The sequence below is a fragment of the Pseudomonas sp. IPO3778 genome (assembly GCF_013386825.1).
Classification (GTDB): Bacteria; Pseudomonadota; Gammaproteobacteria; order Pseudomonadales; family Pseudomonadaceae; genus Aquipseudomonas.
Genome location: NZ_JACARC010000027.1, coordinates 115,344 through 173,014 on the forward strand (window position 1 = coordinate 115,344; position 57,671 = coordinate 173,014).

The 57,671-nt window shown below is 59.0% G+C and carries 49 protein-coding genes and 1 pseudogene (2 of these 50 cut by a window edge); 18 read left to right on the forward strand and 32 right to left on the reverse strand.

Translation table 11 applies throughout. The features are described 5' to 3' along the window. The 3 genes from HX855_RS11800 to HX855_RS11810 all read left to right on the forward strand — a co-directional run. Window positions 1-1,334 carry the 3' portion of an amidase gene (locus HX855_RS11800; RefSeq protein WP_177085398.1) on the forward strand. The gene continues 7 nt to the left of window position 1, outside the view, so only the last 1,334 of its 1,341 coding nucleotides appear in the window; the start codon falls outside the window, past its left edge; its stop codon occupies window positions 1,332-1,334. A 150-nt stretch (window positions 1,335-1,484) separates the two neighbouring features. Beyond that, the gene (locus tag HX855_RS11805) at window positions 1,485-2,810 is read left to right on the forward strand and encodes an MFS transporter (protein ID WP_177085400.1); all 1,326 of its coding nucleotides are present in this window, start codon (window positions 1,485-1,487) and stop codon (window positions 2,808-2,810) included. A 47-nt stretch (window positions 2,811-2,857) separates the two neighbouring features. Continuing rightward, on the forward strand, window positions 2,858-3,148 hold the full coding sequence (locus tag HX855_RS11810) for a LysR family transcriptional regulator (RefSeq protein ID WP_177085402.1): 291 nt from the start codon (window positions 2,858-2,860) through the stop codon (window positions 3,146-3,148). A 22-nt stretch (window positions 3,149-3,170) separates the two neighbouring features. Here HX855_RS11810 and HX855_RS11815 read toward each other — a convergent pair whose 3' ends face one another. Further along, window positions 3,171-3,641, reverse strand: coding sequence for an Rrf2 family transcriptional regulator (locus tag HX855_RS11815; protein ID WP_177085404.1), 471 nt, complete (start codon window positions 3,639-3,641; stop codon window positions 3,171-3,173). A gap of 100 nt (window positions 3,642-3,741) precedes the next feature. Between HX855_RS11815 and HX855_RS11820 the strand changes: the two genes are divergently transcribed. Both HX855_RS11820 and HX855_RS11825 read left to right on the forward strand, forming a co-directional pair. Then, complete coding sequence (locus HX855_RS11820; protein WP_177085406.1) at window positions 3,742-4,215, forward strand: nuclear transport factor 2 family protein; 474 nt, start codon at window positions 3,742-3,744, stop codon at window positions 4,213-4,215. 10 nt (window positions 4,216-4,225) lie between these two features. Further along, window positions 4,226-5,143, forward strand: a complete 918-nt coding sequence (locus HX855_RS11825) for an NADP-dependent oxidoreductase (protein WP_177085408.1) — start codon at window positions 4,226-4,228, stop codon at window positions 5,141-5,143. Window positions 5,144-5,364: 221 nt separating this feature from the next. Here HX855_RS11825 and HX855_RS11830 read toward each other — a convergent pair whose 3' ends face one another. From HX855_RS11830 to HX855_RS11850, 5 genes are all read right to left on the reverse strand, one after another. Continuing rightward, a complete protein-coding gene (locus tag HX855_RS11830) occupies window positions 5,365-6,336 on the reverse strand; it encodes an XdhC family protein (protein ID WP_177085410.1) in 972 nt (323 codons plus the stop codon). Window position 6,337: 1 nt separating this feature from the next. Then, window positions 6,338-7,573, reverse strand: a complete 1,236-nt coding sequence (locus tag HX855_RS11835) for a cytochrome c (RefSeq protein WP_177085412.1) — start codon at window positions 7,571-7,573, stop codon at window positions 6,338-6,340. A 2-nt stretch (window positions 7,574-7,575) separates the two neighbouring features. After that, entirely contained in the window at window positions 7,576-8,115 is a 540-nt protein-coding gene (locus HX855_RS11840; RefSeq protein ID WP_177085414.1) for a (2Fe-2S)-binding protein, read from the reverse strand. Further along, on the reverse strand, window positions 8,108-10,939 hold the full coding sequence (locus tag HX855_RS11845; protein ID WP_177085416.1) for a xanthine dehydrogenase family protein molybdopterin-binding subunit: 2,832 nt from the start codon (window positions 10,937-10,939) through the stop codon (window positions 8,108-8,110). Before HX855_RS11845 ends, HX855_RS11840 begins: the two co-directional genes overlap by 8 nt. Before the next feature lie 605 nt (window positions 10,940-11,544). Then, on the reverse strand, window positions 11,545-12,441 hold the full coding sequence (locus HX855_RS11850) for an AraC family transcriptional regulator (RefSeq protein WP_177085418.1): 897 nt from the start codon (window positions 12,439-12,441) through the stop codon (window positions 11,545-11,547). A gap of 188 nt (window positions 12,442-12,629) precedes the next feature. Between HX855_RS11850 and HX855_RS11855 the strand changes: the two genes are divergently transcribed. Continuing rightward, entirely contained in the window at window positions 12,630-13,547 is a 918-nt protein-coding gene (locus tag HX855_RS11855; RefSeq protein ID WP_177085420.1) for an alpha/beta hydrolase, read from the forward strand. Window positions 13,548-13,654: 107 nt separating this feature from the next. On the opposite strand, the gene HX855_RS11860 is transcribed toward HX855_RS11855, so the two are convergent. From HX855_RS11860 to HX855_RS11920, 13 genes are all read right to left on the reverse strand, one after another. Then, on the reverse strand, window positions 13,655-14,560 hold the full coding sequence (locus HX855_RS11860) for an allantoinase PuuE (RefSeq protein WP_177085422.1): 906 nt from the start codon (window positions 14,558-14,560) through the stop codon (window positions 13,655-13,657). A 54-nt stretch (window positions 14,561-14,614) separates the two neighbouring features. Then, window positions 14,615-15,484 carry a MurR/RpiR family transcriptional regulator gene (locus tag HX855_RS11865; RefSeq protein WP_177085424.1) on the reverse strand — a complete coding sequence of 290 codons (870 nt, stop codon included), beginning with the start codon at window positions 15,482-15,484 and terminating at the stop codon, window positions 14,615-14,617. A 36-nt stretch (window positions 15,485-15,520) separates the two neighbouring features. After that, the gene (locus tag HX855_RS11870; RefSeq protein WP_177085425.1) at window positions 15,521-16,756 is read right to left on the reverse strand and encodes a cysteine desulfurase-like protein; all 1,236 of its coding nucleotides are present in this window, start codon (window positions 16,754-16,756) and stop codon (window positions 15,521-15,523) included. 20 nt (window positions 16,757-16,776) lie between these two features. Then, entirely contained in the window at window positions 16,777-17,511 is a 735-nt protein-coding gene (locus HX855_RS11875; RefSeq protein ID WP_177085426.1) for an amino acid ABC transporter ATP-binding protein, read from the reverse strand. Next, window positions 17,508-18,185 (reverse strand): amino acid ABC transporter permease, encoded by a 678-nt coding sequence (locus tag HX855_RS11880; RefSeq protein WP_177085428.1) that lies wholly within the window; start codon window positions 18,183-18,185, stop codon window positions 17,508-17,510. Before HX855_RS11880 ends, HX855_RS11875 begins: the two co-directional genes overlap by 4 nt. 64 nt (window positions 18,186-18,249) lie before the next feature. Next, entirely contained in the window at window positions 18,250-19,026 is a 777-nt protein-coding gene (locus HX855_RS11885; RefSeq protein ID WP_177085430.1) for a transporter substrate-binding domain-containing protein, read from the reverse strand. A gap of 219 nt (window positions 19,027-19,245) precedes the next feature. Next, window positions 19,246-20,856 carry a gamma-glutamyltransferase family protein gene (locus tag HX855_RS11890; protein WP_177085432.1) on the reverse strand — a complete coding sequence of 537 codons (1,611 nt, stop codon included), beginning with the start codon at window positions 20,854-20,856 and terminating at the stop codon, window positions 19,246-19,248. Between the two features lie 31 nt (window positions 20,857-20,887). Then, window positions 20,888-21,667 carry an amino acid ABC transporter ATP-binding protein gene (locus HX855_RS11895; protein WP_177085434.1) on the reverse strand — a complete coding sequence of 260 codons (780 nt, stop codon included), beginning with the start codon at window positions 21,665-21,667 and terminating at the stop codon, window positions 20,888-20,890. Window positions 21,668-21,669: 2 nt separating this feature from the next. After that, window positions 21,670-22,437 (reverse strand): amino acid ABC transporter permease, encoded by a 768-nt coding sequence (locus tag HX855_RS11900; protein ID WP_177085436.1) that lies wholly within the window; start codon window positions 22,435-22,437, stop codon window positions 21,670-21,672. An 11-nt stretch (window positions 22,438-22,448) separates the two neighbouring features. Then, entirely contained in the window at window positions 22,449-23,255 is an 807-nt protein-coding gene (locus tag HX855_RS11905; protein WP_177085438.1) for an ABC transporter substrate-binding protein, read from the reverse strand. Between the two features lie 42 nt (window positions 23,256-23,297). Further along, complete coding sequence (locus HX855_RS11910) at window positions 23,298-23,969, reverse strand: GntR family transcriptional regulator (protein WP_177085440.1); 672 nt, start codon at window positions 23,967-23,969, stop codon at window positions 23,298-23,300. A 326-nt stretch (window positions 23,970-24,295) separates the two neighbouring features. Next, entirely contained in the window at window positions 24,296-25,675 is a 1,380-nt protein-coding gene (locus HX855_RS11915) for an OprD family outer membrane porin (protein ID WP_177085442.1), read from the reverse strand. A 211-nt stretch (window positions 25,676-25,886) separates the two neighbouring features. Continuing rightward, the gene (locus HX855_RS11920) at window positions 25,887-27,194 is read right to left on the reverse strand and encodes an MFS transporter (protein WP_177085444.1); all 1,308 of its coding nucleotides are present in this window, start codon (window positions 27,192-27,194) and stop codon (window positions 25,887-25,889) included. Window positions 27,195-27,661: 467 nt separating this feature from the next. Here HX855_RS11920 and HX855_RS11925 point away from each other — a divergent pair, with 467 nt between their 5' ends. Next, window positions 27,662-28,492 carry an NAD(P)-dependent oxidoreductase gene (locus tag HX855_RS11925; protein WP_177085446.1) on the forward strand — a complete coding sequence of 277 codons (831 nt, stop codon included), beginning with the start codon at window positions 27,662-27,664 and terminating at the stop codon, window positions 28,490-28,492. 132 nt (window positions 28,493-28,624) lie between these two features. Here HX855_RS11925 and HX855_RS11930 read toward each other — a convergent pair whose 3' ends face one another. From HX855_RS11930 to HX855_RS11975, 10 genes are all read right to left on the reverse strand, one after another. After that, window positions 28,625-31,012 carry a penicillin acylase family protein gene (locus HX855_RS11930; protein WP_177085448.1) on the reverse strand — a complete coding sequence of 796 codons (2,388 nt, stop codon included), beginning with the start codon at window positions 31,010-31,012 and terminating at the stop codon, window positions 28,625-28,627. 116 nt (window positions 31,013-31,128) lie between these two features. Continuing rightward, the gene (locus tag HX855_RS11935) at window positions 31,129-32,487 is read right to left on the reverse strand and encodes a DUF1329 domain-containing protein (RefSeq protein ID WP_177085451.1); all 1,359 of its coding nucleotides are present in this window, start codon (window positions 32,485-32,487) and stop codon (window positions 31,129-31,131) included. Between the two features lie 27 nt (window positions 32,488-32,514). After that, entirely contained in the window at window positions 32,515-34,290 is a 1,776-nt protein-coding gene (locus HX855_RS11940) for a DUF1302 domain-containing protein (RefSeq protein ID WP_177085453.1), read from the reverse strand. Window positions 34,291-34,802: 512 nt separating this feature from the next. Further along, entirely contained in the window at window positions 34,803-36,398 is a 1,596-nt protein-coding gene (locus HX855_RS11945) for a gamma-glutamyltransferase family protein (protein ID WP_177085455.1), read from the reverse strand. 70 nt (window positions 36,399-36,468) lie between these two features. Then, on the reverse strand, window positions 36,469-37,344 hold the full coding sequence (locus tag HX855_RS11950; RefSeq protein ID WP_177085456.1) for an ABC transporter permease: 876 nt from the start codon (window positions 37,342-37,344) through the stop codon (window positions 36,469-36,471). Continuing rightward, the gene (locus tag HX855_RS11955) at window positions 37,341-38,288 is read right to left on the reverse strand and encodes an ABC transporter permease (protein WP_177085459.1); all 948 of its coding nucleotides are present in this window, start codon (window positions 38,286-38,288) and stop codon (window positions 37,341-37,343) included. Before HX855_RS11955 ends, HX855_RS11950 begins: the two co-directional genes overlap by 4 nt. 73 nt (window positions 38,289-38,361) lie before the next feature. Continuing rightward, complete coding sequence (locus HX855_RS11960) at window positions 38,362-39,873, reverse strand: ABC transporter substrate-binding protein (protein WP_177085461.1); 1,512 nt, start codon at window positions 39,871-39,873, stop codon at window positions 38,362-38,364. Next, window positions 39,870-40,961: an ABC transporter ATP-binding protein gene (locus HX855_RS11965; RefSeq protein WP_177085463.1), complete on the reverse strand. Its 1,092-nt coding sequence runs from the start codon at window positions 40,959-40,961 to the stop codon at window positions 39,870-39,872. Before HX855_RS11965 ends, HX855_RS11960 begins: the two co-directional genes overlap by 4 nt. Next, window positions 40,958-41,947 carry an ABC transporter ATP-binding protein gene (locus HX855_RS11970; RefSeq protein ID WP_177085465.1) on the reverse strand — a complete coding sequence of 330 codons (990 nt, stop codon included), beginning with the start codon at window positions 41,945-41,947 and terminating at the stop codon, window positions 40,958-40,960. Before HX855_RS11970 ends, HX855_RS11965 begins: the two co-directional genes overlap by 4 nt. Next, window positions 41,944-42,666, reverse strand: coding sequence for a FadR/GntR family transcriptional regulator (locus HX855_RS11975; protein WP_177085467.1), 723 nt, complete (start codon window positions 42,664-42,666; stop codon window positions 41,944-41,946). Before HX855_RS11975 ends, HX855_RS11970 begins: the two co-directional genes overlap by 4 nt. A gap of 943 nt (window positions 42,667-43,609) precedes the next feature. On the opposite strand from HX855_RS11975, the pseudogene HX855_RS33870 reads away from it, so the two are divergent. The 4 genes and pseudogenes from HX855_RS33870 to HX855_RS33875 form a co-directional block, all read left to right on the forward strand. Continuing rightward, window positions 43,610-43,694: pseudogene (locus HX855_RS33870) on the forward strand (hypothetical protein); the annotation flags it as partial. Between the two features lie 84 nt (window positions 43,695-43,778). Next, on the forward strand, window positions 43,779-44,492 hold the full coding sequence (locus tag HX855_RS11990; RefSeq protein WP_256352992.1) for a hypothetical protein: 714 nt from the start codon (window positions 43,779-43,781) through the stop codon (window positions 44,490-44,492). A gap of 426 nt (window positions 44,493-44,918) precedes the next feature. Beyond that, window positions 44,919-45,455, forward strand: a complete 537-nt coding sequence (locus tag HX855_RS11995) for a hypothetical protein (RefSeq protein WP_177085469.1) — start codon at window positions 44,919-44,921, stop codon at window positions 45,453-45,455. A 279-nt stretch (window positions 45,456-45,734) separates the two neighbouring features. Continuing rightward, window positions 45,735-46,325: an RHS repeat domain-containing protein gene (locus HX855_RS33875; RefSeq protein ID WP_375140079.1), complete on the forward strand. Its 591-nt coding sequence runs from the start codon at window positions 45,735-45,737 to the stop codon at window positions 46,323-46,325. On the opposite strand, the gene rnhA is transcribed toward HX855_RS33875, so the two are convergent. Then, complete coding sequence (gene rnhA, locus HX855_RS12005) at window positions 46,219-46,671, reverse strand: ribonuclease HI (protein ID WP_010171667.1); 453 nt, start codon at window positions 46,669-46,671, stop codon at window positions 46,219-46,221. The genes HX855_RS33875 and rnhA overlap by 107 nt on opposite strands. 102 nt (window positions 46,672-46,773) lie before the next feature. Next, the gene (locus tag HX855_RS12010; protein WP_177085473.1) at window positions 46,774-47,532 is read right to left on the reverse strand and encodes a methyltransferase domain-containing protein; all 759 of its coding nucleotides are present in this window, start codon (window positions 47,530-47,532) and stop codon (window positions 46,774-46,776) included. Window positions 47,533-47,597: 65 nt separating this feature from the next. On the opposite strand from HX855_RS12010, the gene gloB reads away from it, so the two are divergent. From gloB to HX855_RS12045, 7 genes are all read left to right on the forward strand, one after another. After that, the gene (gene gloB / locus HX855_RS12015; protein WP_177085475.1) at window positions 47,598-48,365 is read left to right on the forward strand and encodes a hydroxyacylglutathione hydrolase; all 768 of its coding nucleotides are present in this window, start codon (window positions 47,598-47,600) and stop codon (window positions 48,363-48,365) included. Between the two features lie 98 nt (window positions 48,366-48,463). Next, complete coding sequence (locus tag HX855_RS12020; protein WP_177085477.1) at window positions 48,464-49,876, forward strand: lytic transglycosylase domain-containing protein; 1,413 nt, start codon at window positions 48,464-48,466, stop codon at window positions 49,874-49,876. Between the two features lie 220 nt (window positions 49,877-50,096). Then, a complete protein-coding gene (locus HX855_RS12025) occupies window positions 50,097-51,926 on the forward strand; it encodes an extracellular solute-binding protein (protein ID WP_177085479.1) in 1,830 nt (609 codons plus the stop codon). Further along, window positions 51,923-53,761, forward strand: coding sequence for an extracellular solute-binding protein (locus tag HX855_RS12030; protein WP_177085480.1), 1,839 nt, complete (start codon window positions 51,923-51,925; stop codon window positions 53,759-53,761). Before HX855_RS12025 ends, HX855_RS12030 begins: the two co-directional genes overlap by 4 nt. 1 nt (window position 53,762) lies before the next feature. After that, window positions 53,763-54,836, forward strand: coding sequence for a microcin C ABC transporter permease YejB (locus HX855_RS12035; protein WP_017477557.1), 1,074 nt, complete (start codon window positions 53,763-53,765; stop codon window positions 54,834-54,836). A gap of 1 nt (window position 54,837) precedes the next feature. Next, window positions 54,838-55,857 (forward strand): ABC transporter permease, encoded by a 1,020-nt coding sequence (locus HX855_RS12040; RefSeq protein WP_177085483.1) that lies wholly within the window; start codon window positions 54,838-54,840, stop codon window positions 55,855-55,857. A 1-nt stretch (window position 55,858) separates the two neighbouring features. Next, the gene (locus tag HX855_RS12045; RefSeq protein WP_177085485.1) at window positions 55,859-57,472 is read left to right on the forward strand and encodes an ABC transporter ATP-binding protein; all 1,614 of its coding nucleotides are present in this window, start codon (window positions 55,859-55,861) and stop codon (window positions 57,470-57,472) included. Between the two features lie 7 nt (window positions 57,473-57,479). Here HX855_RS12045 and HX855_RS12050 read toward each other — a convergent pair whose 3' ends face one another. Beyond that, on the reverse strand, window positions 57,480-57,671 hold the 3' portion of the coding sequence (locus HX855_RS12050; protein WP_177085487.1) for an oxidoreductase. The gene runs 654 nt beyond the window's last position; 192 of the gene's 846 nt are visible here — the last part of the coding sequence; the start codon falls outside the window, past its right edge; its stop codon occupies window positions 57,480-57,482.

Here is a 57,671-nt window from a genome sequence, read left to right on the forward strand (position 1 = left end):
CGATTGCAGAATTCGCCCAGAAGCTTGCCGAGGGTCGCACCACCAGTGAGGCACTGGTGACCGAGGCATTGAACCGTATTGAAGCGCATCGCACAGCGGGCGGCACGGCCTATATCAGCGTCGACGCCGGCAGCGCCCTGAACGCTGCACGGGCCAGCGACCTGGCGCGTGCATCCGGCTATGTGCCGTCGGCGCTGGCCGGGCTGCCCGTGTCGATCAAAGACTTGTTCGACGTGGCCGGGCAAGTCACAGCAGCCGGCTCGCGGTTACTCGCCGATGCACGGCCCGCCCGCGACGATGCGGTGGTCGTCGAGCGCCTGAGGGCGTCCGGCGCGATCTTGCTCGGCCGCACCAACATGAGCGAGTTTGCCTTTTCCGGCCTGGGGTGGAACCCCCACTACGGCACGCCGCTCACGCCGTGTGCAGACGGGCGCATCGCCGGGGGTTCCAGCTCCGGCGCCGCCGTGAGCGTGGCACTGGGCATGGCGGTGGCTGGCTTGGGCACCGACACCGGTGGCTCGATTCGCATCCCCGCGGCCTTCTGCAACCTCACTGGTTTCAAACCCAGCGCCAGCCGTGTGTCGATGTCCGGTACCTTCCCTTTGGCCGCCAGCCTGGACTCGGTCGGCGCACTGTCAAACAGCGTCGACGACTGCATCCTGCTGGACCAGATACTCAGCGGCCAATCGCTGGATACCCCTGCCGCGCCGCTGGCCGGGTTGCGTCTGGCTGTGACCCGCGACGTGGTGCTCGACCAACTGGATGCCACCGTGGCGGCAGCGTTCGAGCGCAGCCTGGACCTGCTCGCCAAGGCAGGTGCACATATCCGCTGGTTCGACTTCCCGGAGCTGCATGAACTGCCACGCATCAATGCTGCAGGCGGGCTCACGGCCGCCGAAGCCTGGCAGGGCCATCGCCAGTGGCTCGAAGGCGACCGCAGCGAGGCTTACGACCCACGCGTTGCACAACGCATACGCCGTGGCGCGGCCATCAGTGCAGCCGATTACCTGGACATCCAGGACGAACGTCAACGCCTGATCAGCGTGGCGCGTGAACGCCTGGGCGACGCCGATGCGTGGTTGCTGCCGAGTGTCGCGGTGGTGCCGCCAAAACTTGCCGACCTGGCGGATGACGCGGCTTTTTTTGCCACCAACGGCCTGGTATTGCGCAATACCAGCGTGCTCAACTTTCTGGACGGCTGCGCCCTGAGCCTGCCTTGCCAGCGTGGCGACGAACTGCCCGTAGGCTTGTCGATTGCCGGCCTGCACGGCCAGGACGCACGGGTGCTGCAAGTGTCTCGTTCGATCGAGGCGCTGTTACGCCAGAGCACGTAACGCACTGCCGTTGAGCCAACGGCGGGCGCGACCAGCCCTTGGTTCACTTATTGACTCACAGCAAAAATTCCACGGCGGCCGCCCGTGCGCCCGCACTCGCCTGCCAATCGGCTTGCGTACTCCATGCGCAACGAATTGACGAGACAACTTATGAACCCAAGTAACGCAACTTCATCGCTGGAACTGGACCACTCGCCGATGTCCGACGAAGTGGCGGTTGTGTATCGCAAGATCGCCTGGCGGTTGCTCCCGTTCCTGGTATTCCTCTTCGTACTGGCCTGGATCGACCGGGTCAACGTCGGCTTCGCCAAACTGGCGATGTTGCAGGACCTGGGTTTCAGCGAGGCCGTCTACGGCCTGGGCGCCGGGATTTTCTTCATTGGTTACTTCTTCTTCGAAGTGCCCAGCAACCTGCTGCTGGAAAAAATCGGCGCGCGGCGCACACTGGCCCGCATCACGATTATGTGGGGCCTGACGTCCATCGCCATGGCCTATGTCGAAAGTGCCTGGTCGTTCTACGTGCTGCGGTTTCTGCTCGGTGCGTTTGAGGCGGGCTTCTTCCCGGGTGTGGTGCTGTACCTGACCTACTGGTTCCCGGCGGCGCAACGCGCAAAGATCAACGGCATGTTCATGACCTCTTTCGCCATCGCAGGCGTGGTCGGCGGCCCACTGGCCGGGTTCATCATGAGCCACATGGTGGGGGTCGGCAGCCTGGCCAACTGGCAATGGCTGTTTATCCTCGAAGGCATTCCCTCCGTGATCGCGGGTCTCCTGGTACTGCGCTACCTGCCGGAAAAACCGATCAATGCCAAGTGGCTGAGCCCGGCACAACGCAAGATGGTCAGCGACACGATCGCCCGCGAAGACCAGGCACCCGGCAAACACAGCGACCTGCGTTCGCTGATTCGTTACCCCAAACTGTGGTTGTGTGCCCTGGTGTATTTCTGCCTGGTCAGCGGCAACGCGACCATTGCATTCTGGACCCCGTCCGTCATCAAGGCGCTGGGGGTGGACGACACCATGCGTATCGGCCTGCTCTCCTCTATACCGTTCATATTGGGCACTGCGGCGATGCTGTGGAACGGCTTTCACTCCGACAAAACCTCTGAGCGCCGCGTGCATTGCGCCATGGCCGCGCTGCTCGCCGGGCTCGGGCTGATTGGGACCGGGTTGTTTATCGGCAACGCCGTTCTGGCCTTGATCGCCCTGACCATTGCGGCCATGGGCATCCTCGCAGCGTTCCCGGTGTTCTGGTCGATTCCAGGGGCCTTTTTGGCCGGTACTGCGGCCGCCGGAGGCATTGCCTTGATCAACTGTATCGGCAACCTGGCAGGGTTCGTGGCGCCCTACATGATTGGCTGGCTGAAAACCCTGACCGGTAGCTTGTCCGCAGGACTGTATTTGGTCGCAGGTTTTGAGTTGCTGGCAGGGGTGTTACTGCTGTTGTTATTCAAAGGGGTAAAAGTCAGCAAGTAGCACGTGCAAGGGGCGTCGTTTTTACTGCAGCAAACAAGGACATTTCATTGAAAAACCAACAATTCGTACCACTCCACACATTGTGGTTTTTTGAGGCGGTGGCGCACCAGAAAAGCTTCACCAAGGCGAGCCAGGTGTTGTCTGTTACGCAAAGTGCGGTGAGCAAGCAAGTAAGGAATCTGGAGAACAGCCTGGGGCTTGAACTCTTTGAACGAAGCTGCGCAGAAGTGAAACTCACCGAGGCGGGAGCAATGTTATTGGAGTGTGTCCAGCCCATGCTGAAGTCTCTCCTGCAAGTGGTGCAGACGATTCACTCAACCACGAGACCCCTTTCCTAAAACAATCCAGGGGACGCTGAATTCATCGCGCTGAGCGTCCCGGTTCGCCATCTATCGTACGCTGCGTATCGAGGCTGCGAAGTTCCTGGAGCGCATCGGCCAGTGTCCGCCCACCCAACAAACGCGACACCGACTCATCGACTTCGTCAGCCAAATTCCCAAAGAACCGTTCAACATTACAACTGACGAGACAGCGGTGAGGGATATCGCTGCGCCCGACCCACAGCTTCTTGCCCCCCATCGACACCTTGTAGATATCGCCGAGTGTGATCGCAGTGGCGTCAACACCAAGGCTCACCCCCCCATCTCGCCCCATAGTCGAGCGAACAAGCCCCGCCTGAATCAAGGGCACCAACAATCGTCTGACAAAGGTCGGATTGGAATCGACCCCCTCAGCCAATTGAGCAGAACTCAAGCGTTCGACGCCTTCGGCCTGAGCCAGCGCCAGGCTGAGCATTATCTGCAAGGCCGTAGGGAAACGGACATCGATCATTTACGACTCCCAATCATTTTAATATGAATCTAACATTGTTGCACTTTTGTCGCGACGGATGTATTTCTATAGGCGCACATTATCCCCAAGGAGAACTCCGATGTCCGAAGAACGTGAAATTCAGCAGGTGATGGCGCGCTATGTCCGGGCGGCCGACTACCGGGACGGCACGGCAATGAGCAGCCTCTTCCTGCCCGACGCCAAGGTCGAGGTTTTCTACAACAATGCCGGCACACCTGAGCTTTTTGGCGAGGTGGCCGGATCGCAGGCAATTGGCGCAGCCGTTACCACGATGATGAAACCGCATCCACCAAGGGGTTGGAGCCACCACACCACCCATGACCCGCTCATCGAGGTGAATGGCGACAGCGGGACACTGGATGTCCATTTTGTGGTGTTCAACGTTGTCGGTATGCAAAAGCCTGAAGGCGGTTGGCCGCAAGGAGCGTTTGGCGCGCAAGGCACTATCACCCCGATCGAGAGTGGCTACTACCGGCCTATCCTGGAGAAAGTCGATGGGCGTTGGATGATCGCGCACATGCGCATTTATCACGACATCCCATATGCCTTCTAGGAGACGTACTATGAAGGGTGTTTTTTATAGTGGCTTCGGAGGATCGGAAGTCCTCCAATACGGTGATTTGCCAGAACCGAAGCTGTCGCAGAACTCAGTGATCGTGCGAATGAAAGCCGCGACCATCAACCCGGCCGATATCGCACTACAGGCCGGTTTTGGCGAGAGTGTCATGGAGACCTGGTTTCCGGTCGTTCCTGGATGGGACCTTGCCGGCATCGTCGAACGTGTGGGGGCCGGGGTAGTCGAGTTCCAACCAGGTGACGAAGTCATCGCCTATACGCACCAAGACATCTTGCATAACGGCACCTATGCCGAGCGGGTGAGCGTACCCGTGCAACGCTTATGGCGAAAGCCGAAGAACGTGTCATGGGCCGAAGCGGCCGGACTGCCACTTGCCGGTCTGACGGCCTATCGTACGGTGATTGAAACGTTGCGCGTGTCCGAAGCAGATACCGTTCTGGTGCTCGGTGCATCAGGAGGCGTAGGCTCGCTGGCGACCCAGCTCGCAGTGCTAGCAGGGGCTACCGTCCTTGGCAGCGCTTCTGCCCAACACCACACCTATGTGAGGTCGCTCGGAGCAGAACCCATGTTGTCGAGCGATGTCGCCGAACTCGGAAGACACACCCCCACCGACGTGACGGCCATCGTCGATTGCGCCGGCCACGGCGGGTTGGCGAAGGCTATGGCTGCTGCCCCAAATGCAAGAGTCTGCTCAATAGCGGACAGCGGCCCCGGAATAAGTACAGTTTTCGCCCGACACGATACTGAGATTCTCGCACGGCTTGTCGACCTGGTTGAAGCCGGGGCTCTACGAGTGACGGTTGCAGCCTCGTTTGCCCTGGCAGATGCCGCACTCGCACAGGACGTGCTGAAGGCAAGGACCTGCGGACCAGGGAGAATAGCCCTCGTTCCAGATTTTACCTGACAGCATCGGGTGGAATCGTGGAGGGTCACTGCTCACACACCCCTCGGCCGGCAACGTTTTCAGATTAGAACCTGACCGGTTTTGATGTCGATGCAGTCATGCGGATATTTCTCCAGTGACTTTGTCCATCCATGCGAACAGTGTCACTGAGCATGAACAATGCCGGCAGTTGAAAGATTGCAGCGTTTGCCGCAGCGACCGACGAACGCGACCATCCACCGTCAGAGTCGATCCCGCGCGATGCCGCTACGAATCCGAAGAATATCGGCAAGCACCGCCAATGCGATTTCCGCCGGGGTCTTGCTGCCCAAATTCAAACCGATAGGCGCATGGATGCGCGCCAATTGCGCATCACTCAAGCCACCGATCCTGCGCAACCGCTCAAAGCGCTTTTGTGATGTCTGCATCGACCCCATCACACCGATGTAAAACGCTTCAGTGCGCACCGCCTCCATCATCGCCAGGTCGTCGATGCGCGGATCGTGGGTGAGCGCCACCACCGCCGTATCACGGTGACAGCCGCCAGCTTCGATGAATACAGACGGCAACTGACGACGAATCTCAACGTTGTTCAGCACCACGCCTTCCAGCACCTCATCGCGGGGGTCGCAAAGAATCACCTCAAAACCCAGGCCTACGGCAAACTCCGCACAAGCCTGAGCGACACTGGAGTACCCGGCCAACAACAGACGCTGCGCCGCTCCGACCCGCACGCGCACCCGATCGATCTCGCGCTCTATACGTCCACCCTGCTGCGCATCAGTGAACAGGCTGCGCGCACCACTGGCCAAATCAATCTCGCGAATCAACCGGCGCTGCCCCAGCAGCGCGGACTCAAGCTCCCGCAGGTGGGCCTGAACCGCGCAGTCAGCCTCCATCCGCTCCACGAGCACATCAAGTATGCCGCCACAGGGCAAACTCACCCGGGAACGCGGGTCATCGCCCTCGCCATAGCGAACCACGTTGACCGCCTCCAGAAACGCGCCCTGCGCGACCCGCTCCAGAAAGTCTTCCTCGACACAACCACCGGACAGCGAGCCAATCCACTGCCCTTCAGCGTTCACCGCCAACAGCGAACCCGGCGCGCGAGGCGCCGAGCCGTAGGTCGCAAGCACGGTACACAGCCAAACACAGTGCCCGGTCAGCGACCACTCCAGCGCCCGGCGCATCACTTGCAGATCGAGATGCTGCATATCAGTGTGCCTTGTGCTCGACCGGCGGCGTGTCAGCTTGCAGCTTTTGCACATCGCTGAGCGCCAGCTCGCCCGACTGCCCACCCCAACCTTGCCGCAGGTAGTTGAGCAGGTCTGCCAGTTGCTCGGGACTGAGCTTGTCCGCAAACCCCGGCATCGGCTGCATACGCTCGAACCCGACAAAGGCCTGTTCGCCTATCCCATCCTCAATCACCCGCAGCAGATTTCGCGGATCTTCCAGGCGCAATGTCGTGTTACCGCGCATGGCTACCGCGATGTGTGGCTTGCCCTCGCCGCCCGGCGCATGGCAACCGGCACAGACGTTCAGGTAATCCTGACGACCGCGCTGAGCGCTGGCGCCCATCTTGTCCAGCGGCACGTCGGCCAGCACCTTAGCTGCCGGTGGCTGATCACCGAGCAGGAACGTCGCCATGGCAGCCAGGTCCGGGTCATTGAGGCCTTGAGTACTGTTATGAAACACCGGGAACATCTCGTTGAACATCGTGCCCTGGGCACTCATGCCGTGCTTGAGGAACGAACTCAAGTCCTGATGATTCCAGCCGCGAGCGGCCAGGTCATTGGCCAACAGGCTGGGCGCCAGATAGCCGTTGAGCAACCCGCCGGTCAGGCGTTTATCCTGCTGCATCGCGCCGGTCAAACCCCGTGGCGTGTGGCATTCGCCGCAGTGGCCAAGCACTTCGACCATGTATTGGCCACGCTGGAACTCTTCGCTTTTGCCCTCAGTCGGCGCAAGTTTCACCTCCTTGCCATAGAGCATGTTCCAGCCCATCAGGCCCAGACGGACGTTGAACGGAAAGCTCAGGCTGGTAACGGGCGCCGCACGCTCGATGGGCTCGACGGTTTTCAGGTACGCATGGATCGCGTCCGAATCTTCACGGGGCATCCGGTGATAGGAGGTGTACGGCATCGCCGGATACAGATTCGCGCCATCCCGGCGTTTACCTTCGGTGAGCGCGGCAAAGAATTCGTCATCGTTGTACAAACCAATGCCGTGCTCTTTGCTCGGGGTGATGTTGGTGCCATAGATCGTGCCGAACGGCGAAACGATCGGCAGACCGCCCGAAAACGGCGCGCCACCCCGTGCGGTGTGGCAGGCCATGCAGTCAGCGGCGCGGGCGAGGTATTCGCCGCGTTTCACTTGATCGTCCGCTTGCGCCAACAACACCGGCGCGGCCAGGCCAACCGCCAACGCAAGGCGGGAAAGTAGTTGCTTCATGCTTAACCCTCCCTGACCAGGCCGAGATCGGTCAGCACGTTGCGGGTCGCGTTGTAGTAACGCACGTAGCCGGTGCAGCGGCAGATGTGGTGACCGAGGCTGTCCTCGATGACTTTTTCCAGCTGACTTTTGGCGATGGGCTGACGCTGCAGCTTCTCGACCAGCACGGTCGCGGCATTCACGAAACCCGGCGCGCAGTAGCTGCACTGGAAGGCGAACTCATCGACGAAACGCTGCTGGATCGGGTTCAACTCATTAACTTTGCCCTGCTCGTCGCGGGTCGCGTGGCCTTCGATAGTTCGTACTTTTTTGCCTTCGAAATAATGGGCACCGGTGATGCAGGTGCGCACTTCTTCGCTGGTGCCATCCGGGTTGTCGACAATCACCACGCAGGCGTGACAGATGCCCTGGCCGCAGCCGAGACGCGAGCCGGTGAGATTTTTGTATTCGTGCAGGTAGTCGATCATCGGCAGGTCATCAGGGATGTCCACCGGGCCGACGGATTGACCGTTTAGGGTCAGTTGAAACGGACGGTTAGCCATTGAGGGCCTCCTTGATGCGCGCAGAAGTGATAGGCAGGTCGCGTACACGTTTACCGATGGCGTGGGCCACGGCGTTACCGATGGCGCCGACGATCGGGATCATCACCACTTCGGCAATGCCCTTGGACGGATCGCTCGGCGATAACGGCGGCAGGATCTCGGCCGTCTGGTTCCACACAGCAACGTGTCGGGCCATCGGCAGCCGGTAACGGTTGAAATTCCAGTCACCCTCCCCCGGGCCGCCTTCGTACAAAGGCATCTCTTCCATCAACGCATGGCCAATGCCCATGGCGATCCCGCCTTCGAGCTGCCCCTTGACCAGCTCTTCCACCAGCAACCGACCGCACTCGACCCAGGAGTGATGGTTGAGCACCTGCACTTCGGCGGAGCCCTTGTTCACTTTCAACTCCACCAGCGTCGCGACCGGGCTGTAGTAAGTCACCGCCGCGTTGTTCAGCTGGGTGTCCGGGTAGTGGACGTTCTGGCGATCCAGCAGGTGGAAACCGTTACTGGTCATCTGTGCCAATTTCGTCTTCGGTGCGCCATCGCCGTACTTCACCGCGAGGCCATCGAGGGGCAGACGCTCGCGCACGCCGTCGATGCTGTACTCGGCCTCGGCCCAGCTCCAGCGGTTGAAGCCGTGCACGGTGGCGCCGGTCACCAGGCCTTTTTCGTGGGCGTGTTTGGCCAGTTGCTCAAAACTCAACGGCTGCATGCCGTCGGCAGTGAGTTTGCCGTCGACCCAATGCGCGTCTTCGCGGCGCACCACGTACGGGTTGGCCTGACCGCCGTAAGGGCCTTGGCCCCAGATCTGCAACGCCGCCGGCCACAAGCCGTGGTTGAACAGCACCCGCGCGGCTTCACGGGTGGCGTGACTGAAGTAGTACGCGGAGTTGGTTGCCGACGAGGCCGACGCAAGCTTGCCGACCCAACGCGGGTTGCGCAGAAAACCATCCTGTTCGACCTGGCTCATGACGTACGGGTTGCCGCCTGTGACCAGTTGCAACTCTTTCCACTCGGTTTCGCCAGTTTTCACTTCCGTGGCCGGGATGCCGATGAAATCCGCCACCACCAGGGCTTGCGAGGTGGACATGCCAGTGCCGATTTCAATGCCGATATGGCGCAAAGTCACGTGCCCTTCGGCGGTGAATTCGATGCTGGCCATCGGCGCTTCGGACCCGGTGCCGAAGTCTTTTTGGCAGATCGCAAAACCGACGCCATACCAGTTATCCGGGTCAGCGGCTTCGCGCTTCATCTTGATCAGGTCACGGTTTTTCCAGACTTCGTGGACAGCCGCTTTGTCGAGAATCTCGTGTAAGCGCAACGCACCGGCCGGCACCGCGCCCTGGGTGTTTTTCATGCCCGAAAGCATGGCGTTTTTCTTGCGCAGGTCGATGGCGTCGATGCCGAGACGATAGGCGATTTCATCGACCATCATCTCGGTCGAGGCCATGCTTTGCAGGGTGCCATAACCGCGCATCGAACCCGCTTCAACCCCACGCGAATGATAAGCCGTGACCTGTAAATCGTTCTGCGGCATGTAGTAGATCGACTGCGCTGCCGTGGCGCCAACCGCTGCCACCGAAGGGCTGTAGTTGATCCGCCCGCCGCCATCGACGTTCATCTCGGCGCGGAAAATCTGGAAACTGTGATCGTTTTTATCCACCGCCAATTGGTAGCGGATGTCGAACGGGTGACGCTTGATGCCACTCTGAAACTGCTCATAGCGGTCGTTGGCGAGGCGCACCGGGACACCGGCGCCGTACAACGCGGCGAGGGCTGCGTAGTAGACAAAAATGTTGTGGTCCTTGGAACCGTAACCGACGGTGTAGCCCGGGTGCATGTTCAGATTCGCCAGGCCGAAGCGCGATGGCGCGATCATCTTCGCGGTTTCGGTGGCGGCTTCCAGTGGGCACTGGGTCGCGACGACAAAGTGCAAGGTCTTAGTGGCCGGGTCGTACCAGCCGTTGCCGTTGTCCGGCTCCATCGCGGCCGGTTCAATCGAAGGGGTTTTGTAGCGTTCGTCGAACACCAGCCAGTTGTCTGGCGGCGAGTCGATTTGCTGCTTCATCCGGTCGGCGTAAAACAGCCCGCGCTCGGTCAGGTTGCCGTGCAGGTCCGGCTGGGAATTCCACACCGGGCGACGGTTTTTCAGCATCGGGAACAGGATCGAATCCTTGAGGCTGGCGAATTCATCTTCGTCCGCAGATGTCGCGCCGCCTACCCGCACGTAGCGAAAGCTCCCGTAGGGATCGCACTGGTAGAACGGCACCTTGGCGCCATAACGGATCGCTTTGTCATTGAATTTGAGTTTGGCCTTGGCCTGACGGAAACGCTCGAAGTCGTTCCAGATCAGGATCGCCACGGGGTGACCGATGAACATCGGAACCTTGCCTTCCGGCAGTAACGGATCGGGAGAGTGATCTTCGGGGAAGACGATCCCGTCTTTTTCCAGGTCGGCGGCGGTGACGATGCGGTCAGGTTGCAAGTCCGCGCCGAGCCACGACAAGTCGTAGCCTGCATAGATGCGATCGGCCTTGGTGATTTTCAGCAGCATGGCGTGGCCCTGCTGCTGGGGCCAGCCCGGCATGTCCTTGGCGCGGATGTCGCGGGCAAAGACTTTGCTGCCGCAGACCTTGGACAAGGCGTCGTTACGTGAGCGCGCCTTGCCGTTGTTGCCAAGCCATTGCTCAGACGGCACGGTCACGCTGTTTTCCATCAAGGCAGCCAGCGCCTGCGTGCTGAGCGGTGTAAGCGTCACGCTCACACCCGCCACCAGCCCGCCCTGAAGGAACGAACGCCGGGAGATATCACGGTTGGACATGGATCATCCTCTGGGCGGTTATGGGTCCACCCTTCTGGTTATGTTCTGGGGATCTCGAGTCTTGCAGAAGCGCTTTTGCCGGAAACAAAAGGCTGTATTTGACAGTGCAAAGCTGACCGAAAGGTTAACTTTATAGGTTTCTGCGCCTGCCGCAAACAACCTGTTACAAAAAACTGACCAAAGAATCAGAGTGTTGCCGCTTTGCCTGCAGTTGTTTCACTGCTCAGGTATTCCAAGAGGGGCCCCGCGTCAGAAGACGACTGGCCGCAACGGACCCGAAGAACGCTCCTATAGTGCTAATCCGGTCCACCGGGCGGGTCCAGAAGAAGAATCGTGCGCCGGCGCCCGATCAGTTTGAGGATTCGTCTAAGCACAGAACTTGATGGCAGTGTCTCAGCAAGGCCTCGCTGTCATTTGCGCTCAAATAAAAACTCATTCATTCCTCAAGCGCTTCCTGTATTCCGCCAAGTTCTTCATCTCGTGTGCGCACGACGAGTTGGAAAGCTCCTCCACCGCGGCACCCAAGGCGAGCTGGTTCTGATTGAGTCAATCAAAACGTCGATCTGAATAATGAGCCTACCAACGCTTCGGAGAATTGCTGGATGTTAGTCACTCTCATTTTTTCTGAGTATTTTCCCGTCCTCACGTGGAGGTCGTCCGAACAAACGATGGTATTCACGACTGAACTGAGAGGGACTATCGTAGCCGACCGCGAGACCTATATCTGCTACGCCCCTCAAGGAAGAGGCCAGCAGTGATCGAGCCGTTTGGAGCCGAACATGCTTTTGGAATTGGATAGGACTTAATGATGTTGCCGCTAGGAAATGCCGATAAAACGACGTAGTACTCATACCCGCTACGTCTGCCAACTTCTCGATTCGGATGGTCTCTGCGTAGTGATCTCTGATCCATTTAATCGCTCGTACGATCTGCATCGTTCGGCTGTCAGCATGGCCAAGCTGCCGGACCATTGCACCTTGTTCCCCGTTAATGAGGCGCCACAGAATTTCGCGTTCAATTGACTGCGCTAAAATTGGAATGTCATTTGGCTTGTCTAAAAGCCTTATGAGCCGGACAACGGAATCAAGTAAATCATCACTTAATTCACTTACAGCAATACTGGACTGCTCACCTTTCTTTTTCGGCGGCGCGCTGCTTTCCAACAACAACGAAGCTATTACTTCGGGCCTCAGGACTAATCCAAGGCCCAGCAGTGGCTCTTCTTCGCTTGCCTGTATCACATTGGAGCTGAGTGGCAAGTCGACCAGGTAAATCAGATATTGCCCTGCGGCATATCGAAATACCTGCTCGCCTAGGGCGACCTGTTTAGCGCCCTGCACCACGAGAGCCAGGGCAGGTTCGGCGATGTAGCGGACTGGCTGGGTCGGCACGGAATAGCTCGACAACACGACGTTTGGCAGCGCGGGTCGAGCGGCGTGCGATGCAGCATGGCGAAGGATGAGTTGCTTCAACTCGTCCAGCAAACTTGTGTCCTTTTTCATGACAAAACTGTACCTCACCGGCAAAGGATACATACCCTACGAAATCACATTTGGAAGGATTGTGCAGATGAATGGCAGCTTCAGGCTACCTCTGAAATTGCCTGGCATTGTTCAATTGCGTCAATGTCAGCCGCCAGGCTTTAGGCAGCACCTTCACCCCAGCAATTAAGCCGGTAAGGAATTTCAACATGAAGCAAAAAATTGTTACTTTCGAAAGTGCCGGGCTAAAAATCGCGGGCAATCTATACAGCCCAGATGGCTTGGCGAGCGGGCCACAAGCGGCAGTTGTAGTGGTTCATCCTGCCAGCGGCGTCAAAGAACAAACAGCTGACTTGTATGCCCGTCACCTCGCAGAGCAGGGTTTTATTACGCTAGCGTTCGATGCAGCTTACAGCGGTGAAAGTGAGGGTGAGCCACGTGGCTTGGAAGATCCGGCACATCGCATTGAGGATATTAAGTCTGCAGTTTCATTCATGAGCGTTCGTGATGACGTTGATTCAGAGCGAATTGGCTTGCTGGGTATTTGCGCCGCCGGCGGGTATGTGATTCCGGCCACCGCGACCGACCATAGAGTCAAGGCTGTCGCTATGGTCAGCGGCGTCAGTATTGGCGAATTCTTCAGGGTGGGTTATGACGGGAAACAGCCTCCTGAGGTTCTCAAGATGATGCTGGATACTGCTGCGAAGGCGCGTACTGCCCAAGAGCGCGGCGAAGGGACGCAAACCTTCCCGATTTTTCCGTCTGATGAAGCGGCGGCCCGCACGCTCGGTCAGTATGTATACGAAGGATGGGAGTACTACTGCACTGCTCGTGCTTATCATCCGCGATCTACTAAACAGATGCCTTGGATCAGCGTCGACAAGATGGCGTTATTTGAAGGTTTCCGCTTCATCGATAGGGTTGCACCACGTCCCTTGTTGGCCATTGTAGGAACGGAAGCCGCCACCAAGTGGATGACGGAAGAGGCTTTCCCTAGGGCAGGAGCGCGGAAGGAGTTGTTTTGGGTAGAAGGTGCGAGTCACGTCGATCTCTACGACAAAGAGCAGTACGTAACCCCAGCGATAGCGAAGCTCGCCGAGTTCTATCGAAAAAGTCTGCTGGTTTGATTTTTTCCGCCTGTGGTTAATGATCCTATTGGACTCCCCCGGCAAGGGGGTTTACGCATATTCAGGTGCGTGCGAAAACACGTCAAACGGTACTAGATACCAGCCTTTCATGGTGTTGTTGCCCGCTCAAGCCAGGCATGGGCGATTTCTTCGCGCGTAGCAAACCAGACACCGCCGTGCTGCCCGGCATACTCGATGAATTGCTTGATCGCCCTCACCCGCCCGGGGCGGCCCACCATGCGTGGATGCAGCCCGATCGACATCATGCGTGGCCCGGCAGCCGACTCCGCATACAGGACCTCAAAGCTTTCTTTCATGTACTCGAAGAAGTCCGACGCCTGCGAAAGCCCCGGAGAATTCCAGTATCGGAAATCGTTCACGTCAGCGGTATAAGGCACCACAAGGTGACGCTTTCCCTCAACCTCGACAAAGTAGGGAACATCGTCGTTATAGGCATCGGAATCGTAAAGAAAGCCACCCTCTTGCGCGACCAGGCGGCGCGTGTTGACGCTCGCACCGTACCGGCAATACCAGCCAACGGGCCGCTTGCCACAGGTGCGCTCAAATGATTCGATTGCCAGGCGCATATGTTCACGCTCCTGCTCTTCGGTCAGACGAAACACTTCCTCCCAGCGATAACCGTGGCTACAAATCTCATGGCCACCCGCGACGGCAGCGCGGGCAACATCCGGGTTCTGCTCAAAGGCCACTGCGCAAGCATGAAAAGTCGCACGAACCGATTGCTGCTCCAGAATGTCCAGAATTCGCCAAATCCCCACACGCGAGCCGTACTCGTACATGGACTCCATCGCCAGGTTCCGCGTGCCATCGGGTATGGCGTAGCTGCCCCATTCGGTCATGGATTCCTGGTCCGGATCGCCCATGGCGAGCGAGCGTTCGGAGCCTTCTTCGTAATTGATCACCAGGCTGATGGCCAAACGTGCGCCATTTGGCCAGGAGCCTTGCGGGCGCTGTCTACCGTAGCCCACTAAATCGCGTGCAGGTGAAACCATCGGGTTCTTCTCCTGAAGTGTCGAGTTAAATAAGTACGTCGCGAAAACAGCGACTTAGCAGTCGATATCTTTCAGCCTCTCATGGCTAAAGGTGCTGTCCGATTGCCATTCGCTGAAGGCCAGCCCCATGGCCAGGGTTTGCGCAATACAGAACGAAGCCGTGAGCGAGCGAAAACCCAGTAATTCGGCATCGTTGACCTCTATCACCGTATCGGCCATCTGCCCGATAGGACTCAGGACGCTGTCGGTGATCGCCACCAGCGTCACGCCGCCTTTGCGCGCCTGACGACAAGCCTCGACGGTGTCATTGGCGTACGGTGGAAAGCTGACGGCTATCAGCAAATCATCGTCGGCAATGGCGCTGACCTGCTCCGGCAACGTGCCACCGGCACCGCTGATATGCACGGTTCGCCGGCCCACCCGACTCAAGGCGTAGCTCAGATACGCCGCCACCGGAAAGGCACGACGCATGCCGATGACGAAGGTCGTGCGCGCGACTTGCAAATGGGCGATGGCCGCTTCGATATTGGCCTGTTCACCGCCTTCAGCCAGGTGCTCCAGGGAGACAATATTGGCCTGGCTGAACTCACGCAGAATTCCGCCGACGTCACTCGGGTCCTCCAGCAACGTCTCACCGCCGTAGTGCCGAATGCGCTCGCTGTGAGTGTCAGCAACCTGCTGCAGCGGTGCACGGAACAGCCGCTGCAAATCCTTGAAACCTGCAAAGCCCAGGGCCTGAGCCAGCCGAATAAAAGCGGACGGCGCGATGTTTGAGCGCTTACCCAGTTCGGCTACCGTGTTGAGTGCAATCTCATGCGGGTTGTCGATCAGGAATCGGGCAGCATCGCGCAGGCGGCCGGTCAGTTGTTCGTGCTGGGCCGCGATACAGTCACGCAGCTCTGCAAGGGTATTGGGTAAAGCCATAGTGAGGGCTCGTAAGATTAGAAGTAGATGTGCCTATCAACGCAACGCATTGATTGCTTGATCCAGCGCAGTAATGAGACGGTCGACTTCGTCCAGCGTGTTGTAGTGCGCCAACGAGACCCGCACCACCCCGCCAAACTGATCAAGCCCAAGAGCCTCGATCAGTCGCCGTGCGTAGAAGTCACCAAAGCGAATACCTATCCGGTGCCCATCAACCATGCGCACTATAGCCTCTGACTGAATGCCCTCGACCACAAAACTAATCGTCGGCACCCGGTTATGAGTATGTGCCTTGCCTATGATGCGAACGCCCTCGCGCTCACGCAGAAATGCCAGCAGGCGCTCGGCGAGCAAGTCTTCCTGCACTTCGAAGGCATCGAACGCTGCCTGCATGCACGTGCGTTCGCTGCCTTGCGCACCCAGCCTGGTACTGATATCGAGCAGATAATCGGAAATGCCGATGCAACCGAAGGACAATTCATAGTTGACGTTGCCCGGCTGCAATTTGTAAGGCACCACCTCCTGGCCGATAAAAAAGTGATTAAGACTCGGCAACTCCAGCAACAGATAGCGACGCCCCCAGAGCACGGCAAAGTGCGGGCCAAAGGTTTTATAGAAGCTGTAGACGTAGAAATCGGCTCCACTCGCCTGAACATCAACCAGACGGTGTGGCGCATAAGCGACGGCGTCCACGCACAGCTTGGCGCCCACCGCATGGACACACCGGGCAACCGCGGCCACTGGATTGACCGAGCCAAGAATGTTCGAGGTGTGGGTCATCGCCACATAGCGAGTTTTGTCAGTCAGCAAGGCCTGCAAATCATCCAGTTCGAGCTCACACGTGTCGAGGTTGACTTCCCATACACGCAAGGTCGCACCGCGGCTTTCGCACAGCTTGACCCATGGCCCGATGTTCGCCTCGTGATCACAATTGGTGACGATGATTTCATCGCCCGGGACGATTGACGGCGCGATGGCGCGACACAGTATCTGCAACAAGTGGGTGGTCGAGCCGCCCATGATCACTTCTTCGGGATGCTCGGCGTTGATCAACTGCATGACCGAGTGCCGTGCCTGCATCACTCGCTCACCCGCCTCGACGGAGGGTAAGTAGGAAGCGCCCAGCTGCACACTGCTGTTCAGCAGGTAATCACTGACCCGCTGCGCCACAATCCTTGGCACCATCGAACCGCCGGCGTTATCCATATACGCAAAACCACCGGCGAGACCTGGAAATTGCTTGCGAACGTATTCAATATCGAGAGGATTCACTCTACTTTCTCCGGCTGGATTCAATGGTGCAAGATGGCCTGCAGGAACGCTTTCGTGCGGGGTTCCTGAGGTGCGGTAAAAAACGGTTCAGGGATGTTCTGTTCAACAATGCGTCCGCTTTCCATGAAGATCACCCGGTCGGCGACACGACGGGCAAAGCCCATTTCATGCGTGACCACGACCATCGTGACCCCGGAGCGGGCGAGGTTTTGCATGACATCAAGGACCTCGCCAACCATTTCCGGGTCCAGCGCCGAAGTCGGCTCATCGAACAAAATCGCGCGAGGTTCCATGGCCATGGTGCGGGCAATCGCAACACGCTGCTGTTGACCACCAGACAACTGGCTCGGGTATTTGTGTGCGTGCTCGCCCATGCCGACCTTCACCAATAATTCCCGGGCCCGGGCATGCGCATCACGACGGCTCAGGCCGCGCACCCGGATCGGCGCCAGCGATACATTGTCGAGAACAGTGAGGTGCGGGTAGAGGTTGAAACTCTGAAACACCATGCCTACTTCACTGCGAATGGCGGCCAGTCGCGGGCCGCTTTCGACACGCTCACCCGCCACCCGGATATGCCCTTGCTGGTAGTCTTCAAGCAGATTGATGCAACGGATCAGAGTCGATTTTCCTGAGCCGGACGGGCCAAGAATGACCACCACTTCGCCCTCTTCAACCTGAAGGTTGATATCGCTCAATGCCTTGAAGCTACCGTAGTACTTGTCGAGCTTTTCGATGTCGATCAATGTGCTCATGCCGTCTTTCCTCCAGAGGCGTTACGACGCTCGACCCAACTGACCATCTGCACCAAAGGCAACAGCAGCAACAAATACAGCACGGCGGCCCCAACCAGCGGGGTCGGGTTCGCAGCCAGTGCCTGCGCCTGGGTCGCCTGCTTCAGCAAGTCCGGCATCGCGACCACCGAGGCGAGCGCCGTGTCTTTCATTACGTTGATACAATTGCTGGTCATGGGCGGCATTACGATGCGAATGGCCTGCGGCAAAATGACGTCGCGCATGGTGTTGAAAAAGCTCATGCCTTGCGACGCCGATGCTTCGAACTGGCCACGGGGAATCGCTTCGATGCCCGACCGGAATATTTCCGCACTGTAGGCGCAGGAGACCAGCGAGAGCGCACTGGCGGCGGCGGCAAAAGACGACAGTCGAATGCCGACAAAAGGCAGCGCGTAATAGATCAGCACCAACAGCACCAGCAAAGGGATGGACCGCATGATGTCGATGTAGACGCGTGCAAGCACGCGAACGGGTGTGTAGGCGTACAAACGCAGCAACGCCAGCAACAGCCCGCCCACCAGCCCCAGGGCGATGCTCACCACCCCAAGCAAAACGGTCACGCCCAGGCCACGCATCATCAGCGGAAGCGACTCGACGAGCACATTCCAGTTAAAAAATGTCTGCAACAGATCCATGGGATACCTCGGTCAATACAAGTGGCGAACGAACGTCACCACTTACCTGCGTCAGCAACGGGGCTTACTTGAGGACAGGGGTCACTTTCACGGTGCTCGAGTCTTTATCGGCTTCGACGCCGAACCACTCTTTGTGGATTTTTTCGAGTGTGCCGTCTTCTTTCATCTTGCTGATGATGTCGTTGACCTGATCGCTCATCGCCCAGCCTTTGGCATGCATCAACGAGTAGCGCTCACCGGTGGGAATTCGCGCAACGATGGAATACTGCGGCTTATCCTTGATGTAGTAGAGCACCGCGGGAATGTCGCTGAGGTAGCCGTCGATTCGACCCGAGCCCAGATCGAGCATGGCCGGGGAAAGCCCTTCGTACCGTGAAACATCGGCAAACTTATACTCATCCTTGTGCTGGCCTATCCACAGGTCCCCGGTGGAGCCGGTGTCGACGCCAACCACCTTGCCGTTCATATCGGCCAAGCTCTTGACCTTGGAGGTAGTCAGCGTGGTGAGGGACTGGTCGCTGTCGAAGTAAGCCTGCGCAAAGGCCACCGACTCGAGACGCTTGGGGGTGATGGTGATCGACGAAATAGCGATTTCAACACGTTTGGACTGCACGGCACTGAACAGGCCGTTGAAGGGAATATTGACGAAATCGACGCTTTTTCCGGCGCGCCTGGCCACCTCTTTTACAACGTCGACTTCAAAACCGACGAACTCACCCTTGGAGTCCTGAAACTCCCAGGGCACGTTCCCAACGTTGGCACCTACGGTCCAGTCAGCGGACCAGGCTGGCAGTGAGACTGCGGCGGCCATGAACAATCCCAACATCACTTTCGCTTTCATGTTTGCTCCTGATTGTTTGTTTTTTTAGGTGCTAACAGCGGCTGACCTCGTACAACGCAGGAGTGAGACTAAACCTGTGAATCATTTAATTCAACAGTATAAATATATGATTTTTTTAATCCAAAACAAAAAACATTAAGGGCGACTGTGTCCGCGTACTCAAGCGGACCCAATCACCCTTCACGCTTGCCCCGTCGAGGGTTATGCGCAACGCATCCCTCAACACACTGCGATATGCGAGTCCGTTCGCGGCTCAGTCCCGCCACATAACACGCCGGTTTCAGGATCGCGCAGGATGATCTGGCCACGCCCGTAACTGGTCAGGTCGCACACCACTTGCACCTGATGCCCGCGCCGCGCCAATGCTGCTGCCATATCCCGTGAAGCGTCCTGCTCGATGCCGACCTCCAGCCCTCCCAGCCACTGCCAGCGCGGCGCATCTAGCGCCGCTTGTGGGTTGAGGCCGAAGTCCACCAGGTTCATGACCATTTGCACATGCCCCTGGGGCTGCATGTAGCCCCCCATCACGCCGAATGGCCCCATCGCCACACCATCCTTGCTGAGAAAGCCCGGGATGATGGTGTGGAACGTCTTCTTGCCGGGGGCCAGGCAGTTGGCATGCGCAGGGTCGAGGCTGAACTCTTCACCACGGTTTTGCAGGGCGATGCCGCTGTCGGGCAGCACCACACCGGAGCCGAAACCGTGATAGTTGCTCTGGATAAATGAAACCATGTTGCCATCGGCATCCGCCGTGGCCAGGTAAACGGTGCCGCTGGCGTGAGGCTCGCCAGGTTGCGGCGCCACTGCCCGCTCGCCAATCTGCTCCCGACGGCGAGCGGCGTAAGACTCGCTCAACAAGTCCGCCACCGCGACCCGCATGTGTTCCGGGTCGGTGATGTAATGCAGGCCATCACTGTAGGCCAGCTTCATGGCTTCGAGCTGAAGGTGCCAGGTCTGCTGACTGTCACGGTGATCGAACTCAAAGCCTTCGAGAATCTTCAGTGCCATCAATGCGACCAGGCCTTGGCCGCTGGGCGGAATCTCCCAGACATCCACGCCACGATAATTGACCGTGATCGGGTCGACCCATTGTGCACGGTAATCCTGCAAATCACTGGCGCGCAGGTAGCCGCCTGTGGCGCGGGAATGGGCGTCCAGCCGCTGTGCCAATGCACCGCGATAAAAGCTCTCGCACTCGGTGTCCGCCAATTCCGTCAAGGTCCTTGCTTGCGCCGGGTTGCGAAACAACTCACCGGCGCGCGGCGCCCGACCGTCAATCAGGAACGTCTTGAACCAGGCATCGAGCACTGCATTGCGGCTCGGGGTGAAGTCTTCCAGTGCGGTTTGCCATTGCAGAGCAACCACGGGCGATACCGGGAAGCCATCCTGGGCCAAACTGATGGCCGGTTTCAGCAAATCTGCAAAGGGCAGCCGCCCGAACCGCCGGGACAGTTCCGCCCACGCCGAAGGGCAACCCGGCACCGTCACTGGCGTCCAGCCATGCAACGGCATCTGTTTATGACCAGCGGCTTTCACCGCCTCGATGCTCAGGGCCTGCGGCGCGCCGCCGTTGGCATTCAAACCGTGCAGCTTGTTTTGCGTCCAGACCAGCGCAAAAGCATCGCCGCCGATACCACAACCGGTGGGCTCAACGACCGTCAGCGCCGCCGCCGTGGCAATTGCGGCGTCAATGGCATTGCCACCACGACGCATGATTTCAATCCCCGCTTCGGCGGCCAGGGGCTGGGAGGCGGCGACCATGCCGCGTTTTGCGAAAACACTTTGGCGCTGTGAGGCGTAGGGGTACTCATGGGCAGAAAATTCGAACATGGCAGGACTCACACAAGGAAGGTTTGCGGGTTCACAGGACCCGGCTGAGAAAGGCGCGGGTGCGGGCATGACTGGGCTGGCTGAAGATTTGTTCGGGCGGTCCCTGTTCGATCAATTCGCCTTGATCAAGCACCACCACCCGGTCGGCCACTTCGCGGGCAAACCCCATCTCGTGGGTGACCACCACCATGGTCATGCCCTCCTCGGCCAACTCCTTCATCACCTGCAGCACTTCGCCCACGGTTTCCGGGTCCAGGGCACTGGTGGGTTCGTCGAACAGCATGGCCTGGGGCTTCATCGCCAGCGCCCGGGCGATCGCCACCCGCTGCTGCTGGCCACCGGACAACATCGATGGGTAGTGATCGGCCTTGTCGGCCAGCCCGACTCGCTTGAGCAGCGCCTGCGCCTGTTCCACGGCAGCCTTGCGCATCACGCCCAATACGTGAATCGGCGCTTCGATGATGTTCTCCAGCGCGGTCATGTGCGGGAAAAGATTGAAACGCTGAAACACCATGCCGATGTCCCGGCGCTGTCGCGCGATGTTGCGCTCCGAATCCTTCACCAGAGTGCCATCGGCCAGGGTGCGATAACCCATGGGTTGGCCGCTGACACGGATCTGCCCCGACTGAATATCTTCGAGCAAATTGATGCAGCGGATAAAGGTGGTCTTGCCGGAGCCGGACGCGCCGATCAGCACCACCACTTCGCCGCGGCGAACTTGCAGGGAGATCCCCTTGAGAATCTCCAGGTCGCCAAAGGATTTGTGAATATCCAGCGCTTCGATGACCAGTTCTTCACTCATGTGCGCCATGTTCAACGCCCTCTCAGCAGTTTCAGGGTGCGGCGACCGAACATTCGACCGGCCGCCGGTGCCGGCCGGTCGGACTGGCCGAACCGCGTTTCGAGCCAGCGCTGGAAAAAGCCCCACAGCGTGGTCAGGAGCAGGAAATAAATCGCGACCACCAGGTACAGCTCGAACACCCGGAAGGTCGCCGAGGTGACCATTTGGGTGCTGAGCAGCAGTTCCTGCACGCCGATGACACTGACCAGCGTGGTGTTTTTGAGCATCACGTTGAACTCGTTGCCCAGCGGCGGCACGATCACGCGAAAGGCCTGGGGCAAAACGATGCGCCGCATCAGTTTGCCAAAGGTCATGCCCAGGGAACGCCCGGCTTCGTACTGGCCCTTATCCACGGCACCGATGCCGGCGCGAATGATCTCGGCCATGTACGCGCCTTCGTTGAGGCCCAGGGCAAGGATCGCCGCCTGGATGTTGCCCGGCACGATGAACCAGCCCAGGTCCAGGTCTTCAAAACGGAAAATCCCCCCGGCCGCCAGCGCCGTGTAGAGGAAAACGATCTGTACCAACAACGGCGTTCCGCGCATCAGCCACACATAAAACCGCACCGGATATTGCAACAGTGGGTTGCTCGACAGTTTCATCAGCGCTGCCACCAGCCCCAGCGCACATCCCAGCAACATCGCCGAGATGCTGATAAGGCACGTCAGCCCGAGCCCCGTCAGGTAGATATCGCTGGGCTGCAACAGGTACTGCCAAAACACATTCCAATTGAAGTTCATCAGGGGCGCCCTCAGTCCAGTTTGTCACCGTCGACATGCCATTTACCGAGCAACGCGGCATAGCTGCCGTCGGCGCGCATGCCTTGCAGGACCTCGGTCAGCGCGGCGCTCAACTGTGGGTCGTTTTTGCGTACACCGAAACCGGTGAGGATCCGGTTAAACGCGGGCACGGCGGACTGGAACAGGTCCGGAGCGAGTTGCTGGTAGTGCCCGGCGGATTCGACAGTGGTGCCGAAGGCGTCCACCTGATTGATGCGCAACGCCTGGAAGGCGTCGGCGTCGACGTTGTAGATCACCAGTTTCATCGGTGCTTTGCCGGCGCCCACCAACTTGTCGTTCTCGGCCGCGAGCAGGACGCGGATCGTTGAACCGTTGCTGACCGCGACCTTGAGCCCGGACAAGTCCTCAAGGTTCTGTACCGATTTCGGGTTGCCCTTGGGCACCACGATCGACTGGCTGGAATACATGAAGTTGACGATGTCGATCACCTCACGGCGCTCGGGCTTGTCGAACAGTTGATCCACGATCATGTCGCACTGCTGCGCCAGCAGCGCCGGGATCAGGCCGGCAAACGGGGAAATCCGCCATTCGACTTTCTTGTCCCCCAGGCGCTGGGCAATGGCTTCGCCCATCTCCACCTGCAGGCCGACCGGTTTTTGCTTCAGATCAAAAGACACCAGCGGTGGCGAATCCATACCCGAGCAATAGACGATCTTTTCGCTCTTGCTTAATCGCTCTGACAGTACGGGGGCGGCCAACGCCCATTGGGAACACAGACTCAACGTGACAACGGCTACGAACGCGCAACGCTTGTGCATGGCAAGGCTCCAGAGCTCAGGGCTTTCTTATTATGAAAGGGGCTATTTTGCGTAGGCTTCGAGAAACTGGATCAGCCGCGGGACGGTCCCTTCGATGTGCTCGCACACCACCGCCGCCGCTTTGTCCGGATCGCCGGAGCGTAACGCGGCCACGATCGAGGCGTGCTCATCCCGCGCGCTACGGGGCTTGTCGGCGTGTTGCAGCCACAAGCGCATGTGCGGTTCGATCACTGAATACAACGCCGAAATCTGCCGCATCAGCCGTGGGCGCTCACTCAGACTGCACAGGTACTCGTGGAAGGCGCGATGGCGGCTGATCCACTCGGCGCCGTCTTCGCGGTAGTCGTCCATTTCATCGAGCAGGCGCTCCAGATGGATGAACTGACGCTCAGTGATTTTTGTCACGACCACCCGGATCGCCAGGCCTTCGAGGGCGCTGCGCATTTCGAAGACTTCACGCATTTCCTCGATATTCAAACCTCGGACGATGGCTCCACGGTTGGGCCGCAGAATCACCAGACCTTCGGCATCCAGACGCCGAAAGGCTTCGCGCACCGGCATCCGGCTCATACCGATTTCACCCGCAATGTCCTCGGCGATCAGTCTTTCCCCGGTCCGGTAACGCCCCTTGCAAATGGCTTCCAGGAGAAAGTTGTAAGCCTCCTCCTCGGCGGTAATCGGTTGACGCTCGGTATAGACAGGGATAAACGTCATGGGTATCACCTTTTGAATTTTTGTATCCAATTATCCATAAAGCCAGTAAAGCATGCTGCATGCCAACGTTTGCGTTCTGCTTCCAGGCGGCTGATTTAATTGGTTTATTACTGATAAGAGGGCTGAAAAAGAAAACTGCCAGCCTGGGAGGCGAGTAAAAATGACCCAGAATGTGGCACTACAAGATCAGAAAGGTGCTCGCGGTAACACGGGGTCGGCGCAGCGCCCAGGCGCGATGATGTTGGCCCGCAAGGCCCAGGACGGGTCTGCGAACGCCCGCATAAAGAAAATCCGCCAAGCGGGTTTTCTTTATGCGTTCAACGTACTTACAGGAAGTTATAGGTGTAATTGAAAATCAGACGGGTCTGGTCCTGGTTCGCGACCCCTGTACCGCCCGAGTGGTAGCTACCGGTACGCAGGGTCGTACCAAAGCCCTTCAAGTAACCGGTCTGGACCACGTAATCGACACCTGCGTCACGCTCCCACTCCGTGTGGTTCACACCGCTAAGTGTCTTGTCTTTAATATCATCACCCCGCAGATAGCTGACAAAGGCGCTCAAGCCAGGCATGCCGACGCGTGCGAAGTCGTACGTGTATTGACCGAACGAAGTGTTTTCACCTGCTCGAATGAAACTACCAACCACGGAGTTGGTGTACAAGTAGAAACTGGTACCGCCGTTGTCTTCGCTGTTGGAACCATCAGTCGCCAAAGGCTTGCCGTTCTTGGTGACATTACCCGGGTTCACCATCACGAAACCGCCGTCATCACTCACGCTCTGATAACCCAGCATGAATTTGCTACCGCCCAACTGGTAGGTAAACATGCTGCTCCAGGTGACGTTATCAACTTCATTGGCGTGCTTGGCATAACCACCGTTGTTATTGAACGCGTAACCCGCGGCGCCGCTGCTGTTTTTGCCGTCAGAACGGCTGTTGAAGTAGCGCAGGTCAGTCTTGAAGGACTGATCGTCACCCAGTGGCAATACATGGATCAAGCCAAGGAAGTTCTGGGTATAAAAGTTTTCAAGATTGGCGTAGTAATATTGAACGGTCAGGTCTTTAGTGATGTTGTAGTCGCCACCAGCATAACGGAACTGGTTACTGCCCTCGGTTGCGCCTGCAACCGACAGCGATGTGCTGTTGGTCGCTGCACGGCCAGTAGAGTGTTCCAGCTGGCCAGCGCTCAGTGTCAGGTTGTCGATTTCCTTGGAGGTAATCATACCGCCGTCAAAGTTTTGCGGCATTGCGCGGCTGTCGGTCGCCATCATAATTGGCAACTGAGGAAACAGCGCACCCCCCACGTGCAATTCGGTTTTGGACAGGCGCAATTTAACGTTCGCGTCCCCGCGAGCCAAGTCGTGCTCAGCCGAATTGTCGCTGTCGCTCGGCCAGAATGCGTTGCCGGTGCCTGGGTGGTGGCCTGCACCGCCATCGAGGTGCAGGCCGTAGATCATCTGAGCATCGACACCAACCCCAATCAGGCCTTGGGTAAAGCCGGACCTGTAGTCAAGTTTCAGAACTTCAGTGGTTTCGCGCTGGTCCATGCCACCCGTAGAGTGATCATCGTTCTCGTAATAATAGGTACGCGTACTAAGGGCGAGTTTGCTGTCCTCCAGGAACCCTGGTGGCTTGGCAGCATCATCTGCTTGAGCATGAAGAGACAGAGCGGCCAGCGCGATAGCGGTCGCGAAATGTTGTTTTTTCAATGGAGTGCTCCTCTGGTGATTTTTCTTATTAAATTTTTCTTTCCGAATCTGTGTGCGGATTGGCAGTGCATAAACGATTATTATCTTTTGACACGTGTTGTCGGCCGGCAACTAAACGCATTGCCGGCGCGGATAAAATTTGAATCAACTATTTATACGACGGAGCGGTGAGAAAGACGCTGAACCCCTAACGCTGATTCAAGTAGCTCATTCACGCCAACCGCACAGGAGAGCTTTGATTGAAGTCCGGCACATTAAGAAACCCGGGGCCAGACGTCGTCTCTCGGGCAACTACCCAAACGATGATCGCCGCGACGATGTCAAAGATCGCCAACACCACGAATAATGGGCTGTAGCCGATCTGTGTCACCAGAATGCCAAATACCAGCGTGAATGCTGCCGCCCCCAAATATCCAAACATGCCACCTATACCGGTAGCCGTCGCCACTTCATTTTTCCCGAATGAATCCGAAGTAATTGAGTACAGCGCGCCTGAAAGCGTCTGATGGGCAAAACCACCCACACACAATAGAGCGATCGCGGTATAGGGACTTTCTACTAAACCGATACAGGCCGGTCCGATCATGCAGGAACAGCCGAACAGCAAAACCATTTTTCGTGATGTAAACAACGATACTTTGCAATAACGATGAAACAGCGGGCTTAGATAACCACCCAGTACACAACCAATGTCCGCGGCCAGAAAGGGTAGCCAGGCAAACATGGCAATTTCCTTGATATTCATGTGCCGTTCGGTCATCAGGTACAGGGGAATCCAGGCGTTGAATGTCTGCCAGGCCGGCTCCGAAAGAATCCGTGCAGAGGCGATCGCGTAAAAGTTACGGCTGCGAATGATCTTCTTCCAACTGCCTTTTTCCGATTTGGCATCTTTAAAGTGAGACTCCTGCCCGGACAGGATATAGACACGCTCGGTATCGCTCAGGTGTTGTTGATCACGCGGGTGCTTGTACAACACGAGCCACATGACACTCCAGACCAGCCCCAGTCCGCCTACAACAAGAAACGCCAGTTGCCAGCCGCTTTGCACAATGGCCCAGACGACCAGGGGTGGCGCGAGCAGAGCACCAATCGATGCCCCAATATTAAACCAACCGATGGCGACCGAACGCTCCTTGGCCGGAAACCATTCGGTGGTGGCCTTGACCCCGGCCGGCAAGCCCGCGGCCTCGGTGAGCCCAAGCAAGGCGCGAACGAATGCCAGGCTTTGCCAGCCCGTCGCCAATGCGGCCGCTGCACAGGCGGCGGACCATGCCAGGGCAAACACGGCGAACCCCATCTTGGTACCGATGGCATCAATGACGTAGCCAGCCACTGGCTGCATAAAGGCGTAGGCCAGTTGCCAGGCAACAACGATGTGAGAGTACTGCTCAGTCGAGATATTCAGTTCGCCCATCAGCGTTGGAGCCGCGACCGAGAGGGTATTGCGGGCGAGATAATTAACAATCAAACCAGCCGTCACCAGGCCCACCATCCACCAGCGAATGCCTTTGATTTTCATCCCTTTACCTTAATTACTGGATTTGAAGTGTGCGACATCCCCCTAAGTATCCAGGATGTCGAGAGTATGACGAGCACGATCAGGTGCCCGCGCGAAACAGCTCAAGCGCAACAGGCGAGATTCTGCGGGTGCACGAACCGATCAGATCGAAACTGAGAAGAGCTATTGGGGAAACAGCGATACGGGACATTCATGATGAGGTAGCACTCGGTGTTTTATTTTTATAATGACGACCACGCCGTTGTCAGTCGTCGTATGTCTAAGCTTTTATATCCAAACTTGCACTCCCGCGTCAACTGCGACAAAAGCACATGACCAGGCATTCACGCCATAAATTGTGTTTTTTTTAAAGGAGTTAAGGCCGTAAATCAGCCAATAATCGCAGCGCGTCAAAAATCTGAACAGGCAGGTCGACAACCAACTCATCGTACGACAACATAGACAAAAATAATCCGAGCCCACCTGCCATGACGATTTCAACGCCCCGTGAACACCCCTCCTTCAATCGCCTTCTGCTGACAGGTGCCGCCGGCGAACTCGGCAAAGTGCTTCGCACGCGTCTTAAGCCCCTGACCAGCGTGCTGCGTCTCTCCGACATTGCCGACATTGCACCTGCACTGGATGAAAGCGAGGAAATCCACTACTGCGATCTCGCCGACAAAAAAGCCGTTGACGAACTGGTTCAGGGGGTTGATGCGATTTTGCATTTTGGCGGAGTCTCGACCGAACGGTCTTTCGAAGACATCCTGGGCGCCAATATTTGTGGGGTATTCCATATCTATGAAGCAGCCCGCCGACATGGGGTGAAACGAGTCATCTTTGCCAGTTCCAATCATGTCATCGGCTTCTACCCGCAGGGTCAGCGACTGGACGCCCATTCCCTGCGCCGTCCAGACAGCTATTACGGTTTGTCCAAGTCCTATGGCGAGGACATGGCCAGCTTTTACTTCGATCGCTACGGTATAGAGACCGTGAGTATCCGCATCGGCTCTTCGTTCACAGAACCACAAAACCGCAGGATGCTAAGCACGTGGTTGAGCTACAACGATCTGACTCTATTGCTGGAGCGTGCATTACACACACCGGATGTTGGGCACACGGTGGTATACGGCGTCTCCAACAATCAAAACACCTGGTGGGATAACCGTTACGCCGCGCACCTGGACTTTAACGCTCAAGAGAACTCCGAGGTTTTCCGTAGCCAGGTCGAATCTCAACCCCTTCCGGCAGCCAACGATCCCATACTGCTTTACCAAGGCGGCGCCTTCGTAGAAGCCGGCCCCTTTGATGATGATTAGCCTCCCCGCTGGATGCTCCGAGACGCGTCTGAATGCAGAGATCACGTAGCCTGATCAGCTACGCAATCTCCGGTAAAGCCCTGCACGGTTTACGCCGTCGAATATTGGCAGGAGCTGCCTTGCCTGCGAAGCTTATTTTCCAGGCACCAAACTCAGTGTGTGTCGAGTACTTCCCGCCACATCCGCTTCATCAAAATGCTCCGGCACGTAGCCACCTTCGACATAGGTCTTGGCCTGGTCCGCGTAATGCTCATCGAACACAACCCCGCTTTGCCCTACCGGGTTGATGCCCTGGGCGTGAGACGGGTCGGCGAAGTCGATCAAACGCCGTGTCGAGGGGCCGTAGGTGACTGCCCATGGCGCCTGGCTGATCGGGGCCGACAGATTGTTCGGCACTTCATGGGTGCCGGGCGCCGGGAATGGACCGACATTGAACAAGCGATCCAGTGGCTTCTGTGTGCCCAGCGGATGATTATGGGTCAAGGTGTGCGCGGTGCCCCACCGCCAGGCGTCCGCATTGCTGCCGTACACAGTTTTCAGGTGTGCGACGGTGGTGTGCCACGCCAACTTGACAATATCGGCGCGGGTTTCCTTGGCAGGCGTGTTGCGATTGTCCCACCAGGGCGAGTCGGCATCAGCGACCAATCGTGGCAGCGCGGCATCTACCGCCCGCGAAGCCAGCAGCGAGCTGAAAAGGTCGTCGCCCAGTTCGTCGTGCATCGTGCTGTCGATCAGATCAAACAGGAACTCGTTGAATAGCGTCGCACCCACCGAGTCCAGCGTGTATTCGCCGTTCCAGTTGGCCAGGCGTTCGACCAGCGCCCGCTCCTGCGGGTCAGTCACCGCACTGCGCAACACCGGAATCAGCGGCGTCAGCACCGAAGTCGCGTAGCCGGTCCTGTTCCCCAGTTGCAGGCTCTTGTTGCTTTCAAGGTCCCATTTCACCGTCGAATCGCTGAGCTGCTTGAACAACTGGCGGCCACGATCGGGAATGTTGTAGTAACCGGGAATCTGCATGCCGGTGGGCGACACCGGCTGGGCGTTGGCCGAGACGATATAACCTCGGGCCGGGTTTTCTTCCTGTGGGTTGGCGCTGAACGGGTAGAAACCGTTTTTGTCAGCCTGCGGCGTGCTGCCATCAAGGATAAACCCCGGATTGACCCCTTCCGGGCGAATCGGCAACTGCGCCGAGGCCCACCAGGCGATGTCGCCCTTGGCATTGGCCCAGACCACGTTCAAGCCGGGGGACTGAATTTTCTGCGCCGCCGCACGCATTTTATCCAGGGTGTCGGCACGGTTGGCTTCGTAGAACCCCTGCAGTACCGGGTTTTCCGACTGCAGAAAAGACCACCACATCGCGATGGGCGCAGCATTGGTAATGGGCCCCAGAGCATCGTTGATGATCGGGCCATGGGGCGATTGACGCAGGTCGAGCGTAACGGTGGGTTCTCCCTTGACCAGAATTTGCTGCGTGGTGCGGGTCATGTCAACCCAGGCGCCGTGGTACCAGACCTGATTGGGATTGGCGGGGTTGGTCTTTTCCGCGATCAGGTCGACGTCGTCGTTCTGAAACATGGTCAGGCTCCAACCGAAATCGCGGTTGTGCCCAAGCAACGCAAAGGGAATCAGTGCCTGATGATGGCCATACAGCTCGAAGCCTGGCGCCGAGACCTGGGCTTCATACCACACCGATGGCACCGAGAAGCGAATATGCGGGTCACCGGCCAGTATCGGCTTGCCGCTTTTGGTCCGGCTGCCGGAAATCACCCAGGCATTGCTGCCTTCGAACTGTGGCACACCGGCGTCTTCCAGCGCGTGCTGGGTCAGTCCGGCCAAGGCGTTCAAGCCCTTCCAGTCAGCACTGGCAAGTGCCGGGGGCGAACCGAAAGCGCCTTGTGGCTTCCAGTCCATATCGAAGACTTTCAGGTAGTCGGTGCCGAGCTGATCGCGGACATAGGTCAGCAGCGGCTCGGTACGAAAGGCCGCTGCGAAGCTGTAAGCCATGTAACCGGCGACGCTCATGGTGTCAGTGGCGGTGAAAGGACGTTTCTTGATCCCCAACAGGTCGAACTCGACGGGGCTGGCGTGGCTGTCCTGAAACTGGTTTATCCCGTCCAGATAGGCTTCCAGCGCCTTCCAGGCTGGCGTCTGTTTGTCCTGAGCGGCAACGAAGGCGTCGCTGCGTTCACGAATCCGCAGGCTGCGGAACAGCTTGTCGGTGCTTAGTGCCTTGGGGCCCAGCACTTCGGCCAATTCACCACGGGCCAGGCGCCTCAGGATCTCCATCTGAAACAATCGGTCCTGCGCCTCTACGTAGCCAAGAGCGCGGTACATATCAGCTTCGTCAGCGGCCTTGATATGCGGTACGCCTCGCTCGTCATAGCGCACGTTGACCGGCGCTTGCAGATGGTTCAGGGTCATTTCGCCCTGGCGCATCGGTTGTTTGCTGTGGACATACCAGAAGCCGCCCGCCGCGACGGCAGCGACGACGATGGCGAGTACTGTCAGACTGCGCTTCATGCAAGTATCCATAAGTCAGATTGGAAGAGGTTATTGCGCAGGGACGAGATCGACAGGTGCATGCCTCCCTTGGGCATGCACCTATTGCGAACCGCCACAGCATTTTCAGATGATGATCAGCGAACGCCCTCGGCCCTCAGCGCCGCCGGCGTGTAATCCGCCGCCTTCGGCGCAAAGCCGAACACAAAGCTGCTTCTTTCCTCGTTTTTCATCCCCAAGACGATGTAGCGCCCGGCGATGATGTCGTACAGGGTCTCAACGGTGTAGGCCGGCACCTGGTGGTTGTAATAGAACTGCGCGTGACCTTCGGCAACACGCCACAGTTGGCCACGACCGTCGTAGTGGTCCACCAAGGCGATTTGCCAACTGTCTTCGTCGATATACATGTGGCGCTTGGCGTAGATGTGCCGCTCACTCGGCTTGACCGTACCGACCACTTCCCACACCCGGTGCAGCTCGTAGCGGGTCAGGTCCTGGTTGATATGCCCGGCCCTGATGATGTCGTCGTACTTGAGGGTCGGCGAATCCAGCTTGTAACTGTTGTAGGGGATGTACATCTCTTTCTTGCCGATCAGTTTCCAGTCGTAGCGGTCCGGGGCGCCGGAGAACATGTCGTAGTTATCGGTGGTGCGCAGACCATCCGATGCGGTGCCCGGGCTGTCATAGGACACTTGCGGCGCACGGCGCACACGGCGCTGACCGGCATTGTAGATCCAGGCCTCGCTCGGCTCCTTCACCTGGTCGAGGGTCTGGTGCACCAATAGCACGTCACCCGCCAGCCGCGCCGGAGACGTTACCGATTGCTTGAAAAAGCTCAGCACGTTGGCCGCCTTGGCCGGGTCGATATCAGGAATGGCTTGTGGCGCCGCCGCTTCTTCTTCAAAGCGAATCGGTGTGTAGCTGCCGTTGGTCTGCGGGGTCGCCTGGGTGATGATGCGGCGCAGGCTGCCGCCGTAGTAACGGGTCATGTGGTTCCACAGCACCTCCACACCATTTTTCGGAATCGGGAACGCGTAATAGCGATTGCCGGTGAAATTTTCCAGGCCATTACCGTCGTTGATCGCATGCACGTTCAACGCGCTGCGCTTGATCGACTCGTAGATCTCTGGCGGCAGGTTGACCGTGCGGTGGGTTGGGTACACCGGGATTTTGTAGGTCTCGGGGTAGCGCTTGAACATCGCCACCTGGCCATCGGAAAGCTTGTCCTTGTAATTGTCCACCGTAGCGGCGGTGATCACGAACAGCGGCTTTTCATTGGCAAACGGGTCGGCGAGAAAGCCTTTGCTGTCCACCGCCCCGGCATTTTTCGGGATGCCACCGGTCCATGCCGGGATCGAACCATCGGCGTTGCCAGCCTTTTCAGCGCCTACAGGGGTCAGCGTGGTACCAAGCTTGGCCGCCTCTTCCGGCGACACCGCCGCCATCACGTGGGAGGCCAGCAAACTCAGGGCCATCGCTGCAATCATCTTACGCATAGGTTCTTGTCCTTTCTTTAAATCAAATCAGAAGTTCACGCCGAAGCTGAGGGCGATAAAGTCGCGGTCGGTCAGGGTGTTGTAGTCACCGCCAAAAAAGTCGGTGTAGCTCAGGCTCGCGGTGTAGGTGTTGCGGTAGTCCGCATCCACCCCAACGCTGATGGCCTTGGCGCCTTCGTTGAACAGGCCGTTGGGGCCGTAGCCGCTGACGTCCTGGGACCACGACACGTTGGGCTTGAGGTTGACCCCGGCGAACACGTTGTTGTAATCGAGGATCGCCCGGGCGCGATAACCCCAGGAATTGGCGGTGACAAAACCGTCGGTATCGCCCTGGTACCCGTAGGCGCCGAACACCGAGTCGCGGCCATAACGCAGCTTGGATTTCGCCTCCAGCCCGCCGACGTGCACGAAAGCCGCCTCGCCCACCAGGGTCAGGCGTTCGGCGCCCAGTACCTGGTCGAAGAATTGGGTCATGGTGCTCTGGACCTGGGTGATTTCCTTGCGGCGATAGCCTGCGTTCTCCGAGCCAAACGAGCTGCTGATCGGCGAAGCGGTATTGCCGGCAATCGGATTGAGCAGGGCCAGCGTCAGGTCGGTGGAGTTGAGTTGTACCGGTGCATTCGGGCGGTAGCTGATTTCGCCGCTCCAGGCCGTACCGGTGGGCAACGTGGTGGAGAAACTGGCGCCGAACAGGCGGATGTTTTCTGGATAGTCGAGGTAATACTCGCCGCGGCCCAGCATCGTACTTTGCGCCAGCGCGGCGCCGGAGCCGGGTGCAATGGCGTTGGCCGTGTTGACGATGTTCCCGATGGTGGCGAGGCTGATGTTGGCGGTGATGGTACCGACGGTGGGCGTGCGACTGTGGTAGTTCATGAAGTACAGACCGTACTCCGTGTCATCGCCCAGCCAACGCAGGGCCACCCCGAACTGCCCGCCATCGCGCGCCTCGCGGTCTTTTGCACGCTGAACTACGACGCCTTCGTTCGTGACCTGGAAGCCCTGGCCAAGCGCCGCCGCCACCGGTTGCAGCGGCGCAATCGCCGGGCTGCCGACCGTGTAGTTGCCGTTACAGCCGTGGGCCACCACGTCGGTACCGAAGAAGGTGCCGCAGTTGTCCACCACGGTGTTTTCCCAGTTCAGTTGGTAGAACCCTTCCACGCTCAATTGGTTGGTGAGGCTTTGGGACGCGAACACCATGTTGACCGGAATCAAGCCTTCCTTGATCTCGGCACCGGGCCGGCGCAGCGCGGAAACGTCGATAGGGTTGATGCTGTTGATGGAGTTGCCGATGAAGGTACTTTCGCCCCAACTGACCACCTGCTTGCCGACGCGCACGTTGCCCGGCAAATCGCCGATGGAATAGTTGTGATAGACGAACGCATCGAGTAATTCGTAGCCGGAAGAACGCGCACCCTCGTCGCGGTGGTCGTTGCTGATCTGCTTGAACTCGCGGTCTTCATCCTGCAGTTCAAAGTCGTACCAATACTTGCCACGCACGAACACGCCGCTGTCGCCGTATTTGAGCTCCAGGTCGTGAGTACCCTTGAAGATCTTGGAGAAGGTGTCGCCCTTCTTAAAGTTCAGGCGGCCGTCATCGCCGGTTGAGGCCTGGCCCGTGCCGCCGTTGGGAACGCCCACCAGCTTTTTGTCGGCATCGCGCATGCCCCAGCTGGCACCGACCGACAGCGAAGAATCGAATTGCCCTTCGATCTCGCCGATGTTGAACGAAACAGCCCGCGCCTGGGCGCAGCAGCCCAAAGCAACCGCAGCGGCCAGCGCCTGCGGCGTGAAGATGGCGCGCATTATTATTCTTGCCATGCATCTTTTCCGGTAAGTAATAGAAGGCGCCACCCTACTGCCGCCTGCGAGGAGTGATAAGCACACCAAGGAGGTATTCGTGGCATCACTCCAAAGGATTACAGGCGCTCTGGCCTGCGTTTGAGCGGGCTATGAATTGAGTAGATAGGCAGCTATCAATCAGGTGAATTTCCAAATCAAAGTCGCGACGTTCTTGAGAAATATCAGCCTCGTTTTACTCCAGGGCCGTGCAGCAGGCACCCGCTCTCGCCAAGAGACCTTGGTGCCTTTTATTCGGATAGTTATGAGCCTGGATGAGGACGTACCTTTTGGCAGGCTCATCGCGTTAACGTACGTACCTGTACGCTGAGTAGCTGCATTTATTCATGAAGAAAAATACATGCTCTGCGCGCATGCACTGCCTCCCCCCAAGCTCAGTGACCGTCGTATTACGCAGGCACGGGTCGTGCACCGGACGTCCACTTCAACGTCCGGTCCAGCGCGGCGACGGGAAGGACCTAGCTGGCTACAACTTGCCCGTCCTTGCGCGAATCCGATCCTCCGATATAACCCACATCCGTCTTGATGATGATTTGCGCTCCGCCGAAAGCGAATACGCCGCTCGGTGCTTCGACATGGATGTCGTGACCACGCTCACGCAATTGCTGCAGAACCCCGGCGTCAAAGTTGGCTTCCACCGCAACGTGTTTGCCTGCTTCGAGTCTCCAGCGTGGGGCATCAATTGCCGCTTGTGGGTTTTGTCGGTATTTGAGGATGCGTAGCATCATCTGCACGTGCCCTTGAGACTGCATAGGGCCACCCATCACCCCGAACGACATCAGCGGAGTGCCGTCATCCGCCATCACAAAACCTGGAATGATGGTATGGAACGGACGCTTGCCTGGCGCAACCACGTTGACGTGATCAGGCTCGAGCGAAAATCCAGCCCCCCGATTTTGCAGGCTGATACCCGTGCCTGGCACCACCACGCCTGAACCAAAGCCCATGTAATTGGATTGGATGAACGACACCATCATGCCGCTCTCATCCGCGGCCGACAGGTAGACAGTCCCCCCCGGACGCGGGTCGCCATGCCCCGGGTCCGATGCCTCACCGGTGATCAGACCTGCTCGCTGGCGCAGGTAGTCAGGCGCCAACAGATCCTCGTTCCGCACACGCATATGGTCTTGATCGGCGACATGGTGCGCCAGGTCGGCAAGCGCCAGTTTCATCGCCTCCAGCGCCTGGTGCAGTGTGTCGACGTTGTCCACTGGCTGGTCGCCGAACGTCGTCATTTCAAGCATGCCGAGTGCGGCAAGCGTCGCGATACCCTGCCCGTTAGGCGGAAGTTCATGCACGTGTGCACCCGCAAACGGCACGCTGATGGTATCGACCCAATCGATGCTGTGGTTCGCCAGGTCCTCAAGGCTGAGGACGCTGCCATTGGCTTTGGCATGAGCGACGATGGCTTCGGCCAGGGCACCCCGATAAAAGGCTTCGCCCTTGCTTTCAGCGATGGCTTGCAACGTACGCGCATGGTCGGGCAGTTGAACGCGCTCGCCGGCTTTCGGGGCCCTGCCGTCAGGCATGAAGCATTCGGCGAAGCCCGGTTGATCCTTGAGCAAGGCAGCGCCGTTGCGCCACAGAGTGGCGATGATCGGTGTCAGCAGATACCCGTCACGGGCGTAGCGAATCGCCGGGCCCGCCAGGGTGGCGAACGGCAGCTTGCCGTAGCGATCAGACAAGGCCACCCAGGCCGAAACAGCCCCCGGCACGGTGACAGCACCCCAGCCGCGCTCCGGCATTTGTTGCTGCCCGGCAAAATGCTCCCGGGTCCAGCCCGCAGGGGCACGACCCGAGGCGTTCAGGCCTTGCAGCGTTTTGCCGTCCCAGACAATGGCAAAGGCATCGCTGCCGATGCCGCAGCCAGTCGGCTCCACCACGGTCAATACCATCGCTGCCGCAATGGCTGCATCCACGGCATTCCCGCCTTGTTGCAACATCTCCATGCCCGCTTGCGCAGCCAGAGGCTGCGAGCAAGACACCATATTTCGCCCCATGACCGGCGAACGGGCTGAAACGTAGGGTTGGCTGTAATCGAGATCGAGGTTCATAGATAAGGCATCCTAAACAGGGCAGTTACAGCGGCTGAGCGAAAGGCGCATGAAAAAAAGCAAGTGACCGTCAGGTTCTCGGGTCCTGCGCATCGCGCAAACCGTCACCGACGAGGTTGAAACTCAACACCGTGAGGTAGATCGCGACGCCCGGCGAAATCGACATCCAGGGCGCCTGCTCCATGAAGTTTTTCGCCGTGTTGAGCATCGAGCCCCAGGACGGCGAAGGCGGCTGTTGACCCAGCCCCAGAAACGACAGACTGGCTTCGGCCAATATCGCCGCCGCGACCGTCAACGTGGCCTGGACCACCAGCGGGGGCAGAACGTTGGGCAGTACGTAGCGCAGAATAATCCAGCGATCCGGCAGGCCGATGGCCCGAGCACCCTCCAGATAATCTTCATGCTTGATTGCCAGAACCTGGCCACGGGTGAGCCTGGCGAAAATCGGCATGGCCGACAAACCGATCGCGATCATGGCGTTCATCAGGCTAGGGCCAAGGAAGGCGCCCAGTGCGATGGCCAGCACCAGGAACGGGCAAGACAGCAACGCCTCCATGACGCGGGAAATCAACGCATCGATTTTTCCACCGAAATAGCCCGAAATCAGCCCCAGCGGAACGCCGACTACCATCGCGATGGCCACCGATACCGCGCCGGCCAGCAGCGAACTGCGCGCCCCCCATAGCAGCCGTGAAAACAAATCGCGGCCCAACTCGTCGGTACCTAGCCAATACACCATCGATGGCGCATGGCGGACGGCGAGAAAATTCGACTTGAGCGGGTCGAATGGAGCAATCCACGGCGCGAACAACGCCGACAAGATGAAGATCGACAGGATGACCGCGCCGACCAGGGCGCCACGGTTCTGCAGAAACTTTTCCAGTGCCCGGCTGCGGCGGCGAGGCTGAGCCGGGGTAACAACGGAAGTGGCAGTCAGGCTGGTCATGCGGCATTCCTCATCCGAGGGTTGATCAGGCGATAAAGCACATCGGCCAACAAATTGAGCAGGATGAAACCCACCGCGACACAGAGCACCACACCCTGTACCACCGAGTAGTCCCGATTGAACACGGCATCGACGATCATCTTGCCAAACCCCGGCAGGCTGAAAACTTGTTCGGTCAGCACGGCGCCGCCCAATAGTTCGCCGAACAGCAATGTGGTGAGGGTCACGATGGGCATCAACGCATTACGGAACGCATGTTTGGTAATCACGGTCCAGGGCAGCAAACCCTTGGCCCGCGCGGTGCGCACGTAATCGGAACGCAACACTTCAAGCATGGCGCTGCGGGTGTGGCGCATCAACGTGCCGGCCAGCCCGGCGCCGAGTACAAACGCGGGCATGATCAGCGTCTGCAGGTTACGCAATGGGTCTTCACTGAAAGGCACGTACCCGGACGCCGGTAGCCATTTGAGCTTTACGGCGAAGAACAGGATCAGCAACAACCCGAGCCAGAAATGCGGAATCGAGATGCCCGACAGGGCAAAGATATTCGCCCCGTAGTCTACAGCCGTGCCCTTGCGAACGGCGGCGATGATGCCGCTGGGGATGCCAATCAATAACGCGATCAACATGGCCCACATTGACAGCTCAAGGGTGACTGGCAGCTTGCTTTTCAACAGCGAGAGCACCGGTTGGTCGTTGCGCATCGATATACCCAGGTTGCCTTGCAGGACATCGCCAACCCAGTCCAGGTATTGCACGGGAACCGGGTCGTCGAGGTGGTATTTCCCCCGCAGGTACTCCAGCACCTGCGGGTCGCGCTCTTCACCGGCCATGGCCAGCACCGGGTCGCCCGGTAAGAGTTTCTGCAGGGTGAAAACGAACAGCGACACCAAAATCAACGTGGGTATGGCATTGAGCAGGCGGCGCAGAATGAACTTGATCATGACAAGCCTCAGCTGTGACGTGGGAGGGCTTTGCGCCGGCGGACCGCCTTGGTCGGCCGGCGCCCGGCAGACGTCAGTTTTTCAGCGACATGTTTTCCAGACGGATCAAGCCATCAGGTTGCGGCACAAAACCCTGAACATGGGTGCTGGCAACAAACAGGCGCGGGTCGAAAAACAGGTAGATGTAAGGGTCTTCATCGGCAAGGATGGTCTGGGCCTGATCGTAAAGTGCCTTGCGTGCCGCCAGGTCGTTAGTCACGCGAGCAGCGTTGAGCAACTCATCGACTTTCGGGTTGCAGTATTTGGCGTCATTGAGGGCTGCCTTGCAGGTGACGAACTGATGGATATTTCCATCCGGATCCGGCCGGCCAGACCAGCTGTACAGCGCGATCTGATAGTTGCCCAACTGCTGCTCGGACAGTTGCGTCGCATACTCCCCGGCAATCAAATTAACCTTGAAGCCCGCCTCCTCCGCCATGGCCTGAACGATCTGCCCGACTTGCTGGGAGATAGGGTTGTTGGGCACCTTCAGGTCGATGGCAAATGGCAGCTTGACCCCGGCAGCAACCAGTAGCGCCTTGGCTTTCTCTGCGTTGCGAGGCTGACTTTTCAGTGCGCTGTCGAAATACGGGCTGCTCGGCGGCAGGGCCTGGTTTGCGGGGGTATAGAGACTCTCGAATACCACCTGGTTGATCACATCGCGGTCCAAAGACAACTCCAGGGCCTGGCGCACGCGTTTGTCCTGGCCCAGCGGGGTTTGTGCTGCAGGGCCATTACCCACGTTGACCACCAGTTCCATGTAGCCCAGGCCCGCCGTGCTGTAGACCTTAAGATTACTGTCGCTCTTGGCCGCCGCAACATCAGTGGGGGCCACATGCTCGATCATGTCCAGGTCACCAGATCGAAGGTTCGCCAGGCGCACCGAGGTGTCCGGGATCGGCAGAAACACCACTTTGTCGAAGTGGTAAGCGTCCTTGTTCCAGTACTGGGCGAATTTCTTCAGCACGATGCGATCCTGTTGCACCCGTTCGACAAATTCATACGGGCCGGAACACACCGGCTTATTGCCGAAATCCCCGGCGGCAGCTTTGGGGGCGAGCATCATTCCCGCGCGATCGGATAATTGCGCGATCAAGGTGGCATCGGCCTGCTTGAGGTGGATGGTTACGGTCTTGCTGTCGGTGACATCGACGCTGTCGATGGAGGTCAGCTCACTTTTGCGCTGGGAGTCCGGCAACGTGCGTGCACGGTCCAGGTTGAACTTAACCGCAGCGGCATCGAACGGTTCACCGTCATGGAACGTCACCCCTTCGCGCAGCGTCATGGTCAGCGTCTTGCCTTCGTCGCTCCAGCGCCAGGCAATCGCCAGCCGGGGCACATATTGCAGATCGGCCGACGTGTCCACCAGCTTGTCGCACAAGGCGGCATAGACGAGGCGCCCGGTGTAGGTGTGCGAACGGTGAGGGTCAAGCATGTCCGGGTCATCCTGAATACCGATGCGCAAGGTGTCATTCATGCTGGCAGCAAAAGCTGAACTGCAGGCAAGCAGCATGACTGCCCCTGTGAAACCGAACAGGTGCTTCATGAGTGATGCTCCGTGAGGGTGGACTGACGCGCCTTGAACAGCGCGAGGCGCTGAGAGAGCGCAGTGCTTTGGGTCGAGATGATCAGGCTGCCGCTGCCTGCAGACGCAATTTCTCGCCAGTAGTGGCAGGCCACCTGGCGATCGCCAGGAATCGTCTCCAACAGCGGTTTGCTTTCCTTGCACAGCGCCCGGACATGCGGGCAGCGCGTGTGGAAACGGCACCCGGACGGCGGAGCGCTGGGGCTGGGCATATCGCCGCCCAGTACTTGCCGTGCACGACGGTCGCCTGGATGGCTTACCGGCACGGAATCGATCAGGGCCTGGGTGTAAGGGTGCAGAGGGCTTTCGAACAGCGCATCCACCGGGGCCAACTCGACGATCTCGCCCAGGTACATCACGGCGACCCGGTCACTCATGTGCCGGATCACGGCCAGGCCGTGGGCGACAATGATCAGGGTCAGGCCGAACTGTTCCTTCAGGTCTTCCAGCAGGTTAACCACTTGCGCCTGCACCGACACATCCAGTGCCGACACCGGCTCGTCGCCCAGCAGCAAGGTCGGCCTCGACGCCAGGGCTCGAGCGATGCCGATGCGTTGACGCTGCCCGCCGGAAAACTCATGGGGATAGCGAGTCGCGTGTTCCGGGGCCAGACCGACCGTGCGCAACAGTTCGGCAACACGCTGTTCGCGCTCACTGCGGTTTTCCTTCCCATGCAGCCAGATCGGTTCGCCGACAATAGTCTCGACACTCATTCTTGGGTTAAGGGAGGCAAACGGGTCCTGGAAGATGATTTGCAGGTCCTGGCGTACCCGGCGCAATTCGCTGGCCGACAGGTTGCCCAGGCTGCGCCCCTCGTAAATCGCTTCACCGCTGGTGGGCTTAAGCAGGTTGAGCAACAGACGGCCCAGGGTAGATTTTCCCGAGCCCGACTCCCCCACCAGCGCCAGGGTTTCACCGCGACGGACCGACAATGAGATGCCGTCGACCGCCCGCACTGGCGGCGGGGCTTTTTGCCACAAACCCGCCGAACCGGTGAAATGCCGGGTCAGATCAACAGCCTCAAGAATCGGTTTATCGAGAGCCTTCATGCGGTAACCCCGGCGTGGTTTTCCAGCGGCACTCGCAAACACGCAGCGAAATGCCCCGGAGAAACTTCATAAAGAGGAGGACGTTCGGCCCGACAAGCGTCCAGCACAAACGGGCAGCGCCCAGCGAACCGGCAGCCGGCGGGCATTTCGTTGGCCGTCGGCACACGTCCGGCGATGGTTGCCAGGCGCGCCTGACGAGGGCCGAGAGACGGCATCGAGCCCATCAGGCCGATGGTGTAAGGATGCTGCGGATCATCGAAAATGGCCTGCACCGAGCCACTCTCAACCACCCGCCCGGCGTACATCACCACGACGTCATCGGCCACTTCAGCTACCACGCCCAAGTCATGAGTAATGAGGATCATCGCGGTACCGGTATCGGCCTGGAGGCTGGCGATTAATCCGAGGATTTGTGCCTGTATGGTGACGTCCAGCGCCGTGGTCGGTTCGTCGGCGATGATCAGCGCCGGGTTGTTGGCCAGCGCGATAGCGATCATCACCCGTTGCCGCATGCCTCCCGAAAGCTCGTGAGGGTAAGCATCAAGGCGTTTACGAGCATCCGGCACACGTACCTTCTCGAGCATTTGCAGCGCCCGTTCACGCGCCTCGGCCCTGGAAAGGCCCTGATGGCGAATCATCCCCTCGGCAATCTGCTCGCCAACGGTAAACACCGGGTTGAGCGAGGTCATCGGCTCCTGAAAAATCATCGCCAGTTGGTTGCCGCGGATATCCAAACGCTCAGCCGCGGTCAGGCTCAGCAACGCCTGGCCGATAAAGTCGGCGCGGCCTGCCTGAATCCGGGTGCTTTCCGGCAGCAGGCCCATCAAGGCCAGCGAGGTCACGCTCTTGCCACAGCCAGACTCACCGACGATCGCCAGTGTTCGCCCGGCGACGATAGTGAATGACAAGCCATCGACCACATTCGCCGACGCGCCGGGAAAACGCACGGTCAGGTCCTGTACGTTCAGAACGGTTGAGGCACTCATAAGCTTTCGTCCATGGTTTGTTCGATCGTCTGGTTCAGGGCACTTTGCAAGGCACGCAGATGGCTGCGCATACGCGCGGCGGCTTCGGCCGGGGCGCGAGCCTCGATAGCATCCACCACGGCTTGATGGTCGTGATCGTAGCCCCGCAACTTCTCGGCGCTACGGGCACGGTCGCGCAGGTCACGCCACACAGGGTCAAGACGGATCGCATCAATCATCTCGAACAGATCCAGCAGCAGCCGATTGCCTGCGGCCTCGGCAATGCAACGATGCAAGGCGCTGTCCCACAACTCGATCTGATCGGCGTCCTGCTGGTGTTCGGTCATCTGTGTCAGCAAACGGCGCAGCATGGCGATCTGTTCACCACTGGCTCGCATGGCCGCCAACGACGCCAGCGCGGGCTCCAGGTACAGCCGGGCTTCCATGACTTCGCTGAAGTTGCTGCGACTCGAGAGGCGGGCAAAACTCACCGCACTGGGCGGCGTGGGGCCAATAAATGTACCTCGACCCTGGCGGCGCCAGATTTGCCCTTCCGCCTCCAGCACAGACAAGGCACGGCGTATCGCCCGCCGCCCCATGCCGAACTCCACCACTAATTCACGCTCGGTCGGCAGAGGCTTTTCCGGTGTCAGTGCATGCAACGCAATGAGCTTGCGCAGCGCTTCAATGGCCAGGCTGGAATTGCTTTCTGACATGGCGATGGTCTCGAACCTTTGCATATAGGTCTCAGGAAAAGTGACGCCGCCCCACGGATGTGTTCAGCATAAAAGCCTGGATGCTGGCGGGTGCTTAAACAGAACGAGAGCAAGAGAAGTGCCAAACAACAATTGGTTCGCTTAGCTCACAGGCAGAAAGCCGTAAAGATCACCAGAAACCCAACCATCGATAACGTTGAAGGAACTGAAAATTTATGTCTCATGAGATCAATAGGTAATTGGTTCGCACATAACACGAACCAATTCATTGATAAACACGGGCCGCTCACACCATTAGTTCCAGCGCGCACCAATGTGAAACATGCCCTGTTACCAAAAGTTGCACCTACGTGAGCGCCCGTTGCCCGGAGGGTCAGACAGGCTCGTTTCGAGCAGCCACCGAGACCCGGAACCGGTCAAGCTGCTGCAAAAATGCGGTAACCGCTGCATTTTTACAGCGACACTCACGCGCGAGCTCTTGAACAGCAATGATTACTGGCATTTTTCTTGGCATGCGATATGCGCGCAAGCCGAATAGCCTGAGTCTTTTCGACCAGTTACCCATAAGCCAATTCGAGCCGACCAATTGATGGATACCCTGAATTTACGGATCAATAAAGCCCGGCCCCTTTCAGGCACCGTGAGTGCGGGAGGGCAACTCGTCAGTCTGTCCGCAAGCCTGAGCGATCAATTGGGTTACGCACCAGAAGAGCTGCTGAACCAGCCTATTGAGCGCATCTACAGTGTCGAATCAGTACGCGCCTTGCAGGTGTTATTCGCCAATCCACCCGCCGACCAGATCATTCACAGCTTGGAGCTCACTCTGATTCGCCATAACGGCGGCCTGCTACAAGTGGTCGCCAGCGGGCTGCTGGAGTGGCGCTCGGTCCAACCCGCGCCTGCACCTGTTGAAAATTCCGCTCGGAGTACTCGGCCATCGGCTACAGGAACTGCACAACGCCAATGTCGCGCCGATCTGTACTACCGCCTGGCCGTCTTGCCGGTAGAAATTCCACCATTGCGCCAGCACCGGGATGACTTGCCTTTTTTAATCGACATTTTGTTGAGCCGCATCAATGGGGATCGAGAGCCTTCACTGAGCCTGTCTGCCGGTTGCCGGCAACGACTGATGGGTTATGACTTTCCGGGCAATTAACCAGCATCTGGCCCATGGTTTTGCACGCATGTTGTATGCGGAAATAATTAGCATAAACAACGTAAAAGACTCTAAGCGTATGAAAATTGGCGATCTGGATGGCGCCACTCACCTGATGCTGGGTGCTATTTCAACAGGACAACCCGAACTCGTAAAACCGTACCATCAGACGCTGTTCGCCGGCATCGAGGGCGGCGATGGCATCAGCGATCGCCATAATCTAGAGCTTGGCACGACGTTGCGCTACTCCGCCTTCGGCCTGACTATCATCGGCGATTGGTTGGGCCAACCCCTCGACCTGGAAAAACACGCTTTGCCACGTGACCCCGCATGGGGGCAGTTGGTTGCCAATTGGCGCAACCCCGATCCTGACGCACTGCTGCCGGCGCTGATGGTTGCTTGCGATACCCACGTTGAACGCATTGCTTTGACTGAGCGTGAGGATGACAGCGGGAAGTTTGAGTTCGGCTCAGTGTTCCTCGCCGTTCACCCCACCGAGATCCTCGCCATATTACGCCTGCGTGATCTACTTGGTCTGCCCAACCCGAGCAAAATTGATCACCCGCTGATGAAGACGCCTTACGCCGCCATCACCTGCCTGCCGGGTGCAATCACCCAGCGCGACGAGTTACTTGATCAGTTTCTCTCCATGGTACGCCAGCGGGATCCACACGTTTTTGCAGCAGGGTTATGAGCGATAAGCGATAACCACATTAGAAAAACAGCTCATATAGACTGGAAGGAAGTGATTATGTCTGGACGAGGCGCAATCCGCTTGGGCGATCAGCACTCCGGCGGTGGGTCCATGGTTGAAGCTAATGGTTTTCCGGTGAATGGCATTCTGCAATGCCTGCTGGGGGGCAAGGCGACTTGCCCTACGCACAAAGGCAATTTTCCACTGGTCTCCGGTGGCGACAGGACGGCGATTCATAATGGACGTCCGATGGTGTTGAACCCGCACAACTCGCGTGCGGATGCCGCGTCACTTCGTCATGCACAGCGAAATATGCCAAGGCGTGAACGCCCCCTTAACATGGACTGGACCACTTAATTACATTCAACTTCGCCAATGGTTGAGTGACTCGGTTACCGCTACGACGAACTGGGTAACCTCACCCAATTGGCGCTGCCTGACGGGCGCACGGTCAACTATCTTTGCTACGGCAGCGGCCACCTGCATCAAATCAACCTCGACGGCCACCTGATCAGCGACTTCGAGCGCGACGCCTTGCACCGCGAGACCTTGCGTGCCCAAGGCTCACTCACCAGCCGCTACGGCTACGACACCAAGGGTCGCAAGATATGGCAGGCGGCCATTCATCTGCCTCACGAGCAACTCAGCCAGCTTCAGGAAAAAGCCAACAGCCTGCTCGGCCACCCACAGCACCCGGCCACCGCCCTGCACCGCCGCTACCACTACAGCCCTGGCGGTGAAGTGCAGCGCATCAACGACAAACAGCGTGGGGTGACCAGCTTCACGTATGACGCCAGCGGCCAACTGCGCAGTCGTCAACCCGATCATCCGCAATTGCAGACCGAAGATTTTTCCTATGACCCGGCCGGCAACCTCAGTGGCAGTGGTCGCTGGCAGTTTGCAAGCTTGCCGGACAACCGCCTGGTGGCCTTCAAGGATTTGCGCTTCAGCTATGACACGTGAGGCAACCTGAGTGAGAAAAGCAGTGCGGCTGGGGGTATACAACGCTTTTACTACGACAGTGAAAATCGCCTGATCAGGGCCGAAACCTGGCAAGACACCACCCTGAGCAGCGAGGCCTGTTACGTCTACGATGCACTGGGCCGACGCATCGCCAAGCAGGTCACGCAGGACGGTCAGACTCAGGAGACTAAGTTCCCCTGGCAAGGCTTGCGGTTGCTTCAGGAACAGCAACCGCAATTGCATAGCCTGTACCTCTACGAACCGGGCAGCTACGCACCATTGGCCTGTGTCGACAACGATCCTGAACTGCCTGAACAGGAGGCAGAGCACTACTACTTTCACACCGACCAGATCGGCACGCCGCAGGAAATGACCAACGCGGAGGGGCAAATGGTGTGGCGCGCCTATTACAAGGCATGGGGTGGTCTGGAGGCATTGTCACCGAACCAGGTGGAGCAGAACCTGCGCTTTCAGGGGCAATACCACGACCGGGAAAGTGGGCTGTACTACAACACGTTCAGGTATTACGATCCGGCGGTGGGGAGGTTTACCACTCAGGACCCGATTGGGTTGATGGGTGGGGAGAATCTTTATCGGTATGCGCCGAATGCGCCAGGTTGGATTGATCCTATTGGCTGGTGCTCAGCCAAGCTTGGAAAGAACATGGGTGCCGCAAAAGGTGATGGTACGGGTAACCATCACCTGATTTCCGAAGAAGTAATGAAAAATTTCAATGGGCAGGTTATTAGCACCACAGCCTGCATCAGCTCTGCTTGTAGCCGCGCACGTCATCCACACCACGATTGGCCAGTTGGTCGGCCCGCTCGTTGCCCGGGTGGCCGATGTGCCCGCGCACCCACTTCCAGGTGATGTTGTGGCGGTTGCATTGCTCATCGAGCAACTGCCACAGGTCAGCGTTTTTCACCGGTTCCTTGGCGGCGGTTTTCCAGCCGCGCTTTTTCCAGTTGACCATCCACTCGTTGATGCCCTTCATCACGTACTGGGAGTCGGTCACCAGCAACACGTCGCAACGACGCTTGAGCTCTTCAAGGCCACGGATTGCGCCCATCAGCTCCATACGGTTGTTGGTGGTGTTGGCTTCACCGCCCCACAGTTCCTTCTCCACGCCTTTGCACACCAGCAAGGCGCCCCATCCGCCGGGGCCCGGGTTGCCCTTGCAGGCGCCATCGGTGAAGAGTTCTACGCTATCGGTCATTTCACTATCCATTAAAGCGGGATCCATCAAAGCGGGTTGCCGATAATCGACCGACAAAGGCCCGAGGTCGAGAGGCTCGACCTGAAATCAAAAAAGTGTTTTTTACTGTTCGCTCTGCTTGCGATTGACCTTGGCCATCGGCATCGGCACCAGCTTGCCCATGGGTTCGCGACGCACCTGGCGCACCGGGCGCAGGCCAACGACGATCTTGCGCGCGACCAACAAGTAGAAGCCACCGCCAGACAATTGCCAGGCACCGGCCCTGCGCTCCCAGCCGGCCAGCCGGCCCTGCCACTTGGCGGACGCAAGCGGCGGACGATAGCACCCGAAGCGGCGTTTCTCCAGCGCAAAGCCCAGCAGGTTCAACCAGTCGCCCACCCGCGAGGGCGAGATGCAGCGCGCCTGGCGCAACGCATCGTGGGCGAACACATGGCGTAAACCCCAGGTGCTCCAGGGGTTGATGCCGATGATCAGCAAATGGCCACCTGGGCGCACACTGCTCGCGGCTTCGCGCAGCAAACCGTGGGGCGACAGGCAGAAATCCAGGCCATGCTGCAACACCACCACGTCGGCGGCATGCTCGCTCAGCGGCCACGCCTGCTCCTCGCAGACAATCTCAACCCCCGGCAACGGCGCGCCCAGGCGCACATTGCGTTGCACCTGAGGCGCCGGCGGCGGGGTTTGTGCCGACGGGCCGTAATGCACCAGGTAACCACCAAAGAACCGGCCCAGCTCGTCTTCGAGCATGCGCCGCTCTTCATCCAGCAAAAATTGCCCGATAGGCCCGGACAGCCATTCACGGGCTGCGCTGATCAGGGCCAGCCACTCGGGATCGGCCTGGGCGAACGCTTTATCAGTCATTGCATTCTCCAACTCGCCAAGACGTTCTAAGATGCACCAATGTGTTCAGCTTGGCGAATCAAAGAATGATACAGATCAGTGCCCTGCCCGCCTTCACCGATAACTACATCTGGTTGTTACAGGATCAGCCCAACAAACGCTGCGCCGTGGTCGACCCCGGTGATGCCGCGCCCGTGCTGGCCTGGCTCCAGCAGCACCCCGACTGGACCCTCAGCGACATTCTGGTGACTCACCATCACCATGATCATGTCGGCGGCGTCGAGCAACTTAAAAGTGTTTCAGGCGCCACCGTCTACGGTCCGGCAAATGAAAAGATCCCGGCGCGGGATGTTGCCCTCCAGGACAACGACCGCGTCACCGTCCTCGGGTGGGACTTCGACGTGTTCGCCGTACCCGGTCACACCCTCGGCCATATCGCCTTTTACCACCCGGGCGTGCTGTTCTGCGGCGACACCCTGTTCGCCGCCGGTTGTGGCCGCCTGTTCGAAGGCACCCCGCAACAAATGCATACGTCCCTGCAGCGTCTCGCGGCACTGCCGGCCAACACCCTGGTGTACTGCACCCACGAATACACACAAAGCAACCTGAAATTCGCCCAGGCCGTGGAACCGCACAACGCGGATATCGCCAAACGGGTGGAGAACGTGCGGCAACTGCGGGCTAACGGCGAGATCACGCTGCCTTCGACATTGGCCCTGGAAATACTCACTAACCCTTTTTTACGGACATCTGAAACATCCGTTAAAGAAAAAGCGGACGAACGGAATGGCCGGGATAACCAGGCCGGGAGTGAGGTGTTTGCTAGCTTGAGGTCTTGGAAAGATACGTTCTAAGCGTGCGAAATTTGGTACGTAATTTCTGAATGGTTGACCGCAACCAAAGCGCTTTCTAGAATCGCCCGACATTTTTGCCCGGAACTTACTTCCAGCCAATGTCGTCATCTATTCGTAAATCCAACCATTCAGACGCATTGACCCGCCTGGCTCAAGCCGTGGCGGTGGCTGTGTCCGCTACTCTGGCGGGCTGCCAATCGACCCATTTTGCCGCACAATCCACCGTGCAACCCAAGCCAAACCTTACCGCCAAGATCAAGCAAAAACCCCTTTGGCTCTCAGAGAAGCCAAGCCCGGAAGTGCCCCAGGATGTCTGGGAACGCATGCGCCGGGGCTTTCAATTGCAGGACGGGCTGGGCGTCAACCCGCGCATTGAACAGCAACGACTGTGGTTTGCCAGTAACCCTTCTTTTCTTGAGAACGCCGGCGAACGCGGCAGCCTCTACATTCATTACATCGTCGAACGCCTTGAAGAACGCAACATGCCCCTGGAGCTGGCGCTGTTGCCAGTGATTGAAAGCGCCTACAACCCGATGGCCTATTCCCGCAGCGATGCGGTCGGCCTGTGGCAGTTCGTTCCCGCCACCGGGCGCTACTTCAACCTGCGCCAGACCCGCGCCTACGACGGCCGCCGCGACATCACCGCCTCCACCACCGCCGCCCTGGACTACCTGACACGCCTGCATGACATGTTCAACGGCGACTGGCTGCTGGCCCTGGCAGCTTACAACGCAGGTGAAGGCACGGTCAGCCGGGCCATCGAGCGTAACGAGAAGCTCGGCTTGCCCACAGACTACTGGAACCTGCCACTGCCCCAGGAAACCAAGGACTACGTGCCCAAGTTCCTGGCGCTGTCCCAGGTGGTGCTGACCCCCGAGGCCTACGGCGTCAACCTCAGCCCGATTGCCAACACGCCTTACTTTGAAGTGGTCGAAGTCAACACGAGCATGGACCTGTCACGGGTCGCCGCGCTGGCCGAGATCGACGAAGACGAACTGTTCCAGCTCAACCCGGCCCTGAAGCAGCGCACCACCCTGGACGGCCCGCAGCATTTGCTGGTGCCTACCTCCAAGGCGCAGTTGCTGGCCAGCAGCCTTTCGGCGATGAAGCCGGAAGAATTGCTGAGCATGCGCCCGAAAAAGCCGGTGTTCGACGACGTTGAGCACAAGGCCATTGCCGGTCGCACGCGCAACTACAAGGTGCGCAGCGGCGACAACCTGACGCTGATCGCCAAGGCCAACAAAGTCGACGTACATGACCTGCAGCGCTGGAACAAGCTCAATGGGCAGGGGCTGAAAGTCGGCCAGACCCTGGTGATGCAGGACACCCGCAAGCTGGTGGCCAAGGCTGACAGTAAGAAGCCAGTGCAGTACAAGGTCAAGAAAGGCGACTCGCTGTACATCGTCGCCAAGCGCTTCAACGTCGAGATGCAACATCTCAAGCGCTGGAACCCGCGCACTGGCCAGGCGCTGAAGCCCGGGCAGATGCTGGTGGTTTCCGGGCCTAGATAACACCGCAAACCCTGTAGGAGCGAGCTTGCTCGCGAAAAACGCAAGGGCACCGCGTTAATTCAGAATGCCAGCGTTATCGTTGGCGTCCTTCGCGAGCAAGCGCGCTCCTACAGGTTTAATCGATCCTCAGTCCCTCCCACGGCACCGGCCTTTTTCCAATCGGAACAAGCTGTTACTGTACGGCTCATAAAGCCCAAGCCGCCTGGATCGGATCTCTGACTTGAAGCGTCCCCTCCTTCTACTAATAAGTCTGGCCTTGAGCTTTTCCGCGAACGCGACCATCACCGAGAGCCACGGTTATGCGCAGTTCGGCACGCTCAAGTACCCGGCCAAATTCACCCACTTCGACTGGGTAAACCCCGCAGCGCCGAAAGGCGGTACCTTGCGGGTCATGGCGTTTGGCACGTTCGACACCCTGAACCCCTACACATTCAAGGGCTCCAGCCCGGTCTCCACCGCCAACTTCCTGCAATACGGGGTCAACGAGCTCAACGAGCCGTTGATGGTCGGCACCGGCCAGTACGCCCCGTCCGGCGATGAACCGACGTCCAGCTACGGCCTGATTGCCCAATCGGTGGAATACAGCGAAGACCGCAGTTGGGTGGTGTTCAACCTGCGCCCCGAGGCGCGCTTCCACGATGGCAAACCGATTACCGCCTACGACGTGGCGTTTTCCTATCGCACGCTGCTGACCGAAGGCCACCCGCAGTACCGCACCAACCTGCAGGAAGTGGCCCGGGTCGACATTCTCAACCGCCATCGCATTCGTTTCGTGTTCAAGCGCGCGGGTAACCCGTTGCTGATCCTGCGCCTGGGCGAACTGCCGGTGTTGCCCCAGCATTACTGGAAAAACCGTGACTTCAAGGCCACCACCTTCGAGCCGCCGCTGGGAAGCGGCCCTTACCGCATCACAAAGGTCTCGCCGGGACGCCAACTGGTGTTCGAACGGGTCAAGGATTACTGGGGCAAGGACCTGGCGGTCAACCGTGGTTTCTATAACTACGACAAGGTCGAGGTGGAGTTTTACCGCGACAGCGACGTGGCTTTCGAGGCATTCAAGGCCGGCGAGTTCGATATCTATATCGAGCATCAGGCCAAGAACTGGGCCAATGGCTACAACTTCCCGGCGGTCAACCGTGGCGATGTGATCAAGGCGCAGATCGCCCACCAGATCCCGACCCAGAGCCAGGGCCTGTTCATGAACAGCCGGCGCCCGACCTTCAGCCAGGCCAAGGTCCGCGAAGCGTTGGGCTTGATGTTCGATTTCGAGTGGACCAACCGCACGCTGTTCAGCGGCGCCTATAAACGCACCCTCAGCTATTACCCCAACAGCGAGTTCTCTGCCACCGGCGTGCCTACCGGCCATGAATGGCTGATGCTCTCGCCCTATCGCGACCAGTTGCCGGCCAACCTGTTTACCCAGCCCTTCAGCCTGCCCCAGACCGACGGACGCGGTATCCCCCGGGAAACCCTGCGCCGCGCCCTCGCGCTGCTGGCCGATGCCGGCTGGAAGCTGTCCGGTCAGCGCCTGCTCAACAGTGACGGGCAGCCCCTGCGGCTGGAGATCCTGCTGGTCAATCCAAACCTGGAGCGCATCCTGCAACCCTATGTCGAGAATCTGACAAGCATCGGCGTTGACGCCCGCTTGCGCACCGTAGACCGCGCACAGTACAAACAACGCCTCGATCAGTTCGACTTCGACATGATTCTGATGACCCTTAACCAGACCCTCAGCCCCGGCCTTGAACAGTGGCAGTACTTCCATTCCAGCCAGGCGGGGATCAAAGGCAGCAAGAATTACGCAGGCATCGCCAACCCGGTGGTCGACCATCTGCTGGAACAGCTGCTGGCGGCGCAAACCCGTGAAGAACAATTGGCCGCCGGCCGGGCGCTCGACCGCGTGCTGCTGTGGCAGCACTACAGTATTCCCAACTGGTACCTCAACTATCATCGCCTGGCGTACCGCAACCGGTTCGCCTTCGTTACCACGCCGCCCTACAGCCTGGGCCTGAGCGCATGGTGGCTGAAAGCTTCGGAGAAAGCCCAATGATACCTTTGCGTACTGCATTCCTTGGCGGCCTGCTGTTTTGCGCCACCGCCAGCGCGGCCCCGCAACATGCCCTGACCCTCTACAACGAACCGCCCAAGTACCCCGCCGACTTCAAGCATGTCGACTACGTCAACCCGGATGCACCCAAGGGCGGGACGTTCCGCGAGTCCAGCATGGGCGGCTTCGACAGCCTCAACCCGTTTATCAGCAAGGGCGTACCGGCCGACAACATCGGCCTGATCTACGACACCCTTGCCCAGCAAAGCCTGGACGAACCCATCACCGAATACGGCCTGGTGGCCGGCAAGATCGAAAAGGCCCCGGACAACAGCTGGGTACGCTTCTACATCCGTCCCGAAGCGCGCTTCCACGACGGCCACCCGATCCGCGCCGAAGACGTGGTGTTCAGCTTCCAGACGCTGATGAAAGACGGCTCCCCTATCTACAAAACCTACTACGCCGACGTCGATGAAGTGGTCGCCGAGGACCCGCTGCGGGTGCTGTTCAAGTTCAAGCGCACCAACAACCGCGAACTGCCGCTGATCCTCGGGCAACTGACGGTATTGCCCAAGCATTACTGGGAAACCCGCGATTTTTCCAAGGGCAACCTGGAGATTCCATTGGGCAGCGGCCCGTACAAGGTGGCCGAGGTCAAGGCCGGGCGTTCCATCCGCTATGAGCGGGTCAAGGATTACTGGGCCAAGGACCTGCCGATCAACAAGGGCTTCTACAACTTCGATTACCGCGTCACCGATTACTACCGCGACAACACGGTGGCCCTCGAAGCACTCAAGGCCGGGCAGTTCGATTACTGGCTGGAAATCAGCGCGAAAAACTGGGCCAACGCCTACAACACCCCCGCCGTTGCCGAAGGCCGCCTGATCAAGGAAGAAATCCCCAACGGCAACCCCACCGGGATGCAGGGTTTCGTGTTCAACCTCCGTAAACCGATGTTCCAGGACGTACGGGTACGCAAGGCCATCAGCCTGCTGCTGGACTTCGAATGGAGCAACAAGCAACTGTTCAACGGCGCCTACACCCGCAGCCGCAGCTATTTTGAAAACTCCGAGATGGCCGCCACCGGCCTGCCCGGCCCGGACGAGCTGGCGATTCTTGAACCGCTGCGAGACAAAGTCCCGCCCCAGGTCTTTACCGAAGCCTTCGAGCCCTCGAAGACCGACGCCAGCGGCATGATCCGCACCCAGCAGCGCGAGGCCTACCAACTGCTGAAAGAGGCCGGCTGGAAGATCGTCGACGACAAGATGGTGGACACCACCGGTAAACCGGTGACCATCGAGTTCCTGCTGGCCCAGACCGAGTTCGAACGCATCCTGCTGCCGTTCAAGCGCAACCTCGCAGACTTGGGGATTGACCTGGTGATTCGCCGGGTGGATATCTCGCAGTACATCAACCGCATCCGCTCCCGGGATTTCGACATGGTGGTGGGCAGCTTCCCGCAATCCTCCTCGCCAGGTAACGAGCAACGTGAGTACTGGAAATCGTCCAGCGCCGACAAGCCCGGCAGCCGCAACTACATCGGCCTGAAAGACCCGGCCATCGATCAACTGGTGGAAGAACTCATCGACTCCGACTCGCGCAAGAGCCTGGTGGCCCACGCCAAGGCCCTGGACCGCGTGCTGCAGTTCGGCTACTACGTGATCCCCAACTGGCACATCAAGACCTTCCGCGTGGCGTACTGGGACCACCTCGGCCATCCAAAAGTATCACCGCGGTATGACGTCGGCACCGCCACCTGGTGGAGCAAACCCGACGCCAAGCCTGCGGTAACCGTGGACACCAACCAGACCGCCGATCCGGCGAGCGGGGGCGACTGAGATGCTGGCCTATATTGTTCGCCGATTGCTGCTGATTATCCCGACCCTGTTCGGTATTTTGCTGATCAACTTTGTGATCATCCAGGCCGCCCCGGGTGGCCCGGTGGAGCAGATGATCGCCAAGCTCGAAGGCTTTGAAGGCGCCACCAGCCGTATCGCCGGCGGGGGTGCCGAAGTCTCGGTGGCCGGCTCCAGCTACCGCGGCGCCCAGGGCCTGGACCCGGCGCTGGTGAAGGAAATCGAAAAGATGTACGGCTTCGACAAATCGGCGCCGGAACGTTTGTGGATCATGGTCAAGAACTACGCCCGGCTGGACTTTGGCGACAGCTTCTTCCGTGACGCCAAGGTCATCGACCTGATCAAGGAAAAGATGCCGGTGTCCATCTCCCTCGGGCTGTGGAGCACGCTGATCATGTACCTGGTGTCGATCCCGCTGGGGATCGCCAAGGCCACGCGACACGGCAGCCATTTCGACGTATGGACCAGCTCGGCGATCATCGTCGGCTACGCGATCCCGGCGTTCCTGTTTGCGATCCTGCTGATCGTGGTGTTCGCCGGCGGCAGTTATTTCGACTGGTTTCCGCTGCGGGGGCTCACCTCCAACAACTTCGACGAGTTGAGCTGGGGCGGCAAGATCCTCGATTACTTCTGGCACCTGGCCCTGCCCGTCACCGCCCTGGTGATCGGCAACTTCGCCACCATGACCCTGCTCACCAAAAACAGCTTCCTCGACGAGATCAACAAGCAATACGTGGTCACCGCCAAGGCCAAGGGCCTGACCAACCACCGCGTGCTGTACGGCCATGTGTTTCGCAACGCGATGCTGCTGGTGATTGCCGGCTTTCCGTCGGCGTTTATCGGCATCTTCTTTACCGGCTCGTTGCTGGTGGAAGTGATCTTCTCCCTCGACGGCCTGGGCCTGATGAGCTTTGAAGCGGCGATCAACCGCGACTACCCGGTGGTGTTCGGCACGCTGTTTATCTTCACCCTGCTGGGGCTGGTGGTGAAGCTGATCGGCGACCTCACCTACACCCTGGTCGATCCGCGCATCGACTTCGCCAGCCGGGAGCATTGAGATGAATCTATCCCCCCTCAATCGTCGCCGGTTCGAGCGCTTCAAGGCCAACAAACGTGGCTGGTGGTCGCTGTGGCTGTTCCTGATCCTGTTCGGCCTGAGCCTGGGCGCCGAGTTGATTGCCAACGACAAACCGCTGGCGGTGCACTACGACGGCGACTGGTATTTCCCGGCTCTCAAGCGCTACCCCGAGACCACCTTCGGCGGCGAATTCCCGCTGGAAGCCAACTACAAAAGCCCCTACATCCAGGAGCTGCTCAAGGCCAAGGACGCCTGGACCTTGTGGGCACCGATCCCGTTCAGCTACCAGAGCATCAACTACGACCTGAAGGTTCCGGCGCCGGCACCGCCGTCACGGGACAACCTGCTGGGCACCGATGACCAGGGCCGCGATGTGCTGGCACGGGTGATCTACGGCTTCCGGATTTCCGTGCTGTTTGCCCTGACGCTGACGGTACTCAGCTCGATCATCGGCGTGATCGCCGGCGCCTTGCAGGGTTTCTACGGCGGCTGGGTCGACCTGGCCGGCCAGCGGTTCCTGGAAATCTGGTCCGGCTTGCCGGTGCTGTACCTGCTGATCATCCTCGCCAGTTTCGTGCAGCCCAATTTCTGGTGGCTGCTGGGGATCATGCTGCTGTTCTCCTGGATGAGCCTGGTGGACGTGGTGCGCGCCGAGTTCCTGCGCGGGCGTAACCTGGAATACGTGCGGGCGGCCCGGGCGCTGGGGATGCAGAACGGCGCGATCATGTTCCGCCATATCCTGCCCAACGCCATGGTCTCCACCATGACCTTCATGCCCTTCATCCTCACCGGTGCCATCGGCACCCTCACCGCCCTGGACTTCCTGGGCTTTGGCCTGCCCGCCGGTTCGCCATCCCTGGGTGAACTGGTGGCCCAGGGCAAATCCAACCTGCAAGCGCCGTGGCTGGGCATCAGTGCCTTTGCCGTGCTGGCGATCATGTTGAGTTTGCTGGTGTTTATCGGCGAGTCCGCTCGCGATGCCTTCGACCCGAGGAAATGAGATGAATCAGGACAATCTGATCGAAGTCCGCGACCTCTCTGTCGAGTTCGTCGTAGGCAACAGCCACCAGCGGGTGGTGAACAACGTCAGCTTCGATATCAAGCGCGGCGAAACCCTGGCGCTGGTGGGCGAAAGCGGCTCCGGCAAGTCGGTGACGGCGCACTCGATCCTGCGCCTGCTGCCCTACCCGCTGGCCCGTCACCCTTCCGGGACCATCCAGTACGCCAATAACGATTTGCTGACGATGAAAGAAAAAACCATCCGGCATATTCGCGGCAACCGGGTGGCGATGATTTTCCAGGAGCCGATGACCTCGCTGAACCCGCTGCACTCCATCGAGAAGCAGATCAACGAAGTGCTCGGCCTGCACAAGGGGCTGACCGGCAAAATCGCCACCCAGCGCACCCTGGAGTTGCTGGAACTGGTGGGCATCCCCGAGCCCCACAAGCGCCTCAAGGCCCTGCCTCACGAACTGTCCGGCGGCCAGCGCCAGCGGGTGATGATCGCCATGGCCCTGGCCAATGAGCCTGAACTGCTGATTGCAGACGAGCCGACCACGGCGCTCGATGTCACCGTACAGTTGAAAATTCTGGAGTTGCTCAAGGAATTGCAGGCGCGCCTGGGCATGGCCTTGCTGCTGATCAGCCACGACTTGAACCTGGTCAGGCGCATTGCCCACCGGGTCTGTGTGATGCAAAAAGGCTGCATCGTCGAGCAGGCCGAGTGCGAAACCCTGTTCCAGTCACCCCAACATCCGTACACCCAGGAACTGCTGGCGGCCGAGCCCAGCGGCGGGCCTGCCACCAATGCAATCGGTCCGCCGTTGCTGGAAGTCGAGGACCTGAAGGTCTGGTTCCCGATCAAGAAAGGCTTCTTGCGCAACACCATCGATTACGTCAAGGCCGTGGATGGCATCAACTTCAGCCTGCCCCAAGGCCAGACACTGGGCATTGTTGGTGAAAGCGGCTCGGGCAAATCCACCCTGGGCCTGGCGATTTTGCGGCTGATTGCCAGCAAGGGCGGCATCCGCTTTGAAGGCCATCAGATGGATAAGCTGAGCCAGCAACAGGTGCGCCCGCTGCGCCGGGAAATGCAGGTGGTGTTCCAGGACCCGTTCGGCAGCCTGAGCCCGCGCATGTGCGTGAGCGAGATCGTCGGCGAAGGCCTGCGCATCCACAAGATGGGCACTGCGGCCGAACAGGAAGCGGCGATTATTGCCGCGCTCAAGGAAGTGGGCCTGGACCCGGAGGCCCGCAATCGCTACCCCCACGAATTCTCCGGCGGCCAACGCCAGCGCATCGCCATCGCCCGGGCTTTGGTGCTCAAGCCCCGGCTGATATTGCTGGATGAACCGACCTCGGCCCTCGACCGCACCGTGCAGCGCCAGGTGGTGGAGCTGCTGCGCAACCTGCAGACCAAGTACAACCTGACCTACCTGTTCATCAGCCACGACCTGGCAGTGGTCAAGGCCTTGAGTCACCAGTTGATGGTGGTCAAGCATGGGCAAGCAGTGGAACAAGGGGATGCACCGGCGATCTTCGCCAACCCCCAGCATGCCTATACGCGGCAATTGCTGGAGGCAGCGTTTCTGGTGCCCAGCCCTGATCCGGCCTGACGGACGCTTAAAAATCGGTTGAGGCCGACAACTCACGCCAGGCGTCGGTCTCTTCCTTGACGTAAGCCAGCTTGCCCTCAATCGCCTGCAACGTATCAGTGCCCAGTGCCAGGCGCATGGGCGGGTGCGGCGCTTCTACCAATTTGATCATGGCCACTGCCAGTAGCTCCGGGTTACCCGGTTGCTGCTGGTTGTAGAC

Bases quoted from the DNA above. Each gene is read 5' to 3' on its own strand.
- HX855_RS11805 (WP_177085400.1), top strand. From the start codon at position 1,485: ATGAACCCAAGTAACGCAACTTCATCGCTGGAACTGGACCACTCGCCG.
- HX855_RS11815 (WP_177085404.1), bottom strand. From the start codon at position 3,641: ATGATCGATGTCCGTTTCCCTACGGCCTTGCAGATAATGCTCAGCCTG.
- HX855_RS11820 (WP_177085406.1), top strand. From the start codon at position 3,742: ATGTCCGAAGAACGTGAAATTCAGCAGGTGATGGCGCGCTATGTCCGG.
- HX855_RS11825 (WP_177085408.1), top strand. From the start codon at position 4,226: ATGAAGGGTGTTTTTTATAGTGGCTTCGGAGGATCGGAAGTCCTCCAA.
- HX855_RS11830 (WP_177085410.1), bottom strand. From the start codon at position 6,336: ATGCAGCATCTCGATCTGCAAGTGATGCGCCGGGCGCTGGAGTGGTCG.
- HX855_RS11835 (WP_177085412.1), bottom strand. From the start codon at position 7,573: ATGAAGCAACTACTTTCCCGCCTTGCGTTGGCGGTTGGCCTGGCCGCG.
- HX855_RS11840 (WP_177085414.1), bottom strand. From the start codon at position 8,115: ATGGCTAACCGTCCGTTTCAACTGACCCTAAACGGTCAATCCGTCGGC.
- HX855_RS11845 (WP_177085416.1), bottom strand. From the start codon at position 10,939: ATGTCCAACCGTGATATCTCCCGGCGTTCGTTCCTTCAGGGCGGGCTG.
- HX855_RS11850 (WP_177085418.1), bottom strand. From the start codon at position 12,441: ATGAAAAAGGACACAAGTTTGCTGGACGAGTTGAAGCAACTCATCCTT.
- HX855_RS11855 (WP_177085420.1), top strand. From the start codon at position 12,630: ATGAAGCAAAAAATTGTTACTTTCGAAAGTGCCGGGCTAAAAATCGCG.
- HX855_RS11860 (WP_177085422.1), bottom strand. From the start codon at position 14,560: ATGGTTTCACCTGCACGCGATTTAGTGGGCTACGGTAGACAGCGCCCG.
- HX855_RS11865 (WP_177085424.1), bottom strand. From the start codon at position 15,484: ATGGCTTTACCCAATACCCTTGCAGAGCTGCGTGACTGTATCGCGGCC.
- HX855_RS11875 (WP_177085426.1), bottom strand. From the start codon at position 17,511: ATGAGCACATTGATCGACATCGAAAAGCTCGACAAGTACTACGGTAGC.
- HX855_RS11880 (WP_177085428.1), bottom strand. From the start codon at position 18,185: ATGGATCTGTTGCAGACATTTTTTAACTGGAATGTGCTCGTCGAGTCG.
- HX855_RS11885 (WP_177085430.1), bottom strand. From the start codon at position 19,026: ATGAAAGCGAAAGTGATGTTGGGATTGTTCATGGCCGCCGCAGTCTCA.
- HX855_RS11890 (WP_177085432.1), bottom strand. From the start codon at position 20,856: ATGTTCGAATTTTCTGCCCATGAGTACCCCTACGCCTCACAGCGCCAA.
- HX855_RS11895 (WP_177085434.1), bottom strand. From the start codon at position 21,667: ATGGCGCACATGAGTGAAGAACTGGTCATCGAAGCGCTGGATATTCAC.
- HX855_RS11900 (WP_177085436.1), bottom strand. From the start codon at position 22,437: ATGAACTTCAATTGGAATGTGTTTTGGCAGTACCTGTTGCAGCCCAGC.
- HX855_RS11905 (WP_177085438.1), bottom strand. From the start codon at position 23,255: ATGCACAAGCGTTGCGCGTTCGTAGCCGTTGTCACGTTGAGTCTGTGT.
- HX855_RS11910 (WP_177085440.1), bottom strand. From the start codon at position 23,969: ATGACGTTTATCCCTGTCTATACCGAGCGTCAACCGATTACCGCCGAG.
- HX855_RS11920 (WP_177085444.1), bottom strand. From the start codon at position 27,194: ATGAAAATCAAAGGCATTCGCTGGTGGATGGTGGGCCTGGTGACGGCT.
- HX855_RS11925 (WP_177085446.1), top strand. From the start codon at position 27,662: ATGACGATTTCAACGCCCCGTGAACACCCCTCCTTCAATCGCCTTCTG.
- HX855_RS11930 (WP_177085448.1), bottom strand. From the start codon at position 31,012: ATGAAGCGCAGTCTGACAGTACTCGCCATCGTCGTCGCTGCCGTCGCG.
- HX855_RS11935 (WP_177085451.1), bottom strand. From the start codon at position 32,487: ATGCGTAAGATGATTGCAGCGATGGCCCTGAGTTTGCTGGCCTCCCAC.
- HX855_RS11940 (WP_177085453.1), bottom strand. From the start codon at position 34,290: ATGCGCGCCATCTTCACGCCGCAGGCGCTGGCCGCTGCGGTTGCTTTG.
- HX855_RS11945 (WP_177085455.1), bottom strand. From the start codon at position 36,398: ATGAACCTCGATCTCGATTACAGCCAACCCTACGTTTCAGCCCGTTCG.
- HX855_RS11950 (WP_177085456.1), bottom strand. From the start codon at position 37,344: ATGACCAGCCTGACTGCCACTTCCGTTGTTACCCCGGCTCAGCCTCGC.
- HX855_RS11955 (WP_177085459.1), bottom strand. From the start codon at position 38,288: ATGATCAAGTTCATTCTGCGCCGCCTGCTCAATGCCATACCCACGTTG.
- HX855_RS11960 (WP_177085461.1), bottom strand. From the start codon at position 39,873: ATGAAGCACCTGTTCGGTTTCACAGGGGCAGTCATGCTGCTTGCCTGC.
- HX855_RS11965 (WP_177085463.1), bottom strand. From the start codon at position 40,961: ATGAAGGCTCTCGATAAACCGATTCTTGAGGCTGTTGATCTGACCCGG.
- HX855_RS11970 (WP_177085465.1), bottom strand. From the start codon at position 41,947: ATGAGTGCCTCAACCGTTCTGAACGTACAGGACCTGACCGTGCGTTTT.
- HX855_RS11975 (WP_177085467.1), bottom strand. From the start codon at position 42,666: ATGCAAAGGTTCGAGACCATCGCCATGTCAGAAAGCAATTCCAGCCTG.
- HX855_RS11990 (WP_256352992.1), top strand. From the start codon at position 43,779: ATGACTTTCCGGGCAATTAACCAGCATCTGGCCCATGGTTTTGCACGC.
- rnhA (WP_010171667.1), bottom strand. From the start codon at position 46,671: ATGACCGATAGCGTAGAACTCTTCACCGATGGCGCCTGCAAGGGCAAC.
- HX855_RS12010 (WP_177085473.1), bottom strand. From the start codon at position 47,532: ATGACTGATAAAGCGTTCGCCCAGGCCGATCCCGAGTGGCTGGCCCTG.
- gloB (WP_177085475.1), top strand. From the start codon at position 47,598: ATGATACAGATCAGTGCCCTGCCCGCCTTCACCGATAACTACATCTGG.
- HX855_RS12020 (WP_177085477.1), top strand. From the start codon at position 48,464: ATGTCGTCATCTATTCGTAAATCCAACCATTCAGACGCATTGACCCGC.
- HX855_RS12030 (WP_177085480.1), top strand. From the start codon at position 51,923: ATGATACCTTTGCGTACTGCATTCCTTGGCGGCCTGCTGTTTTGCGCC.
- HX855_RS12035 (WP_017477557.1), top strand. From the start codon at position 53,763: ATGCTGGCCTATATTGTTCGCCGATTGCTGCTGATTATCCCGACCCTG.
- HX855_RS12040 (WP_177085483.1), top strand. From the start codon at position 54,838: ATGAATCTATCCCCCCTCAATCGTCGCCGGTTCGAGCGCTTCAAGGCC.
- HX855_RS12045 (WP_177085485.1), top strand. From the start codon at position 55,859: ATGAATCAGGACAATCTGATCGAAGTCCGCGACCTCTCTGTCGAGTTC.